This is a genomic window from Corynebacterium sp. LK31 (genome assembly GCF_014335015.1).
Taxonomy (GTDB): domain Bacteria; phylum Actinomycetota; class Actinomycetes; order Mycobacteriales; family Mycobacteriaceae; genus Corynebacterium; species Corynebacterium jeikeium_D.
The window spans coordinates 230686-288356 of sequence record NZ_PDGW01000011.1 but is presented as its reverse complement, the minus strand read 5'-3'; the positions used below and the strand labels follow the sequence as shown (position 1 = coordinate 288356).

General features: G+C 58.0%; 51 protein-coding genes (2 of these 51 only partly in view). 10 read left to right on the top strand and 41 right to left on the bottom strand.

Annotated features, from left to right (window positions below):
- Positions 1-1077, top strand: the 3' portion of a protein-coding gene (locus tag CRD18_RS03550) for a DUF349 domain-containing protein (RefSeq protein ID WP_016422615.1). It extends 288 nt beyond the left edge of the window; only the last 1077 of its 1365 coding nucleotides appear in the window; the start codon falls outside the window, past its left edge; the stop codon is at positions 1075-1077.
- A gap of 164 nt (positions 1078-1241) precedes the next feature.
- Here the strand turns inward: CRD18_RS03550 and CRD18_RS03545 are convergent, their stop codons facing one another.
- The 5 genes from CRD18_RS03545 to CRD18_RS03525 form a co-directional block, all read right to left on the bottom strand.
- A complete protein-coding gene (locus CRD18_RS03545) occupies positions 1242-1991 on the bottom strand; it encodes a hypothetical protein (RefSeq protein WP_224433130.1) in 750 nt (249 codons plus the stop codon).
- Positions 1984-3531 carry a tRNA (N6-isopentenyl adenosine(37)-C2)-methylthiotransferase MiaB gene (miaB, locus tag CRD18_RS03540; protein WP_070652949.1) on the bottom strand — a complete coding sequence of 516 codons (1548 nt, stop codon included), beginning with the start codon at positions 3529-3531 and terminating at the stop codon, positions 1984-1986. Before miaB ends, CRD18_RS03545 begins: the two co-directional genes overlap by 8 nt.
- 106 nt (positions 3532-3637) lie before the next feature.
- Positions 3638-4246 (bottom strand): regulatory protein RecX, encoded by a 609-nt coding sequence (locus CRD18_RS03535; protein ID WP_049193012.1) that lies wholly within the window; start codon positions 4244-4246, stop codon positions 3638-3640.
- A 43-nt stretch (positions 4247-4289) separates the two neighbouring features.
- Positions 4290-5393, bottom strand: a complete 1104-nt coding sequence (recA, locus tag CRD18_RS03530; protein ID WP_049170952.1) for a recombinase RecA — start codon at positions 5391-5393, stop codon at positions 4290-4292.
- Between the two features lie 316 nt (positions 5394-5709).
- Complete coding sequence (locus tag CRD18_RS03525; RefSeq protein ID WP_005509697.1) at positions 5710-5943, bottom strand: DUF3046 domain-containing protein; 234 nt, start codon at positions 5941-5943, stop codon at positions 5710-5712.
- Positions 5944-6023: 80 nt separating this feature from the next.
- Between CRD18_RS03525 and CRD18_RS03520 the strand changes: the two genes are divergently transcribed.
- The 3 genes from CRD18_RS03520 to CRD18_RS03510 are packed head-to-tail and all read left to right on the top strand — an operon-like array spanning position 6024 to position 7994.
- Entirely contained in the window at positions 6024-6641 is a 618-nt protein-coding gene (locus CRD18_RS03520) for a biotin transporter BioY (protein ID WP_049170862.1), read from the top strand.
- A gap of 34 nt (positions 6642-6675) precedes the next feature.
- Entirely contained in the window at positions 6676-7377 is a 702-nt protein-coding gene (locus tag CRD18_RS03515) for an energy-coupling factor ABC transporter ATP-binding protein (RefSeq protein ID WP_049170859.1), read from the top strand.
- Positions 7374-7994: an energy-coupling factor transporter transmembrane protein EcfT gene (locus tag CRD18_RS03510; protein ID WP_049170855.1), complete on the top strand. Its 621-nt coding sequence runs from the start codon at positions 7374-7376 to the stop codon at positions 7992-7994. Before CRD18_RS03515 ends, CRD18_RS03510 begins: the two co-directional genes overlap by 4 nt.
- 5 nt (positions 7995-7999) lie before the next feature.
- Here the strand turns inward: CRD18_RS03510 and CRD18_RS03505 are convergent, their stop codons facing one another.
- The 11 genes from CRD18_RS03505 to dapB form a co-directional block, all read right to left on the bottom strand.
- Complete coding sequence (locus CRD18_RS03505; protein WP_005509356.1) at positions 8000-8827, bottom strand: PspA/IM30 family protein; 828 nt, start codon at positions 8825-8827, stop codon at positions 8000-8002.
- 141 nt (positions 8828-8968) lie between these two features.
- The gene (locus tag CRD18_RS03500) at positions 8969-9403 is read right to left on the bottom strand and encodes a helix-turn-helix domain-containing protein (RefSeq protein ID WP_016422607.1); all 435 of its coding nucleotides are present in this window, start codon (positions 9401-9403) and stop codon (positions 8969-8971) included.
- A gap of 51 nt (positions 9404-9454) precedes the next feature.
- The gene (locus CRD18_RS03495; RefSeq protein WP_016422606.1) at positions 9455-9997 is read right to left on the bottom strand and encodes a CinA family protein; all 543 of its coding nucleotides are present in this window, start codon (positions 9995-9997) and stop codon (positions 9455-9457) included.
- A 24-nt stretch (positions 9998-10021) separates the two neighbouring features.
- Positions 10022-10588 carry a CDP-diacylglycerol--glycerol-3-phosphate 3-phosphatidyltransferase gene (pgsA, locus tag CRD18_RS03490; RefSeq protein WP_016422605.1) on the bottom strand — a complete coding sequence of 189 codons (567 nt, stop codon included), beginning with the start codon at positions 10586-10588 and terminating at the stop codon, positions 10022-10024.
- Between the two features lie 31 nt (positions 10589-10619).
- A complete protein-coding gene (locus tag CRD18_RS03485) occupies positions 10620-11753 on the bottom strand; it encodes a TerC family protein (RefSeq protein ID WP_016422604.1) in 1134 nt (377 codons plus the stop codon).
- A gap of 236 nt (positions 11754-11989) precedes the next feature.
- Positions 11990-15286, bottom strand: coding sequence for a DNA translocase FtsK (locus CRD18_RS03480; RefSeq protein ID WP_049193034.1), 3297 nt, complete (start codon positions 15284-15286; stop codon positions 11990-11992).
- A gap of 105 nt (positions 15287-15391) precedes the next feature.
- Positions 15392-16009, bottom strand: a complete 618-nt coding sequence (locus tag CRD18_RS03475) for a TIGR03085 family metal-binding protein (protein WP_049170848.1) — start codon at positions 16007-16009, stop codon at positions 15392-15394.
- An 89-nt stretch (positions 16010-16098) separates the two neighbouring features.
- Positions 16099-18180 carry a ribonuclease J gene (locus CRD18_RS03470; RefSeq protein WP_049170842.1) on the bottom strand — a complete coding sequence of 694 codons (2082 nt, stop codon included), beginning with the start codon at positions 18178-18180 and terminating at the stop codon, positions 16099-16101.
- The gene (dapA, locus tag CRD18_RS03465) at positions 18180-19085 is read right to left on the bottom strand and encodes a 4-hydroxy-tetrahydrodipicolinate synthase (protein WP_049170841.1); all 906 of its coding nucleotides are present in this window, start codon (positions 19083-19085) and stop codon (positions 18180-18182) included. The genes CRD18_RS03470 and dapA overlap by 1 nt, the downstream gene beginning before the upstream one ends.
- A 58-nt stretch (positions 19086-19143) precedes the next feature.
- Positions 19144-19896, bottom strand: coding sequence for an FAD-dependent thymidylate synthase (gene thyX / locus CRD18_RS03460; protein ID WP_049170838.1), 753 nt, complete (start codon positions 19894-19896; stop codon positions 19144-19146).
- Positions 19897-19916: 20 nt separating this feature from the next.
- Entirely contained in the window at positions 19917-20669 is a 753-nt protein-coding gene (dapB, locus tag CRD18_RS03455; RefSeq protein ID WP_049170836.1) for a 4-hydroxy-tetrahydrodipicolinate reductase, read from the bottom strand.
- A 264-nt stretch (positions 20670-20933) separates the two neighbouring features.
- Between dapB and CRD18_RS03450 the strand changes: the two genes are divergently transcribed.
- Positions 20934-22322: an MDR family MFS transporter gene (locus tag CRD18_RS03450; protein WP_224433133.1), complete on the top strand. Its 1389-nt coding sequence runs from the start codon at positions 20934-20936 to the stop codon at positions 22320-22322.
- 28 nt (positions 22323-22350) lie between these two features.
- Here the strand turns inward: CRD18_RS03450 and galK are convergent, their stop codons facing one another.
- From galK to CRD18_RS03415, 7 genes are all read right to left on the bottom strand, one after another.
- Positions 22351-24762 (bottom strand): galactokinase, encoded by a 2412-nt coding sequence (galK, locus tag CRD18_RS11200; RefSeq protein ID WP_187406512.1) that lies wholly within the window; start codon positions 24760-24762, stop codon positions 22351-22353.
- A 9-nt stretch (positions 24763-24771) separates the two neighbouring features.
- On the bottom strand, positions 24772-25053 hold the full coding sequence (locus tag CRD18_RS03440) for a hypothetical protein (protein WP_049170832.1): 282 nt from the start codon (positions 25051-25053) through the stop codon (positions 24772-24774).
- A gap of 16 nt (positions 25054-25069) precedes the next feature.
- Entirely contained in the window at positions 25070-26731 is a 1662-nt protein-coding gene (locus CRD18_RS03435; protein ID WP_187406511.1) for a sodium:solute symporter family protein, read from the bottom strand.
- A gap of 278 nt (positions 26732-27009) precedes the next feature.
- Complete coding sequence (locus tag CRD18_RS03430) at positions 27010-27966, bottom strand: aldose 1-epimerase family protein (protein ID WP_016422596.1); 957 nt, start codon at positions 27964-27966, stop codon at positions 27010-27012.
- A 157-nt stretch (positions 27967-28123) separates the two neighbouring features.
- Entirely contained in the window at positions 28124-30391 is a 2268-nt protein-coding gene (locus tag CRD18_RS03425) for a polyribonucleotide nucleotidyltransferase (RefSeq protein ID WP_070652948.1), read from the bottom strand.
- A gap of 507 nt (positions 30392-30898) precedes the next feature.
- Positions 30899-31168, bottom strand: a complete 270-nt coding sequence (gene rpsO / locus CRD18_RS03420; protein WP_016422594.1) for a 30S ribosomal protein S15 — start codon at positions 31166-31168, stop codon at positions 30899-30901.
- A 141-nt stretch (positions 31169-31309) separates the two neighbouring features.
- Complete coding sequence (locus tag CRD18_RS03415; protein ID WP_070652947.1) at positions 31310-32305, bottom strand: bifunctional riboflavin kinase/FAD synthetase; 996 nt, start codon at positions 32303-32305, stop codon at positions 31310-31312.
- A gap of 64 nt (positions 32306-32369) precedes the next feature.
- Here CRD18_RS03415 and truB point away from each other — a divergent pair, with 64 nt between their 5' ends.
- Positions 32370-33356 (top strand): tRNA pseudouridine(55) synthase TruB, encoded by a 987-nt coding sequence (gene truB / locus CRD18_RS03410; protein WP_016422592.1) that lies wholly within the window; start codon positions 32370-32372, stop codon positions 33354-33356.
- A gap of 16 nt (positions 33357-33372) precedes the next feature.
- Here truB and CRD18_RS03405 read toward each other — a convergent pair whose 3' ends face one another.
- The 9 genes from CRD18_RS03405 to rimP all read right to left on the bottom strand — a co-directional run bounded on the left by CRD18_RS03405 (position 33373) and on the right by rimP (position 43169).
- Positions 33373-34086 carry a 4'-phosphopantetheinyl transferase gene (locus CRD18_RS03405; protein ID WP_049170823.1) on the bottom strand — a complete coding sequence of 238 codons (714 nt, stop codon included), beginning with the start codon at positions 34084-34086 and terminating at the stop codon, positions 33373-33375.
- Positions 34065-35441, bottom strand: coding sequence for an MATE family efflux transporter (locus tag CRD18_RS03400; protein ID WP_242458668.1), 1377 nt, complete (start codon positions 35439-35441; stop codon positions 34065-34067). The genes CRD18_RS03405 and CRD18_RS03400 overlap by 22 nt, the downstream gene beginning before the upstream one ends.
- Before the next feature lie 4 nt (positions 35442-35445).
- Positions 35446-36507 carry a bifunctional oligoribonuclease/PAP phosphatase NrnA gene (locus CRD18_RS03395; RefSeq protein ID WP_049170820.1) on the bottom strand — a complete coding sequence of 354 codons (1062 nt, stop codon included), beginning with the start codon at positions 36505-36507 and terminating at the stop codon, positions 35446-35448.
- Positions 36508-36549: 42 nt separating this feature from the next.
- Positions 36550-36981, bottom strand: coding sequence for a 30S ribosome-binding factor RbfA (gene rbfA / locus CRD18_RS03390; protein WP_016422588.1), 432 nt, complete (start codon positions 36979-36981; stop codon positions 36550-36552).
- Between the two features lie 361 nt (positions 36982-37342).
- Positions 37343-38071 carry a hypothetical protein gene (locus CRD18_RS03385; protein WP_048733528.1) on the bottom strand — a complete coding sequence of 243 codons (729 nt, stop codon included), beginning with the start codon at positions 38069-38071 and terminating at the stop codon, positions 37343-37345.
- 20 nt (positions 38072-38091) lie between these two features.
- Positions 38092-40920, bottom strand: a complete 2829-nt coding sequence (gene infB, locus CRD18_RS03380; protein ID WP_187406510.1) for a translation initiation factor IF-2 — start codon at positions 40918-40920, stop codon at positions 38092-38094.
- A 129-nt stretch (positions 40921-41049) separates the two neighbouring features.
- Positions 41050-41442, bottom strand: a complete 393-nt coding sequence (locus CRD18_RS03375; RefSeq protein ID WP_016422585.1) for a YlxR family protein — start codon at positions 41440-41442, stop codon at positions 41050-41052.
- A 171-nt stretch (positions 41443-41613) separates the two neighbouring features.
- Entirely contained in the window at positions 41614-42600 is a 987-nt protein-coding gene (nusA, locus tag CRD18_RS03370; protein WP_016422584.1) for a transcription termination factor NusA, read from the bottom strand.
- Complete coding sequence (gene rimP / locus CRD18_RS03365) at positions 42597-43169, bottom strand: ribosome maturation factor RimP (protein WP_016422583.1); 573 nt, start codon at positions 43167-43169, stop codon at positions 42597-42599. Before rimP ends, nusA begins: the two co-directional genes overlap by 4 nt.
- A 101-nt stretch (positions 43170-43270) precedes the next feature.
- Here rimP and CRD18_RS03360 point away from each other — a divergent pair, with 101 nt between their 5' ends.
- On the top strand, positions 43271-44236 hold the full coding sequence (locus CRD18_RS03360; RefSeq protein ID WP_049189652.1) for a DUF4439 domain-containing protein: 966 nt from the start codon (positions 43271-43273) through the stop codon (positions 44234-44236).
- On the opposite strand, the gene CRD18_RS03355 is transcribed toward CRD18_RS03360, so the two are convergent.
- Positions 44233-46005: a proline--tRNA ligase gene (locus CRD18_RS03355; protein ID WP_187404208.1), complete on the bottom strand. Its 1773-nt coding sequence runs from the start codon at positions 46003-46005 to the stop codon at positions 44233-44235. The genes CRD18_RS03360 and CRD18_RS03355 overlap by 4 nt on opposite strands.
- A gap of 60 nt (positions 46006-46065) precedes the next feature.
- Here CRD18_RS03355 and CRD18_RS03350 point away from each other — a divergent pair, with 60 nt between their 5' ends.
- Positions 46066-46803 carry a YaaA family protein gene (locus tag CRD18_RS03350; RefSeq protein ID WP_042389272.1) on the top strand — a complete coding sequence of 246 codons (738 nt, stop codon included), beginning with the start codon at positions 46066-46068 and terminating at the stop codon, positions 46801-46803.
- Here the strand turns inward: CRD18_RS03350 and CRD18_RS03345 are convergent.
- The 7 genes from CRD18_RS03345 to mqo all read right to left on the bottom strand — a co-directional run bounded on the left by CRD18_RS03345 (position 46800) and on the right by mqo (position 53678).
- The gene (locus tag CRD18_RS03345) at positions 46800-47081 is read right to left on the bottom strand and encodes a hypothetical protein (protein WP_016422579.1); all 282 of its coding nucleotides are present in this window, start codon (positions 47079-47081) and stop codon (positions 46800-46802) included. The genes CRD18_RS03350 and CRD18_RS03345 overlap by 4 nt on opposite strands.
- Complete coding sequence (cobA, locus tag CRD18_RS03340) at positions 47074-48165, bottom strand: uroporphyrinogen-III C-methyltransferase (RefSeq protein WP_049170808.1); 1092 nt, start codon at positions 48163-48165, stop codon at positions 47074-47076. The genes CRD18_RS03345 and cobA overlap by 8 nt, the downstream gene beginning before the upstream one ends.
- Positions 48166-48175: 10 nt before the next feature.
- Positions 48176-49552 (bottom strand): cobyrinate a,c-diamide synthase, encoded by a 1377-nt coding sequence (locus CRD18_RS03335; protein ID WP_049170806.1) that lies wholly within the window; start codon positions 49550-49552, stop codon positions 48176-48178.
- Entirely contained in the window at positions 49546-50166 is a 621-nt protein-coding gene (gene cobO, locus CRD18_RS03330; RefSeq protein ID WP_042389270.1) for a cob(I)yrinic acid a,c-diamide adenosyltransferase, read from the bottom strand. The genes CRD18_RS03335 and cobO overlap by 7 nt, the downstream gene beginning before the upstream one ends.
- Positions 50147-50824, bottom strand: a complete 678-nt coding sequence (locus CRD18_RS03325; protein ID WP_016422575.1) for a VWA domain-containing protein — start codon at positions 50822-50824, stop codon at positions 50147-50149. The genes cobO and CRD18_RS03325 overlap by 20 nt, the downstream gene beginning before the upstream one ends.
- Before the next feature lie 106 nt (positions 50825-50930).
- Positions 50931-52088: an ATP-binding protein gene (locus tag CRD18_RS03320; protein ID WP_070429298.1), complete on the bottom strand. Its 1158-nt coding sequence runs from the start codon at positions 52086-52088 to the stop codon at positions 50931-50933.
- Between the two features lie 93 nt (positions 52089-52181).
- Positions 52182-53678 carry a malate dehydrogenase (quinone) gene (gene mqo / locus CRD18_RS03315; protein WP_049170803.1) on the bottom strand — a complete coding sequence of 499 codons (1497 nt, stop codon included), beginning with the start codon at positions 53676-53678 and terminating at the stop codon, positions 52182-52184.
- 163 nt (positions 53679-53841) lie between these two features.
- On the opposite strand from mqo, the gene CRD18_RS03310 reads away from it, so the two are divergent.
- Positions 53842-54882 (top strand): alpha/beta hydrolase, encoded by a 1041-nt coding sequence (locus CRD18_RS03310; protein ID WP_049170801.1) that lies wholly within the window; start codon positions 53842-53844, stop codon positions 54880-54882.
- Positions 54883-54964: 82 nt separating this feature from the next.
- The gene (gene mtr / locus CRD18_RS03305; RefSeq protein ID WP_101738674.1) at positions 54965-56389 is read left to right on the top strand and encodes a mycothione reductase; all 1425 of its coding nucleotides are present in this window, start codon (positions 54965-54967) and stop codon (positions 56387-56389) included.
- Here mtr and CRD18_RS03300 read toward each other — a convergent pair.
- On the bottom strand, positions 56386-57671 hold the 3' portion of the coding sequence (locus tag CRD18_RS03300; protein WP_070652944.1) for a cobyric acid synthase. It continues 178 nt past the right edge of the window; the window shows 1286 of its 1464 coding nt (coding positions 179-1464); its start codon lies beyond the right edge, outside the window; the stop codon is at positions 56386-56388. The two genes, mtr and CRD18_RS03300, sit on opposite strands and share 4 nt — an antisense overlap.

The window sequence follows — 57671 nt, the reverse complement described above, 5'->3', positions numbered from 1 at the left end:
CTGGCCACCGAGGTCGAGCTACTGGAATCTCGTGTAGTCTCCCACCCGCAGGAGGCAAAGACCATTTCTCACAACGCAGTTGAACTGCGTGAGAGCCTTGCCACCGCCACGGTTCTCGGCGATATCGATGCGCTGGATAAGCGCCTTGCAGAGGTCATTGCCACCTCCCACGTCGCAGAGGAGAAAGTCGCTCACGACAAGGCAGAGCGCCGTAAGAACGCCATCGCACGTAAGGAAGAGCTCGCCGCAGAGGCCGAGGAGCTCGCAGAGAACTCCACCGAGTGGAAGGTCGCCGGCGACCGTATCCGCGAGATTCTCACGGAGTGGAAGCAGATTCGCGGCATCGACCGCAAAACTGATGATCAACTCTGGCGCCGTTACTCTCGCGCGCGTGATTCTTTCAACCGCCGCCGCGGTGCCCATTTTGCGGAACTGGACCGCAACCGTGCGGCTGCTCGCCGCGTTAAGGAGGACATCATTGAGCGAGCTGAGGCCCTGAAGACCTCCACTGATTGGGGTGGCACCGCTGCTGCCTTCCGTGACCTGATGGCTGAGTGGAAGGCCGCTGGTCGAGCCCCGCGCGAGGTCGATGACAAGCTGTGGGCGCAGTTCAAGGCCGCCCAGGATGAGTTCTTTGGTGCTCGCAACGCGGTCAATGAAGCTCGAGACAGGGAGTTCGAGGAAAACGCTGCGGCCAAGGACGCACTGCTGGCTGAATACGAAGACCGCATTGATCCGTCCAAGGGCCTCGATCACGCTCGCAACGAACTGCGTCAGTTGCAGGAGAAATGGGAGGCCATCGGCTTTGTGCCGCGTGGTCGTGTGCGTGAGTATGAAAACCGCATTGGCGCACTGGAAAAGCGCGTCTCCGATGCTGCCGACTCGCAGTGGCGCCGTACCGACCCCGAAGCACAGGCTCGCGTCCAGCAGTTCGCCGACCGCGCAGCGGAGTTTGAGCAGAAGGCCGCCGAACTTGAGGCGAAGGGCAAGGCTTCTCAGGCAGCCAAGGCTCGGGAGCAGGCCGAACAGTGGCGACAGTGGGCAGAGCAGGCCGCGGAGACTCTCAAGGAGCTCTAACAGAAGCTAGTTGTGTGTCGGGGAAGCATGTTCTCGCTCTCCGGCGTCCGCAACAGAATCCTGGCTCAGCTACGCGCTGGCAACGCGTCGATGGTTAAAAGTAAGGGGCTCTCTTCCGGAGTGGAAGAGAGCCCCTTACTTACTGCGCTAGTTAAAAAGCCTCACTACTCGTCGCTGACCTGTTCGTCCTGTTCGCCGGTCTGCTGAGAGACATTGTCCGCACTACTGCCCTGCTGGCCGCGATTGCGTCGGCGAGCACGTTCACGGCGGTCGTCGACGACCTCAACATCCGTTGTCGTATTCGGTGTCAGGCCCGCCCGCAGGTAAACCTGCTGCGCGCGCAGTACCGGATCGGTGTCAGCGTGCTTGCGACGTTTCGTCGCGATTGCGAGCTGCTCCTTACTACGTCGGAAAGCGATGAAAGTCACGGAGATGGCCAGTAGAAAACTGCAGAAAATACCGAGCATCAGGCCGAAGGAAATACCCTCGCCGGCCAGTTCCTGTGGACGAGACTGACGCATCCAACCAGCGAAGACTGAGTAGACCATCTGAATACAGGCAAAAAACCAGGTGACGAATGCGAGAATCGTCGTCCGCGTAATCAGCGTGGCAATAGCTAGCAAGACACCTACCACCACGAGAATGGAGTAAATTCGCTCCGGTCGAGTCGTGAAGTACTGATGCGCAACATCCGTATCCAGCAACACATCAAAGCCCAAAACAACGCCCGAGTGCGGAAGGAAGAAACTCGTAATGAGGCCGATGACGGCAACCATCATCGGAATCACCGCACGGCCGAGGTCCAGCTCGCCAGCGGCCTTGCGCTCCTGAACCCGCAACGCCTGCGCGGATTCCACCGACTGCTCGCTAGTGGATTCCATATCACTTTCCGGCGAAGCCTTGTCACTACTCACAGCCGCATCCCTCACTTACACTCGTTTTCTCCGGGCGTCCAATCTTTGGCAAGCCCAGACCAACTCCAATCGGAGCGGTCGTCGGAGTCTGACCGACCTCTATATTATCCCCCGCCTTAGTGCGGCGGTGTGTGAGCACACCGGAGTCAGCAATGAGGAAGTGCGGTGCGGAGTCGGTCACACGCACTGTCACGTAATCACCTGGGCGAATCTTGCGGTCGACGACGCCTGGTTCGCTTTCCGACGGGCTGAAGTGCACCAGGCGGCCATCCCGACTCCGACCTGACATGCGATGAGTCTCCGCATTTTTACGCCCATCGGACTGGCTGACCAGCAGCTCAACTTCCCGACCGACGAGCTTGGCGTTTTCTTCCTCGGAAATACGCTCTTGAAGCGCTAACAGACGACCATAGCGTTCTTTCACAACCTCTGGTGGAACCTGATCAGTCATGGTCGCCGCCGGAGTTCCCGGGCGAGGCGAGTATTGGAAGGTGAACGCCGAGCTAAAACGAGCCTTTTCCACCACGTCGAGAGTTTGCTGGAAGTCCTCTTCGGTCTCGCCTGGGAAACCGACAATGATGTCAGTGGTAATGGCCGCGTCCGGCATTTTTTCCCTAACCTTCTCCAGAATTCCCAGGAATTTCTTGGTGCGGTAGGAACGGCGCATGTCTTTCAGCACTCGGTCGGAACCGGACTGTAGTGGCATGTGTAGCTGATGAACCACATTCGGTGTCTCCGCCATAGCGTCGATGACATCATCGGTGAACTCAGCTGGGTGCGGAGACGTAAAGCGCACGCGCTCCAACCCCTCAATCTGGCCGCAGGCGCGCAACAACTTGGAAAAAGCCGAGCGGTCGCGTTCCATGTCAGGGTCGGCGAAGTTAACACCATAGGCGTTGACATTCTGTCCGAGGAGGGTGACGTCAGTAACGCCCTGCTCCACGAGTGCCTGTACCTCAGCGAGAATCTCGCCCGGACGACGATCGCGTTCCTTACCACGCAAACTGGGGACGATGCAGAAGGTGCACGTGTTATTGCAGCCTACGGAAATACTCACCCAACCTGCGTAAGTGGATTCACGCTTGGCCGGCAGCACCGAGGGAAATTCTTCCAGTGCGTCCTTAATCTCGACTTCAGCCCGGTCATTATGAGCGGCGCGTTCCAACAGTGCTGGCAACGAACCCAAGTTATGCGTACCGAAGACAACGTCCACCCATGGGGCCTTCTTTACGACGACGTCCTTATCCTTCTGGGCCAAGCAGCCACCGACGGCAATCTGCATGCCTGGGTGAGCATCCTTGACTGGTTTGAGCTGTCCCAACGTGCCATAAAGGCGATTGTCCGCATTCTCTCGAACGGCACAGGTGTTGAAAACGACCAGATCAGGATTATCGCCTTCTGCAGCCGCTACATAACCGTTTTCTTCCAGCAAGCCAGACAGTCGTTCCGAGTCATGGACGTTCATCTGACAACCGAACGTACGTACCTCATATGTGCGAGGCGAAGACTGCTGCTGAGAGTTCAAAGAAGGGGTAGTCACGGCAGTTTAGGTTAGCTGTTTATGGCCCATTTCCCCAATCAGCGACCCCTTTAAACCTGACGGGTCCGCAGCCGGCGTGCTAATCCGGCGTGCGGTGGCACCGGCGCTAATCTGTGTCCTCTTCGAGTTCCCGGTATCGCTCTTCTAACTGATCCCGAGCAATGCTCATGGACAATTCAGAGGGGAAACCACGCCGCGCCAGCACACCGACGACTTTGCGTAAATCCTTTTGCTTGGAGTTGAAGTCAGGTGCCACTGTTTTAATAGTGGCCGCTTTCTTCGCCGCTAGCTTCCGGGCGACTTCTTCTTCCGCGTTGTGCGTAATCTGCTCCAACGCATCTGCACGAAGTGAAACATCAATGCCCTTTTCCTGCAGCTCCCGGTTCAAAACCATCTTCGACTTGCCGCGACTGGCAAAGCGCTGCCGCACCCATTCGGATGCGAAAAGCTCGTCGTTGACCAATCCACTTCGGGTCAGGTCATCAACGACTTCTTCAATCATCGAGGTTGGAAACTCCTCGACTGCCTCGAGCCTTTCTACGAGTTCCTTGCGGGAACGCATTCGCTGATCGAGCAAGCGCAGTGCCTTAGCACGAATCGGGGCCTTGGATTCCTCACGACCCGCATCGTAGAGCGAACTACCGTCAGCTTCCGCAATTTGCTGAGCAAGCTTTTCGATAGTCTCCCGCACATCGCGGCCGTTACGATCCTCCACGGTCCTCACTTTTCGTGTGTCGCGGCACTACGCCTCGAGCTAGCTAGTCTTCCAAATCATCGAAGTCGATGTCCGGCACGACATCGACAGGGGCATCGATATCGGTCTCGTCCTCGACCTCCGCGAATTCCCCGACGCCGAGCTTCTTCTTGATCTTGACTTCGATTTCCTGGGCAATTTCTGGATTCTCGCGCAGGTGCATACGAGCCTTTTCCTTGCCCTGCCCCAACTGATCGCCCTCGTAGGTAAACCACGAACCGGACTTCTTGACAATGCCGTTATCAACGCCCATGTCAATCAACGAGCCCTCACGCGAAATGCCCTCGCCGTAGATGATGTCAAACTCTGCCTGCTTGAACGGCGGCGACACCTTGTTCTTGACTACCTTCAAGCGCGTGCGGTTACCCACCGCATCCTGGCCATCCTTCAACGTCTGAATTCGGCGTACGTCACAGCGAACGGAAGCGTAGAACTTCAGTGCTTTACCACCCGTGGTGGTCTCAGGAGAGCCGAACATGACGCCAATCTTTTCACGCAGCTGGTTAATGAAGATGGCAGTGGTACCGGTGTGGGACAGCGCACCCGTCATCTTGCGCAGCGCCTGACTCATCAACCGCGCCTGCAGACCAACGTGGGAATCGCCCATTTCACCGTCGATTTCAGCCTTCGGAGTCAACGCGGCCACCGAGTCAACCACAATGATGTCAATAGCACCGGAACGCACCAACATATCTGTGATCTCAAGTGCCTGCTCACCGGTATCTGGTTGGGATACCAGAAGGTTGTCCGTATCTACTCCAAGCTTGCGCGCATAAACCGGATCCAGCGCATGCTCCGCATCAATAAATGCGGCAATACCGCCCTGCCGCTGCGCCTCTGCAATAGCATGCAGTGCGACTGTGGTCTTACCCGAGGATTCTGGACCATAGATTTCTACGATACGACCACGCGGGAACCCGCCCAGGCCCAAGGCCACGTCGATAGCGATATTGCCGGAGGGAATAACCTGAATTGGAGGACGATTGTCGTCCCCCAGGCGCATAACTGCACCCTTACCAAAGTCCTTCTCAATATTCGCCAGAGCTACATCGAGCGCCTTCAGGCGATCATTGCCCTGGTTCGAAGCCGTAGCCTTCTTACGAGCCATAGTTCGTTGTTCTTCCTCATTGTCATTGTCGCGGTCATTGTCGCGTACGGTATCGGGTTCTGGAGCCGTACTCAGAGAATGTGTCTCCCGATTTTCATCCAAAACAGAAACTTCGCTCACACTTAATTAGGCGCGAAACTAGCCGTTCCGGTTCCAAATTGGTCCGCGACACCTCTACTGCCGGTTACACCCGGAAGTTATACCGAATCAGACGGATTGACTTCATCAGCACTTTCGATAATATGCGAAACCCTGTTCGAATGGCAACGACACGCAAGAGCCGTCGGCAAGCATTCACCGTCGTCTACGCCGGAACCTATTCGTCAGGACCGTACCAGCGGTCTTCGGGAATATCGTGTTCCCTACACAGCGCCCACCAGATATCCCGAGGTTCGACCCCGTCCTCGAGCAATTCCGCGGGAGTTTTTCCATATTCCATCAGTACGTGGGAATGCAACAGCCACGGGCCGTGCTGAGGCCCAAATTCGTGGTTGACGAAGTTGTGAAAATCGGCCAATCGCATGAGACCAACGTACAAGATACCTGTCACTGATACCTACCTGGCCACCCTCTTTTCATAACCTAATCCCCGCTCCCCTGCCTGAACAGTGCTCAACCCATGGGTTTAAGATGAGAGCTGTGAATAATTCCAAGGTGTATGACCTCACTCTTATCGCTGCTTTCGCAGCACTGATCATCGTGCTCGGCGGCATTGCCATTCCCGTTGGCGGCCTCGGCGTGCCAATCGTGCTACAGAACATGGGCATCGCACTGGCCGGGATGATTCTCGGATTCAAACGCGGTGGCCTCGCCACTACCCTGTTCCTGGCTGTTGGTCTCGTGGGCGTCCCAAACATGGCGGGCTGGAAACCACTTCTCGCCGCACTTCCCGGCCCTACCGTGGGCTACATTGTCGGCTACTTAATTGCAGGTTTCGCAATCGGCGCGATTGCCCAGCAAGCACCACGGGCGAAAGTTTCACGAATCAGCGTCTTCATCGGCGCGGGCCTCGTTGGAGTTCTACTACAGTACTTCTTCGGATCTGTCGGATTGGCTTGGCGTATGGGACTTAGCTTCACCGACGCACTGATTACCAACGTCCCGTTTATCCCAGGCGACGTGGCAAAGGTTGTCGTAGCCGCGCTTATTGCTACTGCAGTACTGCAGGCTTTCCCTGATTTGCTTCCCGACGCTGCCAACCGTAAGCAAAGTCGTTTGGTTAAGGAAGCAGCCACCTCGGGCAATTAACCCCACAGAATTAGAAAGGGTCTCGAGTCGCACTATGCCCACCATCGCTTTTGACCGCGCTTCCGCAACCTATTCGGGACGCCAGATACTGAAGCCGACCACGCTAACTCTCACAGAGAAGCGCATTGGCATTATCGGCGAAAACGGTGGCGGTAAGTCCACGCTGGTGCGACTCATTAACGGCCTGGGCCCGGTCACTGGTGGCACGGTCACGTATGAGGGCATGAATGTCGCAAAGCAGGCAAAGGCAATTCGCAAGAATGTCGGCTTCATCTTTTCTGATGCGGATAATCAAATTGTGATGCCTACAGTCGCAGAGGACATTGCCTTTTCACTACGCAAGCGAAAACTACCAAAGGATGAGCGCAACCAGCTGGTGCAGGAAGCCCTCGAGCGGTTTGGGCTTGCCGATCATGCTGACGCCTCGCCACACTTGCTCTCGGGTGGACAAAAACAGCTACTGGCGCTGGCGGCAGTGTTAATTCTTAATCCCACGACCATTATTGCCGATGAGCCCACTACGCTCCTCGACTTGCGCAATCGTCTCCACATTCGGAGTATTTTCGCCCAGCTTGAGCAGCAAATTATCGTGGTCACTCATGATCTGGATTTTCTTATGGACTTCGACCGAGTTATCCGTGTAAGCGCAGGAGAAATCGTCGACGACGGTGCGCCGAAGGAAGTTATTGACCGATACGTCAGCGATATGACTCGTGCGGAAGAAGGCCGCTCATGATTCATCCAGCCGATGTCCCGTTAGGGCTTTACCTAAACCATAAGTCGCCTGTGCACAGGCTCCCGACGGCCCCCAAACTCATCATTGTCATCGCATTTTTATTGCTCACCGGGATTCTCGTGGATACCTGGCTAGGCGGGGCGATTGCCCTGGCAATTGTCACCCTCGCTTATGCGGTGGCCAAGGTGCCACCAATGGTTGCTTTCCGACAGCTCCGTGGAGCCGTAGTCATTTTGGCGCTGCTTTCGCTTCTCCTGTGGTGGCGCGCCGGGGGTGAGCAAGCGCTGACGACCTTCCTCGCGCTTCTCGCCGCAATCGCAGCGGCAATATTGCTAACGCTGACGACCCGCGTCAGCGACATCATGGATACTTTGACCACTGCGATGCAGCCGTTCGCCCGTTTCGGCCTACCAGTCGACACCATCGCGCTCGCACTATCGCTGACGCTGCGTATGATTCCGCTTCAGGTTATGGCCGCTGCCGAGGTACTGGAGGCTCGAAAAGCACGAGGGGCTGCCGGCTCAATCATTGCCTTCGGCGTACCTGTGGTCATCCGAACCATTAATCGCTCGAAGGCAATGGGTGATTCGCTAATCGCACGTGGTGAAGGTGAGTAGGAGAATTAATTGCCCTCACGCAGCTGGCGCATGCGCTCAGCAACAGCAGGGTCAACGTTGGAGGCAGCGCTTCCCTCGATGGACTTCTGAGCCTCGCCACCAGAGAGCTCGTTGCCACCGTTCATTTCTGCGCGGATTTGCTCCAGGCGAGAGTGCCCAGCAAGCTGAACGCCTGCGGCCTCTACCTCAGCCATACGCCCCTGAACCGAGTTCTGAGCTAGCTCGGCCTGACCAAGAGCGTTAGCGTAACGACGCTCAATCTTGTCACGAACCTGATCCAGATTAGGTGTAGCCCCCGAAGAAATCTGATTCATCGACTGCAGGGACTCAGAGACTTTCTCCTGCATCTTTGCTTGCTCCAGCTGGCTGAGGAGCTTTGCGCGCTCCGCGACCTTCTGCTGCAGCTGCATGGAATTACGCTCGACGGCCTTCTTAGCCTGAGCCGCCTGCTGCAGCGACTGATCGTGCAGAGCCTTCAAATCTTCTACCGACTGCTCAGCAGTAACCAACTGAGCTGCGAAAGCCTCAGCTGCGTTCTCATACTCCGTAGCCTTGGCAGTATCCCCCTCAGCACGAGCCTTGTCAGCGAGCTGCAATGCCTGACGAGTGTTCCCCTGCAGCTTCTCAATCTCAGCGAGCTGACGGTTAAGGCGCATTTCCAGCTGGCGCTGATTACCAATCACCGCCGCTGCCTGCTGCGATAGTTCCTGGTGCTGCCGCTGGGCATCCTCGATAGCCTGCTGAATCTGCACCTTCGGATCAGCGTTTTCCTCAATCTTGGAATCAAAAGCGGCCATCAAGTAATTCCACAGCTTTACAAATGGATTAGCCATAGCGTCCCATACACCTTTCTTATTGCAACTACCTCAAAGCAGGTCTGTGCTTATCGCGCACCCAATCTTAACTAAAGCCGAGCGTCTTCGGGTGCTAAGTACCGGAGCAATGGAATGAAATTCCACCGCCGCAACCAATTTCTACATCGCTGCCAATTCTGGGCTCGCCGAATGCAGGGCCATCGCTGTGGCTGCTTCCATCATCAAATCCGACACCGTCACACCAAGCGCCGCGCATACCGACGCCAGCAGCTCAGATGAGACTTCTTTCCGTCCACGCTCAAGCTCAGACAAATAACCAGGGCTAATAGCCGCATTTTCAGAAAGCTCACGCAGCGTCTGTCCACTGCGCGAACGGATATCACGCAGCGTCTCCCCCAGTGCCTCTCGCAGGAGTGGCTCACGGGATTCTCCCCGTTCCGCCAAATCCTGTGCCGTTAACTTTGCAACCGATCCAGGCTGCTCCCCTACAGCCACCCGCGCCGACGGTGCTGTGGCATCCATGGAAGCTTCGAAAGCGGCAGCGCTATCTACCTCTGGGTAGCGAATGGTCATAAGTGCAGTATTGTTGGTCATCACTTTCTCTAACGCTTTAGAAGGCCGACCTGTTCCCAATTTTCAAAAATTCTACTCACCGTCGAGATTCTGCAACAACAGTTCTAACGCCAATACCACTGCTTGACGACGAATCTCCGCGCGCGACCCCTCTTTATTCACCGGCAACCTAACAGCAGTTACCCCATCAAGGTACGAAACTCCCGGCGGTTTCAGACCACACCAGACTTCACCTACTGGGTGCCCATCCTGCATCGCTGGACCAGCAACGCCAGTTAGCGAAATCCCCCAGTCCGCCACTGCTTTATTTGCCACTCCAAGTGCCATATACCGGGCCGTCAACTCGGACACGGGGCCATATGCGGCCAAAGCATCCTTTGGCACGTCGGCAAGCAACGCCTTCGTGTCAGTGGCGTAAGTGACCACGCCACCGCGGAGAACGGCGGAGGCTCCCGGTACGGAGGCAACTGTAGCGCAGAGAAGACCTGCGGTAAGTGATTCTGCGGCTGCAAAAGTCTCGCCACGAGCCGTAAGCGTTTGGACGAGTTGAAGCGAAACGCCATCGACACCGTCAGCGTTTTCGTCGCTCTGGGCGAGGCGTTCGACTGTGTTCACAGCTTTACCCTCCACTTAATTTCTCTACGAGACCTTTCGCGCATCCACAATGTACTGGATACCAGTACCGACGGTGACGACAATGGCGGCAACCATCACAATCCAGGACGGCCAGAACAACCAGTCCACTGGCATCAGGAAGAGCCCCACTGCTACAGACTGCAGGACCGTCTTTATCTTGCCGCCCCGAGAAGCCGGAACAACACGCCCCTGACGCAGGGCGAACATACGCCAGATGGTGATGCCACCTTCGCGAATCACGATGATGACAGTCACCCACCACGGCAGAATGTCGATGATGTTCATACCAATCAGCGCAGCCAGCATTAGAGCCTTATCGGCAATCGGATCGGCAATCTTGCCAAAGTCGGTAATGAGGTTACGGCTACGTGCGAGGTGCCCGTCCAACTTGTCAGTCGCCATCAGAAGCGCGAATACGACAAACGACCACCAGCGCCAATTGGTGGCTTCGCCGCCCTCCTGAAGAAGTACCCACAGGAACACCGGTACTCCGAGGATGCGAAGCACGGTCAGGAAATTGGGCAAGTTCCAGTTGGAAACACGGCTTGTATCAGCACTTGGAGCAGTCACAGTTGTTACCTTATCTCACAATCGTGTTCGATTAACGCCCAGGCTCGTTCTTACCGGTGTGTGAACCGTTAGTTTCGCTTCCGGCCGACGTTGACCCCTCACTGACAGAAGTAGAGGAGGCGTGAGAGCCGAGGCCATCGCGGCTTCCATCATCATCGTGGTGAACACGCGGAAGGGCAATCGCACCCATGTTTTCATCACGCTTGCTCTTGAGCCACGATGCCAGGACAGTCACCACCAGAACGATGACGATGACCGCCAGCGACGCCCAGGTCGATACTTCAGGCACCGACACGTTCTCACCGCTGTTGATAAACGGCAGGTTGTTTTCATGCAGTGCGTGCAACAGCAACTTCACACCAATAAAGGCCAGGATGACACCCAGGCCATAAGCCAGGTACACCAAGCGATCCAGCAGACCGTCGAGCAGGAAGTACATCTGTCGCAACCCCATGAGAGCAAGGGCATTTGCAGTAAAGACGATATATGCCTCATCCGTCAGGCCGTAGATAGCCGGGATAGAGTCAAACGCAAACATCACATCGATAAAACCGATGGACACCAGCGCGATGGCAAGTGGAGTCAAGTAACGCTTGCCGTTTTCCTTAACGGTCAGCTTGTCCTTGTTGTAATGGTCCGAAATTGGGACGATTCGACGCAGCCATTGAATCAGCTTCATATCCGACGGATCGGGTTCCGGCTTATCGACGGCTTCGTCGTACACCGTCTTGATAGCCGTGTAAATCAGGAAGATTGCAAACAGGTAGAAAACGTCAGACCACTTGGCAATAACTGCCGCACCAGCCCAAATGAACAGGCCTCTGAATACCAGCGCCATCGCAATACCGAACAGCAAAACCTTTTGTTGGTACTGGCGCGGAATCTTGAATGCGCCGATGATGAGTGCAAAGACAAATAGATTGTCTACGCTGAGCGCCTTTTCGGTGATATAGCCCGATAGAAACTCAATGCCTCGGTGGTGATCCCATAACAACCACACCATTCCGCCGAAAATTAATGCCAAGACTACGTAGAAAGCGGTCCAGATGCCGGCTTCCTTCATAGTTGGGTTATGCGGCGTGCGAACGTGTGCATAGAAGTCAAAGGCGATAAAACCCATGACGACCACAATGGTGATAATCCATACCAATGCGGGGACATGCATATTAAAAAAAGACCTCCGGTCGTGCGAACATGAACCGGAGGTCTCTCCTGCTTCTGCCATAGTGGCAAAAGTGACGGCACCGGGATTCGATGTGCGCAAGACGAGTCTGTGCGTCCAATCCGTGCTGACGATAACCGTCACGGGCTAGCGGAAAACATCCACTTTTACCGGGGATACTCCCCTCCACGTGTGCCGACTATACACGCAATCAGAAACGGCGGTAAGGCTGGGTCGTCCTACGCCATAGACTGATTCGGATCAGCGTCGACTACGTTTACTTCTTCCTTAGGAGCATCCTCCGGGTTTGCGCCCTTGATCATCCACTTAATGGTTTCGAGCTCCTCTGGTTTGACCAGCACCTCACGTGCCTTAGATCCCTCTGACGGTCCAACCACTCCGCGAGTTTCCATCAGATCCATCAGTCGACCGGCCTTGGCGAAACCGACTCGCATCTTGCGCTGCAACATCGAGGTCGATCCGTGCTGTGCGGTGACCACCAGCTCGACTGCCTGAAGCAAATCTTCCAGGTCATCTCCGATATCGGGGTCAATGTTGCGCTCAGCCTCAGCACTCTTATCCTCCGTGACACCCTCGGTGTAATCCGGCTCGGCCTGCGCCTTAGCTGCATCGACTACTGCCTGAATCTCTTCGTCTGTGACGAAGGCCCCCTGAAGACGTCGCGGCTTGCCTGCACCCTGTGGGATGAACAGGCCATCGCCCATACCAATGAGCTTTTCAGCACCGCCCTGGTCAAGAATGACGCGGGAGTCCGTGAGCGACGAGGTAGCGAATGCCAGTCTCGATGGCACGTTCGTCTTAATCAAGCCGGTGACCACATCCACAGACGGACGCTGCGTAGCCAGCACCAAGTGGATACCGGCAGCACGGGCCTTTTGCGTGATGCGCACAATCGCATCTTCGATATCGCGGGGTGCGGTCATCATCAGGTCTGCCAACTCGTCAACGACACAGACAATGTACGGGTACGGACGGTACTCGCGCTCCGAGCCAAGTGGGGTCGTAATCTCACCGGACTTGACCTTACGGTTGAAGTCCTTGATGTGACGGACGCGGGCGGCCTTCATGTCCATGTAGCGCTGTTCCATCTCTTCAACCAGCCACTGCAGAGCCGCCGCGGCCTTCTTCGGCTGAGTGATGATTGGCGTAATCAGGTGAGGAATCCCCTCATATGGAGTCAGCTCGACCATCTTCGGGTCCACCAGAATCAGGCGGACATCCTCCGGGGTCGCACGAGTCAGCAGCGAAACCAACATCGAATTTACGAACGCGGACTTACCCGAACCGGTCGAACCGGCAACGAGAAGGTGCGGCATTTTCTGGATGGAGTGCGAGATAAACTCGCCCTCAATATCCTTACCGAGACCGATCAGCATCGGGTCATCGTTCGCAACGGTCTTGGGCGCGTTGAGTACGTCGGCAAGCCGAACCATCTCACGGTCGTTGTTCGGCACCTCGATACCAACGGCCGACTTTCCCGGAATCGGAGTCAGTAAGCGGACATTGTCGGTCGCTACCGCGTAGGCAATGTTGGACTGCAGGTTCGTGATCTTCGAGACCTTCACGCCCGGGCCAAGCTCGACCTCGTAGCGAGTCACCGTCGGACCGCGAGAGAAACCAGTCACCGCAGCATCGACCTTGAATTCTGCGAATACTTCAGTAATCGCCTCAATCATGCGGTCGTTCGTCGCCGTACGTGTCTTGGGACGCTCACCTGGAATCAACAAATTAGTCGATGGCAGGTGGTAGTCAGATTCCGGCGTGCGTGCCGACGAACCGGAAGTACCCTCGGCATCCTTTTCCAATTCAGACTTCGGAGTTGTGGCCGGAATCTTAGAGGCATCGATACCAGAACGAGCGGCAATGGCATCCATTGTGCGGCGGGTAGCCTCAGACACTGCATCCCGCGAATCATCGACAGACGACTCGCCCTGCGGCGCGCTCGCCGGCTCTACGGCCTCAGGTTGAACAGCGGGCTGTTTCGGAGCTCGGGAATCGGAAACACAATTCCGTTCGCTGTTATTAGCTGCAGCAGCCTCCTGCGTCGGGTACTCGGAGTACTCGTCATAATCCTCGTCGACAGCGTGGTAGTTCGTGCCCCCGACAGCTGGAATAGTCGATTCTGTCTCAGCGGTGTCGCGATGTACTGCATCCGACTGAGCTTCCTCCACGTACTCAGCTGCCGGAAACGCCGGCTCCACTGGGGAAACTCGATTGGAGTGCGGTGCCCCATTCCGGACATCGAACACTGTGGTCTTTGCCGAATCGTAGTCGACATCCTCAACCTGACGGGCACGTCGCGGAGCCTGTCGGTTCCTCTGCGGCTCTTCGTCCAAAAGATCGTAGAGGTTACCGTCAGTATCCGGTTCGTCGTAAGGCGCGGGTTCGGGTGCGGATATACGGCTATCCGCGCCACGGCGGGACGCTCGGTAAGCAGGGCGACCGGTCGAACGAGACGAGGAATGTTGCGTGCGGCTGCTGTGGCTTGGGCGACGCTCAATTAGCTGCGTCGGCTGGTCAAAGTCCTCATCGGCATATGCGGTATCGGAATCCCAGCTCGCACGACGTTCCAGCATGTCATCGACATTGCCGTAGGGATCGTCCGATTCCGGCTCGTCGCCGGCACGACGCGAAGACCACTCGGAAAAGTTGAAGTATTCCTTAGTGGCATCGATAAGCTGGCGCACCGTCGCGCCAGAGAGCACCAGAGCGCCGTAAAAAACGATACCCAGCAACAAAACCACGGCGACCCACGAGGTAAACCCGGCTGCTAGCGGCGAACCGATATAACCACCAATTGCGCCACCAGCTGCACGTCGCCCCTGCCAGTCCGCAGGACGACCCGAGCCGATATGCACAATTGCGAGCAGCCCCACCACGATCAGCGAAGCTCCAGTGATGGTAGGTGTCAGACGTTCACGGCGCGGCATAGCATCCAGCATCATTAATACGGAAACAACACCGAGCAGCACCGGAAGTACAAAAGCGCCGATACCAATGAGCGTGCGCACTGCCGTTTCAATGAACTCCCCCACTGGCCCTGCCAGGTGGAACCATGTCGAGCCAGCGAGCACAATCGCCAACGCCAGCACGAGTAGTGCGAGGCCATCCTTCGATCCCGGTTCGCCACCCTCATCGAAGTCTGCGTCGAACTCGTCAGCTGGCACGGAGGCCGGTGCCGGCGGTTCAATTACATCGTCATAGCCGCTAGCTGCTTTACGACGCTTCCTACGGGGCTTCGTCGAAAAATCGGCGTCTCTTTCGCGCCGCGACATATTCTCCTCTTCGTTTCGCTTATTTTTGCGACCGCTGACCCGCCGGGCAAGACCGGCCACGCCGCGGGCAGTTTCAGTCCAGGCGCTGGCCAAGCTATTGGCCACGAACGACATGGCGCTAGGAGTGCGCTCGAATTCCTCCGTGGCGCTGTGCACGGGGTATCGCCGCGTGGCATCTGTCTCCGCAGAGCGGGAAGATCCACGACGATTGTCAGTTCTGGTTCGGCTGGTCGCAGACATGACCATTACCTTACAGCTAACACCGGATCGTTTTCACATTAGTCACACGCGTGTCATTGTTTAACAGGCGTGCTGTCGCGACCGTCCAGAACTGAGAACGTGATTTTAAAGACTGTTGCGCTTGATGCCCGATTCGTCACCGTCGATGGTGACGCGTACCTCGTCACGGCCATAGAGCCACAGCACCAGTTCCCCGACGCTTCCGCGGACAGTCACAACTGGAGCACCTTTAGCACTGTTGTCGATTAGGGTCACCGCAACTCCGTCGTCACGCATTAGCACCACGGTCGAGGTCGAACCGCGCAACATCATACGGCCGGCAGTAGTGACCAGACGCCACAGGTCCGACACTCCGGAGGGCGGCAGCTGACGAACGGTCCAGCCTTCCTGGGCACGACGGACATCCTCGTGATGGACGAAGTTCTCCGCAGCGTTGACGTAGCGGTCTGCCCAGTTCATTGGATTCCATCGCGGAGCACCACTACCCCACTTCCCCACCACTTCGACGTAGGGCATTCGATTGACCTCAGCGGTAACAGCATCGAGGCGGTCCGAAAGCGCCTTGACGAACATCCCGCCCGCGGCATCCAGACGGTTTTCACGAATGTACAGGTGGTTGGCAAGATCCCGGGTCGTCCACCCCTCGCACAAGGTCGGGGCGTCGGGGCCGACGCTGAGCAGTAGATTAGCTAGGTCTTCACGTTCCCGTTCAGCAAAAGTCATAGCTCCAGCCTAGACCAGGCACGGAGAAGCCCGCATCCACACGGTTGTAGGTGGATGCGGGCTCTTACGCTAAAAGACGCTCTAGAAATTTAGATACTTTCGCGCGACTCCTGGATTTCCTCATCGGTAACCTCTTCGGCTGCCTCAGAGGACATCGGCACGATTGTCGGAACAACCATCGGGCTGCGACGCCACTTCTGGTTAATGACACGCTCGGTGCGGCGACGAACTTCCTGAGCCATACGGTACGGGTTGTTCTCGCCACTGCCAGCCAGGTCAAAGAGAGTATCGTCAACGACCTGCTCGACGGTTTCGAGCACTTCCTTGGCGTCGTCCGAGTAACCGCGAGCCTGAGCCCGTGGCTTCTCCAACGGGCGGCCAGTGCGGTTATCAATGACGGCTGTGACGGTGATAAGACCACCTTCACGCATTTCAGCACGGTCTGCCAGCACGTCAGCGTCGACGTCACCCATGGTGACGCCATCGACGTAGAGGTTACCGACCGGAACCTGGCCAACTACACGAGCGCGGCCATCAACGAGGTCGACTACCACACCGTTCTGAGCCAGGACAACGTTCTCTGGCTTCACGCCAGTGGACACAGCCAGCTCCTTGTTGGCACGGAGGTGGCGCCACTCACCGTGAATCGGCATGACGTTCGACGGACGAGCTGCGTTGTAGAGGAACAGCAGCTCGCCGGCAAAGCCGTGACCGGAGGTGTGAACCTTCGCATCCTTACCGGTGATAACCGTGGCACCAATTTGGGCCAGCATGTTGATAACGCCGAAGACTGCCTCTTCGTTACCGGGTACCAGCGAAGAACTGAGGATAATCAGGTCGCCATCACGGACGGTGATCTGACGGTGCTCACGGCGGGCCATGCGAGACAGCGCAGCCATTGGCTCACCCTGCGTACCGGTAGTCACCAGCACGACCTTGTGGGGCGCCATGCGAGCGGCCTCGTTCATTTCCACAATGGTATTTTCCGGAGCGGTCAGCAGCCCCAATTCCTGCGCGATGCGCATGTTGCGAATCATAGAGCGACCGTTGAAGGCAACCTTGCGGCCAGCCTTAACAGCTGCGTCGATGACCGCCTGCACGCGGTAAACATTCGATGCGAAGGCCGCGACGATAACGCGCTGCTTGGCATCCATAATCAGACGGCGCAGAGTTGGAGCCAGCTCCGCCTCGGATCCCGAGAAGCCCGGAATCGTAGCGTTGGTGGACTCACACAAGAAGAGGTCGATTCCCTCATCACCGTAGCGGCTCAGCGCCGGCAGGTCAGTCGGCTTTCCGTCCGGCGGGGTCTGATCCATCTTCACGTCACCGGTGTGGACGACCATGCCGGCTCCGGTCTTAATGACGATGCCAAGGCACTCCGGAATCGAGTGGTTGACATTGAAGAAACGCAGATCGAACGGGCCACGCTGAATGTGGCTGGTGTCGTTGACCTCGATGACCTTCGGGCGCTGACGGTGTTCCTGTGTCTTGGCCTGAATCAGTGCCAGGGTAAAGCGAGAAGCAATAATCGGGATGTCCGCGCGCTGCTTGAGCAACCAAGGGATAGCACCGATGTGGTCCTCGTGACCGTGGGTGACCACGAGAGCTTCCACGCGATCCCACTTGTCTTCCATGTAGGAGAAGTCAGGCAGGATCAGGTCAACACCCGGCTCATCCGAGCTCGGGAACAGCACGCCGCAGTCGACGATGATCAGGCGGTTCTTGTACTCCAACACGGTCATATTGCGACCGATTTCGGAAATACCGCCCAGTGCAACCACGCGCAGGCCGTCCTTGGGGGCCTTCGGCGGTGCAGGAAGACGCTGGGTCAAGTCCGCACCCTGCATCGACTGGACTACGTTACGACGGTTGCCACCGCGTCCGCCACGGCCACCCCTCGAACTATTTCCGCGATTACCTCCACGGCCACCGCGACCACCGCGGGAACCGCGGTTGGAAGAATTCGAGGAACCTTGGGACTTCTTAGCGTTACCGGAGTTCTTACGCTCACCGGAACGCTGCGAGGACTTCGAGCCGTTGGATTTAGCTCCACCCTTGTCGGAACCCTTGGATGCAGAGTTATTGGACTGCTCTGCTGCAGCCACGTCGGACTCGGAAGGCGGACCAGCCTTACGAGTTACCTTGCGGGCGCGATTGCGTCCTTCAGCCACTACAGAACACCTGCCTTCCGCATAGCTTCTTCAAGCACCTCAAGCTGCTGGTCATTTGCTGCAATTTGCGGCAAGCGTGGATCTCCTATCTCAATGCCCTGCAGACGCAGAGCGGATTTAGCAAAACTTACACCGCCAAGTGCAGCCTGAGCGGCAAACAGCGGAGTCATCTTCGCGTGGGCAGCCTGCGCACCAGCAAGGTCTCCCTTGTCAAAGCAAGAGCGCACCTCAGCCAGCAGCTGCGGGGCTGCATGTCCAATAACGGAAATAAACCCGGTGGCGCCAATAGACAGCCACGGAAGGTTCAGCACATCGTCACCGGAGTACCACGCCAAATCAGTATTAGCGATAATGCCGGCGGCAGCTCCCAAATCCCCCTTGGCGTCCTTAACAGCCTGGATTCTCGGGTGCTCCGCCAACCGGTAAATGGTATCAACTTCAATCGGAATAACCGAACGCGGTGGAATGTCATACAGACACACCGGCGCCTCGGTTGCGTCAGCCACTGCCGTAAAGTGACGGTACAGCCCCTCCTGGGACGGCTTGGAGTAATACGGCGTGACGACGAGCAGCGCATCCGCGCCCGCCTCCACAGAAGCCTTTGCCAGCTCGATGGACCCGGCCGTGTCATTGGTGCCGGCACCGGCCACGAGCTTAACCTCGTCACCCATCTCTGCACGGACAGCTCGGAGAAGCTCAAGCTTTTCCTCAACCGTCGTAGTAGGCGACTCGCCGGTAGTACCGGCCAGAATGAGTGCATCGCAGCCACCGTCTACAAGATGACCAGCGAGCTGCACACCCGCCTTGACATCGAGGTTTCCGTCCTTATCAAAAGGGGTCACCATAGCTACGGCGACGGTGCCGAAAATGTCAGCACCGCGAGTTGACGCAATTCCTGTGCTCATTGTTGACTACCTTTTCTTAAAAATCTCAATCGACTATATCTTCACACTGTACGTGCGATTACCCCTCGAAGGCGTAAGGACTCGACGCGACGACCGACCCATCCTTCAGAGTGTTAATCTCAAAATCCCCAAAAGCAACAGGAGCACAGCGCTGCAGCTCCCGCAGGCAAGCCACTGCCAACTCCCGAATTTCAGCATCGGCATGCTCAGTCGCACGCATCGAAATGAAGTGGCGCCAAGACCGGAAATTACCAGTAACCACGATTCGAGTTTCGGTGGCATTGGGTAAAACCGCCCGGGCTGCCTGGCGTGCCTGCTTTCGCCGCAAGATAGCGTTGGGCTCGTCGGCCCACTTCTCTTCCAGTGCGTCTAATAACTCACCATAGGCGAAACGGGACTGATCAACCGCGCTTTCGAAAACTCGCAACAGATCCGGGTCCTCCGCAATTGCGGGAGGAACCACAACATTGTTGGAACTGGCCGGCACAAACCGCTGCGACAACTGCGAAAAGGAAAAGTGGCGGTGCCGTGTGAGTTCATGTGCACACGAGCGCGACAGCCCACGAACATAGATGCTTGCACTTGCGTGTTCAAAAAGTGAGGTGTGGCCTACCTCAAGCACATGTCGCAGATATCCCCTATTCGTCGCCGTTCGTGGATTGGGCTTGTCCCACGTTTCATAACAAGCCCTGCCGGAGAACTCAATCAATGCTTCCCCACCATCGGCATCGGTATCAAAGTCGATGTCCTCCGGCGGGAAGAAGTTGGTCGCGGCGATTAGCTGCGCCTTGAGAGTGACATTTTCAGACATTTTCAGTTAACTCCCGACCATTAAAGTCCCAGGAACGGCTCCAGTCCCACAGTCAGGCCCGGAAAATCCTCAATCTTGCGCACACCCAGCAGAACGCCTGGTACGAAGCTGGTGCGCGAGTAGGAGTCCTGCTTGATGGTGAGCGACTGCCCTTCTGCACCAAAGATAACGGTCTCGTGAGCCACCGAACCGGTCATACGGACTGCGTGCACCGGAATGCCCTCGACCTCAGCACCGCGAGCACCATCGAGAGTTTGCTCAGTGGCGTCCGGCTGCTCCCCCATGCCGGCTTCCTTGCGAGCACGAGCAATAGCCTCAGCAGTGTGGATAGCGGTGCCCGAGGGGGCATCCTTCTTAAAAGGGTGGTGCATTTCGATAACTTCAGCGGAATCGAAGTACGGAGCGGCTAGCTCCGCCATCTTCATCGTCAGTACCGCGGAGATTGCGAAGTTCGGTGCAATAAGAACATTGGCCTCACCGGCGGCGTCGTCAAGCCAGCGCTGCACCTGATCGAGGCGCTCCTTGGTAAAACCCGTAGTACCCACGACGGCGTTGATGCCATTCTTAATGCAGAACTCAAGATTGCCCATCACAGCGTCGGGCTGAGTAAAGTCAACAATGGTCTGCACACCAGCGGTGACAAGTTCATTCAGGTCATCGCCAGAGTCGAGACCCGCTGCCAGCTCCAAATCGTCGGCGGCTTCGACTGCCTCGCAGATGGTGGACCCTACCTTGCCCTTGGCGCCAAGTACGCCGACCTTGATATTGCTCACAGCTATTGTCCTTTCCCAACGGGTTTATCTTTCTCCCTTACCTTAGAATGTGTTGGCCAACTTGTGTGCCAATGCCCCCGTCCGCTTTGCCTTTTTGTCGACTTACGACGGGGTTTTTGTTGCGCTAAGATTCCATATCTTCGACAATTACCTATTTCTGTACCGATATATAGAAAGAGACTTCAATTGGTTTCTGAATCTGAAGATTCCGAACTCAGCCCAAGTTCGGAGGCACCACAGGCCGATGCGCCCAAAAGTGCTTATATGGCCATTTACGTGCTACTAGCTGCGGCATTCATGGCTATCTTGAACGAGACGGTCATGAGCGTCGCAATTCCCGTCGTCAAGGCGGACCTCGGAATCAGCGCAGCTACCGCAGGCTGGCTGACAACATCGTTCCTACTGACCATGGCAGTTGTCATTCCGGTCACTGGATTTCTCATTTCGGCAGTGCCGTTCCGCATTCTTTTCGCGGTCAGTCAAGGACTATTCGTCGTGGGCACTCTCATCGGTGCTTTCGCGCCAAACTTCGCGATCGTTCTGCTCGCACGCATTGTCCAAGCGTCCGGTACCGCAGTGCTGCTGCCGCTGCTGATGACCACGGTGCTCAACGTAGTACCGGAGCATGAGCGCGGGCGCATGATGGGACGAATGAGCGTGGTCATCGCTGTCGCGCCTGCTATCGGACCGACCATCTCCGGTCTCATTCTGGAGATTGCCAATAACAATTGGCATGCGCTTTTCGACACGATGTTGCCGCTCGGCCTAATTGTGCTGGTAGTGGGCGTCATCCTCGTTCCCAATATTGAGGAAAACTCCGCGAAGCCCATCGATATCCTCTCGGTGTTCCTCAGTGCCGGCGCATTCGGCCCGCTGGTGTACGCGCTGAGCCGCGTAGGCGCAGAGTTTTCGCTTATCGACGGAATCCTGTGCGCAGTCGGCATCGTGCTGTTGGTGTTCTTCATCATGCGCCAGCGCCGTTTGGCACCGCACAACCGAGCTCTGCTGGATCTTCGAACCTTCCGCACAAAGAGCTTTAGGCTGTCCACAATCATTCTGACCATTGGTTTCATGCTGATGTTCGGTGTGATCATCATTTTGCCGCTCTACCTCAATCTGCGAGGTGTCGACGTCAAGACTATTGGTTTGATTGTGATGCCTGGTCCACTGGTTATGGGTCTGATGGGACCGGCTGTCGGCCGGCTCTTTGACAGCTATGGTCCGCGCCCACTGGCAATTCCCGGCTCCATTGTCCTTGCCCTCGGTCTTTTCGGGCTCGGCTTCATCTCAGCATCGACTCCGCTATGGTGGATTGTCGCCTGCCACATCGTCCTTGAGATTGGCCTGGGGCTGCTGTTTACTCCGCTGTTCACATTCGGTCTTGGTGATCTTCCGAAGCGCCTCTACCCGGATGGCTCAGCAATCATGAACACGCTACAGCAGGTTGCCGGCGCTGTCGGTACCGCACTGTTTGTGGCGCTGTCAGCTGTTATTGCCACTGGCCTGTCCGGCACTGGTGCAGCAGCTCCTGCCGCCGACGACTTGATTCGTGGCTATAGCATTGCGATGTTTACCGCCGCGGGATTTGCCGTGGTGCTAATCTTCCTCACCACGCTGCTCAAGCCGCAGCGGAAGAAGATTGCATTACAGTAGCCCCCCCCAAGACCGGGGGGAATACCGCCTAAACTAGGCGGCTTGCTCCCGGCCCGGGATTTCCAACGAAAAACTCCGGTTCCGGCATTCCTCTGTCACGGAAGGCCGACGCAACTGCATTCGCTGCAGCACTGACACGGTCGTGTGGCAGCAGCGCAATGGCACTGCCGCCAAAGCCACCGCCAGTCATTCGGGCACCAAGCGCCCCCTGCTCAAGCGCTACGTCCACAGCAAGATCCAGCTCTGGACAGGAAACTTCGTAGTCATTCCTCAGCGAAAGATGGCTTGCCACCATCAACGTGCCAAAGGCCTCGAAGTCCCCCTCGGAAAGCTTTTCAATCGCCTGTGCCGTCCGGTCAATTTCGGTAACAACGTGACGTACTCGGCGCGCCACGGTATCAACCCATTGATCCCTATCTGCCTCAGCTGGGACGTTCTCCTTCGCCCAATTGATAGCAGCACCAACTGCATCATCCAGACCGCGGAAATCAGATACCCCAAGACCATTTGTCACGGCATCGATGATTCCGCGACGCGTCGCATACTGACCATCCGAGAGACTATGCCGAACGTTGGTGTTGATTACCAAAACCTCTAGGTCCTCGTCTGCGAAAGCAGCCTTTACAAGCTGGTCAGAACTCTTCGCAAAATCAATGACCAGTGCGTGGTTTTCCTTGCCCTTGATGGAAATACGCTGATCCAGACCGCCGGTAGAGGCACCAATGACCTCATTTTCTGCGCGGATAGCCGCCTCAACAATTCCCTGCTGCTCTTCATCGTTTGGTGCGCGCCCGTGGACGAGCTCAAAGGCTGCAACGCCGACAGAACACTCCAGAGCGGCGGAGCTGGAGAGCCCGGAACCGATCGGAACATCGGAGGAAATCGCAATGTCAAGGCTTGGACAATCCGCGGGCAACAGCCCTGCCTCACGCATAGCCCAGATAGTGCCAACTGCGTATCCCGTCCAATTTGCAGGAGAGTTCGGACCGACATCGGACATTGCGATAGCAACCGGCTTGTCACCGTCTGCGACGTCGTCCTTGTCCATCAAGTCCGAAACAACTCGCACTGTCCACGAGTCACCAGCAGCCTGGGCACCCACCGCTGCGAAAGTACTCTGTGCCAACGCGAATGGCAGACAGATACCACCGGCATAATCGACATGCTCGCCAATCAGGTTGACTCTGCCTGGGGCGCGGAAGACGCCCTGTGGTTCCGAACCGAAACTGCGGCGGAATTGCTCAGTTACGTCAGATACCGCCTGTTTATGGGAGCGAGTGGGAAGCCAGCGAGTCTGGCCAACTTCCCGGAAGCGGTCAGCGATTGCCTCCGGGGTCGTGTCCGAAATCCAGGCTCCTTGCCCGGACTCTGAACCCGCGAGGAACTTCATGCGTCCTGCAGAGCGCATCATGGAATAGAGCTGCAGGTGGAGGCGGCCAAACTGGTGATCCTCGCCTACCGGAGCTTGGTTCCATGCTGCGATGTACGGCGTTTTGTCGATGCCGGGGAAGAATCGGTCAATACGTCGCAGCAGGTCAAGATACATTGCTGTCAGTTCGTCCTTCTCCGCATCGGTCAGCTCCTGAAAACCACCGACAGCGCGGTTAGCCATAATCATGACTTCGACTGGCCACTTAGCTGCAGCTGGGACGAATGCGGTGAAGTACTCCCCTTCTGCGATGATCCGTCGACCTGAAGCCTTTTCGGCCTCCAGGACATCCTCAAAGAGGTCACGACCGGTGGTTTCGAAGTGGGCTTTCGCGCGTGAAACAATGGCTGCCGCACGTGGGGGCAGATACGGGTACGAGTAAATCTGCCCATGAGGATGCTGCAGCGTTACCCCAATTTCCTTGCCCCTGTTTTCAAAGGGGAACACCAACCTCACACCTTCGAGCTTGCTGAGTTCCGCAGTGCGGTGCGCCCACGCTTCAATAACGGTGCGAGCACGAGTAAAGGTCAGATCCCGGAAGGAGTCCGAAACATTCGGGGTAAAGCAGACAACCTCACACCGAGCCAAGGCCGGCTTCCGCGGGAAAATCTCGGCGCCGTCGACAGTTTGGGCAAAGTCATCCGGAACTTCCATGTGCATGGAAAGCGAAGGGAAGCGGTTTTCAAAAACCACCACGTCGTAGTCACTGGCAGGCACCTCTGTGGGAAGTTGTTCCGGCAGCGTCGGAGCTAGTGGGTTCTCACCAGCAGGAGGCATAAAGGTGCGGTTCATGCGGTGCGCCGCGTAGCAGTACCACTCACCCGTCAGCGGATCTTGGCGCAGCTCCGACTCCGTAATCGCCTGTGGCAAATCACGTTCGTCGGTTAACTTTCGAGTCTTTTTGCCCGAGACATAGTCCGGTTCATCGTCGAAGTAGATTAGCTCGCGACCGTCGGCAAGCGTAGTGCGCGTTACCGAAAAAGCGTGAGAAGGCTGGTCATCGGTTGTCATTTTTACTCCTTATGATTCTTCGACAACCGTTGGGCGCAGTTTTGCCCAGGCATAGAAAACGATTGCAAAGAGAAGCAGGGCTATGCCGCTGTACAGGTTATACATCGGCTCTTTGGCAACACTGGTCTCCGGGTTAACTCCAGGATCGAGGAACAGCCACGACAGCAGCAAAATGATGCCGTAAAGACCAAGCAGCGCCCCAATGACATTGCGAATGTCAAAGGCACCTGCTTTCTTATTACCCGTGCTGATAGTCGCTTCTACAGTTGAATTGTTGTGTGTCCGTGACATGATTTCTCACTAGCTCCTATGCGAAAACGATGTTAAGAACTACGGCCATCACCAGGCACAAAATACCCAGCGGAACAGTTCGCTGTAACAATGGCAGCTCTGCCTCAGCAGCGTCTGTGAAGTGAGCCTTCGGCGTGACGGACTTGACGAAGCCCACCAGCTCCTCATCGGGTTTCGGCGTTGTCATGAGCGAAACGACCACAGCCACCACAATATCGACGACGAATGCCACGGAGGCGGCAGCGAACGCAGTGCCCTGCCCCGGCAGCTCAAAGATAGTTGCGCTTGCCGACGTGAACTCGGAGATGTACCAGTACAAAATCGCAGCACCCGTTCCTGCGAGCAGAGACGTCCAACCTGCTGTCGGCGTCATGCGCTTCCAGAACATACCGATAAGGAAGGTAGCGAACAACGGTGCGTTGAAGAAGCCGAATAGCGTCTGCAGGTAGTCCATGACGTTGCCGAAATTATCGGCAATCAATGCGGTGAACACTGCGATGCCGGTCGCGCCAATGGTAGCGATACGACCAACCTTGAGGTAGTAATCATCTGCTCGATTTTTGACGACGTAGGTCTGCCAAATGTCGTAGCTAAAGACTGTGTTGAACGCGGAGATATTCGCCGCCATACCTGCCATAAAGGCTGCTAGTAGCCCTGCAATAGCGATGCCCAGCAGGCCGTTGGGAAGCAAATCTCTCATTAGGTACAGAATTGCGTCGTTAGGCTTGGCAGTCTGATCCATGATGGGTGCGACAGTCGCGCCGGCGATCATGCCCGGCAGCACCACGATGAACGGAATGAACATCTTTGGAAACGCGCCGATAATTGGAGTCTTGCGTGCGGCCGACAGCGAATCGGCTGCCATGGATCGCTGAACCTCCACGAAGTTCGTTGTCCAATAGCCAAAGGACAGCACGAATCCCAAACCGAATACCAATCCGATGACTGAAACTACCGGGTTGTCAAAACCAGAAATATCCGTGCCCGGCCAGGTGTGGAAGTGCGATTCAGTGGCAACTTTTTCCTTAAGCCCCGACCAGCCGCCGACGCTGTGCAGACCGATTAGAGTCAGTGGCAATAGAGCTGCGACAATCACGAAGAACTGAAGTACCTCGTTGTAAATCGCTGCGGACAGTCCGCCCAACGTGATGTAGGACAGCACAATGACTGCAGCGACGACCAATGTCAGCCACAGTGGCCAGCCGAGTAGCGCATTGACCACTTTGGCCAGCAGCAAAAGGTTGATACCCGCGATGAGCAGCTGCGCGACGGCGAATGAAATCGCGTTGACAAGGTGCGCTCCGGGACCAAAACGACGCAGCATGAATTCTGGTACTGAGCGAACCTTGGAGCCATAGTAAAAGGGCATCATGACAATGCCCAGGAACACCATGGCGGGAACCGCACCAATCCAGAAGTAGTGCATGGTCTGGAAACCGTATTCCACACCATTTGCGGACATACCGACGATTTCCACTGCGCCTAGGTTGGCTGAGACGAACGCCAACCCTGTCACCCAAGCCGGCAGTGAGCGCCCAGAGAGGAAGAAGTCAATGGAGCTGGACACTTTGGCTCGTGCAGCCCAGCCAATGCCTAGGACGAATAGGAAGTATAGGGCAACAATGGAGTAATCCACCCATGATGCCTCGAGCCGTAGGGCTGATTGCGCCACTATCACGACGGCCTCCTCACAATTAGGGAGTCAAAACGTATTCAGGAAATGCACGAATCGGGATTTCTTTTTCTCGGCACCTGGCTGGTGCACGCCCATCAAGGCCGTGAAAGTGGCTCGACCTACCCCGAAGTGTGGGGCCAGATAGCCACTATCCGGAACAAAAGGAAGACCTATTCTTTTACATTCGTCCCCAAGTGTATTTTCCATTCTTAATTCCAGGTGAATTAATTAAGAAGGTTTTAACCCGATTGAGGGGGCTGCACTCTTCTGCGCTGGGAAAACTATTTTCCGCCCGTTTCCGCGCGCAGTCCCATGGCAAGAGTTGTTGTCTCTCCAGCCTGAACTCGCAGCAAACCGGTACCGGAGCGTAGCGCATCCGGCGGACATGTCATTGGCTCCACCGCAATCGCATTCCCGTGCCCAGGAAATCCTTCTCGTCGTCCGGCGTCCGCAACATAGACCTGGAAAAACCTGAATTCATCATCGGCCCAGAGCACAGCACCCTTGCCATTTGGCCCAACCAAATGCGCTTCACGACGGCGCGGCGAGTCACTCCCCGCTGTCTCCTCGGCAGCAAAGAAGCAGTGATCCAGCCACAGTCCATCCAGGGATACTCCCTCTCGAAGGCTGGGAACCACCGTCTCGGCTGGCACCGCTGGGCCGGCGGGCAAGTTTCGAATTGGCTCCAGTGGCAGGTTTTTATCAACGGGCAACCGCAGTGTGCAACTGCCGAAGTCAGCGCCCAACGCGCTTAAATAGGGATGCCAGCCCAGACCAAACGGGCACTCCCTATCGCTGCGATTATGCACTGTGAACTCCGCCGATAGGCCATCTGAGGCTGTGACTTGCCAACGCACGGTCAGACCGAGTTCCCAAGGCCAGCCCGGCTGCGGCTCAACTTCCACGCCCAAGGTGACGCTGCTGTCATCAGAATCGACCACAGACCAAACGCGATCTGCAACAAACCCGTGAATAGCATTCGCCCGGGACGGCTCCGAAATATCTAGCCGATGTACTTCCCCATCAAAGATGAATACTCCGTCAGCGACCCTGTTCGGCCACGGAGCCAGGAGCGTACCTGCGGACAACGGTGGATTGAACCCTTTGGGATAGTCAGTCAGCAGTGGCAGGCCACAGTACTCCAGTGATCTCGGACCACCACCGAACTGGGAAATACTTGCGACATAGTCACCGGCCGCAATGTCAATGAATTCATGATCGTGCGCGACAAGTTGCATGCGCAAATCACCTTCCATGTGGGTTCGAAAATTAATCCGTTCGAAACCCGAGATTAACCCAAAACAAAAGCGCGGTTAGGTCAATTTGTGACCTAACCGCGTCATCGCTACACGCGTTGTCGGAGGCTACCTACAGCGCATCCTCCGTCGCCAAGCATTAATCGTCTTCGACCGGAACCAGCGAGATCTTGCCGCGGTTGTCGATATCAGCGATTTCGACCTGAATCTTGTCGCCGACATTGATGACATCCTCGACCTTCTCGATGCGCTTGTCGCCACCGAGCTTGGAGATGTGGATCAGACCGTCACGGCCCGGAGTCAGGGAGACGAAAGCACCGAAAGCGACAGTCTTCACGACAGTGCCCAGGTAGCGTTCGCCGACCTTCGGCAGCTGCGGGTTAGCAATGGCATTAATCTGCTCGATTGCAGCGTCCGCGGCCTTACCGGAAGTTGCCGAGACAAATACGGTGCCGTCGTCCTCGATAGAGATATCAGCACCGGTTTCCTCGGTGATACCGTTGATGGTCTTGCCCTTCGGACCGATGAGCTCACCAATCTTCGAAGCCGGAACCTTAACGGTGGTGATCTTCGGAGCGAGACCACTCATCTCGTCCGGAGACTCGATGACCTCAGCCATGGTGGACAGGATGGCCAGACGTGCATCACGAGCCTGGGACAGAGCATCGGCCAGAACCTTCGACGGAATACCGTCGAGCTTGGTGTCCAGCTGCAGTGCGGTAATGAAGTCCGCAGTACCAGCGACCTTGAAGTCCATGTCACCGAATGCGTCTTCGGCACCGAGAATATCGGTCAGTGCGACGAAGCGGTTTTCACCGTCAACCTCGCCGGAAACCAGGCCCATGGCGATACCGGCAACCGGAGCCTTCAGCGGCACACCGGCGTTGTACAGCGACAGAGTCGAAGCACAGACCGAGCCCATGGAGGTCGAACCATTGGATCCAAGAGCCTCGGAGACCTGGCGAATGGTGTACGGGAATTCCTCGCGGGACGGCACGACCGGCAGCAGAGCGCGCTCAGCCAGTGCCCCGTGACCAATCTCGCGGCGCTTCGGAGAGCCAACACGACCGGTCTCGCCGGTGGAGTACGGCGGGAAGTTGTAGTGGTGGATGTAGCGCTTGGAGGTAACAGGAGTCAGCGAGTCAATCTGCTGCTCCATCTTCAGCATGTCCAAAGTGGTGACACCCAGAATCTGGGTCTCGCCGCGCTCAAACAGCGAAGAGCCGTGGGCACGCGGAATCAAGCCGACCTCAACGCCCAAGTCACGAATGTCGGTGACACCGCGACCATCGATGCGGAAGCCCTCAGCGAGAATCTTCTCACGGACAATCTGCTTCATCACTGCGTTGTATGCAGCGCGAATCTGCTTAGATGCAGCTTGCTCGTCGACATCATCGGATACGAAGCGCTCCAGCAGCTGCCCCTCGACGTCCTCCATGTACTCATTGGTGGCGTCATCTCGTTCCTGCTTACCCGGAATGGTGAGCAGCTTGGCCAGCTTCTTAGCGGACTTCTTCTCGACTGCGTTAAAAATCTCATCGCCGTATGCCGGGAACAGCGGGAACTCCTGCGTTTCCTTCGCTGCGCGCTCAGCCAGACCCTTCTGTGCCTCACACAGAACCTTGATGTGCGGCTTTGCTGCCTCGAGGCCAGCGGCGACGATGTCCTCGGTCGGCGCCGGTGCACCGTCAGCAATACGCTTGACGACGGTCTCCCCTGCTCCGGCCTCCACCATCATGATGGCGACATCTTCGACGTTCTTGCCGCGACGCTTGCGGGTGACGATACGGCCAGCGACGACCATCTCGAACAGAGCCTGCTCGTGCTGCTCCTCGGTCGGGAAAGCGACCCATGCACCCTCTGGGTGCTTGTCATCAGCAACGAGCGCGATGCGGACGCCACCGACAGCGCCGGAAACCGGCAGCCCGGAAAGCTGAGTTGCAGCTGACGCGCCGTTGATTGCGACAACGTCATAACGGTCCTTCGGATCCCAGGACATGACGGTGACGACAACCTGTACCTCGTTGCGAAGGCCCTTGACGAAGGTCGGACGCAGCGGACGGTCAATCAGACGACATGCCAGGATGGCGTCGGTGGACGGGCGGCCCTCACGGCGGAAGAACGAACCCGGAATCTTGCCCGCGGCGTACATACGCTCTTCAACGTCGACGGTCAGCGGAAAGAAATCAAAGCCCTCGCGGGGCTGGTTGGAAGCGGTGACGGTGGACAGGAGCATGGTCTCCTCGTCCAAGTAGGTGGTCACCGAACCATCGGCCTGACGAGCCAGTTGGCCCGTTTCAAAGCGAATGGTGCGGGTGCCGAAATCACCATTGTCGATGGTGGCAACGGCCTCGGTAATACCGAAATCCTCATCAAAGAAAAATTCAACAGCCTTGCTGTTGGCCATAGGTTTCTTACTCCTAGAAATAGCGGCGATCATCGATGTCGCCTGTAAAAGATCGAATGAACTTCGTTTGCGTCACGCATTCTACCAGCTAACGCGGAAAGTTCTTGTATTGGACGGATCGGAGATCTCTCACTGCATCTGGGTTCTTGCACCTACGCGGGGTTCTAGGAGTTTGCGGGGCGGGGGGCACTTATCGATGACTTTTCTTGACTCATCGATGGTTTACCGTGTCTTATCGACGAATTACCGTGTCTTATCGATGGTGCCCGGCACTTGTGCGCACGCTTTCGATCAGCCCCTCCACATGTCGATGAGGGATTCACTTGTGGCCACGCTACAGCGCATCGATGAGTGAATACCACAACGACAAGTGATCAAAAAAAAGACCCGCCGTGAGCTTCCATCCAATGGAAACCCAAACGGCGGGTCTAAAAAGCTTAAAAGCCTTGAATTAACAGAGCAACTTACACCAATGAAGCTCTGTCAAACAGGACCTTAAGGAGAACCTTAGCGACGCAGCCCCAGGCGCTCGATCAGCTTACGGTAGCGCTCAACATCGTTGTCCTGCAGGTACTGCAGCAGGCCCTTGCGGCGACCGACCAGCAGCAGCAGACCACGACGGGAGTGGTGATCGTGCTTGTGGAACTTCAGGTGCTCGGTCAGCTGACGAATACGTGCGGTCAGCAGTGCAACCTGAGCCTCCGGGGAACCGGTGTCGGTCTCGTGCAGGCCGAACTCCTTGAGAATCTCAGCCTTTTCTGCAGTGTTCAAAGCCATGTAAATCTAACTCCTTGAATCAAATTATGGTCGTTTTTTCAGTCCACATTCTCGGCTTTTCCGGAACCAAACAGCGTCTGGCAGCTGGTTCCTCGCAACTGCTTGTGGACCGCAGTCACAGCCGACGTTTTACTCTAACAGCTAATCGGTCTTAGCCAAAATGGCCTCGGTGTCTGCCACGTCCTGGCTCATCCGGTCAATGAGCTCCTCGACCGAGTCGAACTTCTCCATTCCGCGAATCCGGTCGACAAACTCAACCTGCCCGGCGGTGCCGTAGAGGTCCGCATGACGGTCAATCACGTAGGCCTCGACCGTTCGATCAGTGTCTCCAAAGGTCACATTAGTGCCCACCGACACGGCCGCTGGGTAGCGCACCCCAAACTCGATATCGCCCTTCGGGTCCGGCTCCGGGCGGGCTGCCGTCGGCTGAACCGTGAACCATGCCGCGTAGACACCATCAGCCGGGATTGCTAGGCCCTCAGCGAAGTCAATATTGGCGGTCGGAAAGCCCAGCTGCACTCCCCCACGCCCCTGACCTGGAAGAACATCACCATCGACACGGTAGAAGTACCCGAGACACGAGGCGGCTGCGGACACCGCACCGTCGGCAAGCAAACCGCGAATACGTGTCGACGAAACACGTTCGGTCGAGTCCGCGGCAGTGACGTCGAGAAGGTCGACGATGGTGACGTCGACCCCACACTTACAGCCGTGCTCCGGCATAGTCTCGGCGGTACCTGCGGCCTTCTGCCCATAGGTGAAGTTCTGGCCAACGAAGACGGCCTGTGCATTCAGCTTGTCGCGGACAACGGTGCGTACAAAGTCTTCTGCGGGGATGCTGGAGAAGTTCTTGTCGAAAGGCACGACAAGCATGGCATCGATTCCCTCCGCCTCTGCCAGCTCGGCACGACGGGAAACGGTGGACAGCGCCGGCGGCACCTTATCCGGGGCAAACAGCGCTACGGGATTGGGATCGAAAGTCATCAACAGCGACTTCACGCCACGAGCGCGAGCGTCACTGACCGCAGCAGCTATCAGGCGCTTATGCCCAAGATGAATACCATCGAACACTCCGATGGTTACGACCGTGTCCCCCAGGTCTTCGGGTGCATTGTCCAAGCCATACCAAATCTCCACAGAGAGCCAGTGTAACTGGTCACCGTTTAACACACCGCATATAGCGCAACATAGGATTGCGTCTATGACCGACTTCGATCCGATTGCAGACTCCGGCATTGTCATCGTCGACAAGCCCCAAGGCTGGACAAGCCACGATGTAGTGGGCAAACTCCGTCGCATCTTCCGCACCAAGAAGGTCGGCCACTCCGGTACCCTCGACCCAATGGCCACCGGTGTGCTCGTCCTCGGCATCGGCCGCGGCACCCGTTTCCTGCCACATGTCCACGCCGACACGAAGTCCTACCAAGCCACCATTCGACTCGGCGCTGCCACGCTTACCGACGACGCCGAAGGCGAGTTGCTCTCCGAATCCTCGGCGGCATCGGTGACTGATGAAATGGTTCGAGCGGAAATTGCGAAGTTCACCGGCACAATCATGCAAAAACCCGCGGCGGTATCAGCGGTGAAGATTGACGGTGTCCGCGCCTACGAGCGCATCCGCCGTGGTGAGAAGGTCGATATCCCTGCGCGCCCAGTGACGATCACCCGCTATGAGGTTCTGGACATCCGCCACGACTCCGATCCTTCGCGCCCCGGGGAGTGCATCGATATCGACGTGGAGGTCGACTGCTCTGCCGGCACTTTCATCCGCGCCCTAGCTCGTGACTTGGGGGATGCACTGAGAGTCGGTGGTCATCTCACTGCTCTGCGGCGTACTGCCGCCGGCGTTTTCACTATTGATGAGGCGTTGACTATCGACGAGCTCACGGCGAAGGCCGAGCAGTTCGACACCGCCCATCCAGAAATTGCGGAGATGCGACGCCCAGTCCCGGAGCGCGCCGCTTCCTTGCTGCCGATGAGTCTGGACGAGGCCTGCCTGCGTTGCTTTGATACCCGCGAAATTACTGAACAGCAGGCGGCTGATTTGGCTCAGGGCAAGTGGCTGGAGCCGATCGGAAAACCTGGAGTCTATGCGGCGGTGTCACCAACGGGAAAGGTTCCGGCGCTGCTCACAGAATCTGGCAAACGGGCTAAGACGGTCTTCGTGGTGCGCCCGGCCACGCTGTGACTACCTCTCAAGGATTTTAAGACTGCTCGAGCCACACCGCGGTTGCAACGATGCCTGCACCGCGAGCCCAGAAGCCTTTTACTCCGCAGAAGGCGTCGGGAATCTCACGGTGAAACGTTAGCTGTAAAGGTCCGCCTGTGAGTCCTCGGGAAAAACCTCGCGCTGCTATCCGTTTCTTTCGCAGTTGGACGGAGACTTCGTCGAAGTCTAGCCACTGCCCGACTATCGGCTCCCAGAGTTTGTACATTGATTCCTTGGCGCTAAATTGCACCAGCGGGTCAAGGCGTGCTTCGTCAGTGCGCAAGACTGCCTCGATGATTCCTAACTCTAGAGTCTGCTCGACCTCGACATCGATGCCAATCCCCTGCAGCTGTTCAGCGCTCGCGGACACGGCTGCCACGGCCCCGTCGCAATGGCTAATTGACCCCACGACTCCTCGCGGCCACAGCGGCGCTCCGGTGGTCGACATGCCAATCCCATGTGGGGCAGGCTCTCCTAGCCGTTGCACCGCCTCATGCGCAGCGAGGCGCCCTCGGGTGAAATCACGGATTCGAACAGGTGCTGCACTATCAGACAGCCTCAACTCAGCGCTACGGAGCTGCTGCAATTCCGCATCACTAAACGGACGCTCGGCATTGGAGTCAATAACTAGCCGGCTACCGGCGGGCAAATGCCTGGCCAGATACTCCTGGACGTCGGCAAGCACACTCATGCGCTGATGCCGTACCATTTCTCTCCACGGAAACGGGTAGCGACAAAGATTAGTCGCAGAATCATGAAGGCCAAGAGACCGCACCACACGCCGGTCAGCCCCCAGCCAAATGCCTGCGCCAGCCAGACCGGTGGGAGGAATCCGCACAGGACCGCGCTAACGGTGGCGTTACGGAGGAAGGCTGCGTCGCCGGCGCCGAGCAACACGCCATCGAGCGCGAAGACGACACCGCCGATAGGAATCATTGCGACAAGAATCCACCATGGTCCGGCGGTGACTGCGTCAATCACGCCTGTTGCGTCGGTAAAAATGCGGACGATGCTGGCATTACCTACTGCGAAAACAGCCGCTAGGCCGAGGGCAATGACGCTTGACCAGACCGTCACGCGCTTGCCAGTCCAGCGGGCAACGGCCGTGGAGCTACCGCCCAACGCTGCACCGACGAGCGTCTGTGCAGCAATCGCTAGCGAGTCGAGCACCAACGAAATCAGGTTCCACAGTTGCAGCATGACCTGGTGCCCACCGAGCGTGGTCGGCCCAACGCGGCCAGCAACCGCTGCGGCGGAGAGGAACGCTACCTGGAAGGACAAGGAGCGAACGATGAGATCGCGGCCGAGGACCAGCTGGCTTTTGATAATGGCGCCATTCGGGCGCATGGAAAGCTTGCGGCTAGAGCACTCTTTGAAAAGACTGCGGAGGAACAGTTCGCCGGTAATCAATTCGCCGAAGAGAACGGCCAGCGCAGAGCCCTCGAGGCCGAAGGCGCGGACCAGCGGCACAATCACAATGGCGGCCGGAACAAGGCCTGAGAGCACAAATAGCAGCGGCGCGCGGGTGTTTTGGATACCGCGCAACCAACCATTTCCAGCCTGCGCAATCAACGTCAGCGGAATGGCGAAGGCAGCAACTCGCAACCACTGCCCGGCATCATGAGCGACCTCCGGATGAGGAGCTAACCAACCGGTAAATACTGGTGCCAACCCCACGATGATGGCAAAGAGGCTAAGGCCCACAAAGATGGCGACCCACGTCGCTTGCAATCCCTCTTCAACCGCCTCGTCCACGTTGCCCCTGCCAAAGGCTCGCGCTGATCGGGCGGTCGTGCCGTAAGCCAAGAAAGTGAGCTGCGTAGTTACCACGGAAAATACCGTCGAACCAGCGGCAAGCGCCGCAAGCTGGACAGCTCCAAGCCGACCAATGACAGCCGTATCCAGCAGCACATAGAGTGCGGGCGCGGCAAGAACACCCAACGCTGGCAGCGCCAGCGAAACGATTGCGCGAAGGCTGACATCTGACTTCGCACTGTGCCCGGTTCGCTCTATGCCAGTTTGCTCAATCTCAGTGCGCTCCTGAGTTTCTCGCGAGTCCGACAATCCCCTAGGCCTCGCTCGTGCCTCGGCGTGCCTGGGCTGCGACATCGCTGGTGTCCAGGATGGCCTGCAGCAGCTCATCCTTGCTGCACTCCCGAGTCAGACCGGCGGCACGCTCGTGGCCACCGCCGCCAATTTCCAGGGCGACCTGGGAGACATCGACAAGCTCGCGAGAACGCAGCGAGACGGCCCACTGGTTTGGCTCATACTCCTTAAGCACGGCACAGACGTCGGCCGCATTAGTCGTACGCACAATGTCCACGACCGATTCAATCTCATCGTGGCCAACTTCGGCGGTCTGGTCGTGCTCAATGACGACGTGGATTAGGCCAGCGCCGTCGCCCCACTCGGGCACCAATGTCGCGGTGGAAAGCACCTTGCCCAGGAATGGAAGGTAGGCAAACGGATGTTCTTCCAGCAGCTGTGCACCAATCGTGCGCGGATTGAGCCCCTTATCCAGCAGGCGCGCCGCTGCAGTGTGCATGCGGGAATGGCCGAACTGGAACGATGCGGTGTCCGTCAACAGCCCTGCATAGAGAGCATGAGCCATCGGCGTGGTCAGCTTGATACCCCAGACACCAAAGAAGTCCAGGAGCACCATGGTCGAGGACTCTGCGCGTTCGTCAACCATGTTGACGGACCCAAAGCGAGTGTTGGTCGCGTGATGGTCAACATTGATAACGCGGTCGGAGGCCATCACGCGATCTTCCAGCGCACCGAGGCGCCCCGGGCTTGCGCAGTCGACAGTCACCCACGTGTCAATGTCTTCATCCAAGTCCGTGTACTCGACAAATCGCTCCCATCCGGGGATGGTCAACAGCGACTTGGCTGGCAAATCGCTCTCACCGTAGCTGGCTACAGCCGAAATGCCACGCTGTACAAGTGCCATGACCATCGCAGATGCAGCACCAATCGCATCCGCATCGGGGTGAACATGGGCAATGACGCCGACCTTCTTGGCGTCGGCAAGCATATCCTGCATCTGCTGAATCGGCTTGGACATGCGGCGATTAATCGCCTGGGAAAGCTGGTGAGCTGCCTGCTCCTGAGCCTGCGGAGAAGTGGTCACGTGGGTGCCCCTTTCATCGATAGATGTGGCCGGTGGAGAGTTTTACTCCTCGTCGCGGTATGGGTTGGCATCGCCTGCGGGCTTTGCGTTTCTAGCCTGCTCAGCCAATTCCGCGTCGCGCGCGCGAGTCTTATCGAGCAGCTCCTCAAGGTGCGCGGAAATCTCCGGCACCGTGTCAACCTCAAAAGCCAGCGTCGGTGTGTAGCGCACACCGGTGCCACGACCGACCAGGGAACGTAGCTGCCCCTTCGCCTTTTCCAGCGCTGCTGCTGCCGACTCGTAGTCCGGTTCCTCGTCGAGCGTACGTCCGCGCACAGTGTAGAAAACTGTGGCGTCGTGCAAATCGCCGGTGACGCGGCAGTCGGTGATAGTCACAAACTCCAGCCGCCGGTCCTTAATCTCACGCTCAATTGCGCTGGCGACAATCTCCTGAATACGCTTGGACAGCCTGCGCGCGCGTGCTGGATCTGCCATTTTTGGCTACTCCCTATCTATCTCTACCTGTGCGTAACGATTCGTAGCTAGACCCCATTTAGCGTGGGGCCTGAAGTGCCCCTTCGCTGACAAAGACCCATTTGGGATCCGGCAAAACGGTTCAATACAAAGGACTGCTAATACTAACACGCAAAACACTACTCAACTTCGAACCGCATGTTTCGCGACTTCGCCCGCACCCGTTTACCGAGTGCAGTCAATTGCTTCGCCGCACGCTCGCCCTTTGTTATTAACCCATTAATCATCACGACAACACTGCCACCACCATCGATGTCATCGACGGCATGGGGAGTCGCTACTACGGAATTGCGCAGCTGAAACGCAGCCTACCCGTACGCTCTTAACGGCGCTCCACGAAGTTGTACATCGGTAACCCATTAACATGGGAGCAGTCAGGCAGTGAATCCATCACACTATCCTGCAATGGTGTTTCTCCCTCGATGCCGAAAATCCATTTAACCGCAGCATTACCTAGCTCCAGCGGATGGAAAAGGTAACTTACCTCACCATTTTTATCCTTGGGCGCCACACTGCCATGGGTTTGTTCCCATTCAGCCACATCCGTCGGATGTAGTACCTCGACGTGTTCACCGTTAGCGAACGGTACCTCAAAATCCAACAGTCGTCCAGAGCTGAAAAACCGCTGCATGTCAAAATCATAGTCTTCGCAGCTTGCTTCTAATTCCCTGGTAGGAGTCTTATAGTGGCAGAAATCGACAACACTATTGATGCACAGTGACCAACTTTCGCGAGGATCGTTCGCCAACGCTGGGTCCTCAATAAGGTCGTATACGTCGTCGGTCCCGAAAAGCAGCGTTGGCCCAAACGCTACCGCGTGGAAGTACCAATTATGACCATCCTCAATGGTTTCTTCGGAATCAAAGGCGAATTTCCCTGGCCAAATCTTGTCCAATTGCGCAAGAGTCTCCTCTGCGCTCGCAGGAGGATAATTCAAAATATTCGTTCGCGGCAGTTCATCTGAGAGTGCAAAGAGATTAGTTTTGAAGCCCATAACGAACACGATACGCAAAAAGGCGCTCCCCGAAGGGAGCGCCTTATCAAAGTTCACGCAGTGTTTAGCTTACGTTGCTACGTGCGCGGAACCTCGACCATCTCGTAGACCTCGATAACGTCGTCCACCTGGATGTCCGGGTAAGACAGCACCATACCGCACTCGTAACCGGCTGCGACCTCGGTAGCATCGTCCTTCTCTCGCTTCAGCGACTCGATAGTCGCCGAATCCGTAATGACGTTGCCGTCACGAACCAGGCGAGCCTTCGCGTTGCGGCGGACCTTGCCGGACTCGACCATACAGCCGGCGATGAGGCCAACTGCGGAGGACTTGAAGATGGCGCGAATCTCTGCACGACCAATCTCCTTCTCCTCGTAGACCGGCTTGAGCATGCCCTTCAGAGCAGCCTCAACATCCTCGATAGCACGGTAAATCACCGTGTAGTAGCGGATGTCAACGCCCTCAGCGTTGGCAACCTCTGTGGCCTTACCCTCGGAGCGAACGTTGAAGCCGATGATGACGGCGTCAGACGCAGCAGCCAGCGTGACGTTGGTCTGAGTAACAGCACCGACACCACGGTCGATGATGTTCAGTGCGACCTCGTCGTCGACCTCGATCTTGAGCAGGGCTTCTTCCAGTGCCTCGACGGTACCGGCGTTGTCGCCCTTCAGGATCAGGTTGAGGGTGTTGGTCTCCTTCAGGATCTCGTCCAGGTTCTCCAGGGAGACGCGCTTGCGACGACGTGCTTGCAGCGCATTACGACGACGTGCGTCGCGGCGGTCTGCAATCTGGCGGGCCGTACGATCCTCGTCAACAACCAGGAGGTTGTCACCAGCACCCGGTACGGAGGTCAGGCCGAGCACCTGAACCGGACAGGAAGGACCGGCCTCATCGACGTCGTTGCCGTACTCATCGACCATGCGGCGAACACGACCATATGCGTCACCGACAACGATGGAATCACCGACGCGCAACGTACCGCGCTGAACGATAACGGTTGCCACCGGACCACGGCCACGGTCAAGGTGAGCCTCAATGGCGACACCCTGAGCGTCCATATCCGGATTGGCGCGCAGATCCAGCGAAGCATCGGCAGTCAACAGCACTGCTTCGAGAAGCTGATCGATGTTGAGACCTTGCTTAGCGGAGATATCGACGAACATAGTGTCGCCGCCCCACTCTTCGTCAGTGAGACCGTATTCAGTCAGCTGACCACGAATTTTCTGCGGATCTGCAGTTTCTTTATCAATCTTGTTGACTGCAACGACAATCGGCACATCAGCGGCCTTGGCGTGGTTAATAGCCTCAACCGTCTGCGGCATGACGCCGTCATCAGCTGCAACAACCAGAATCGCGATATCGGTCGACTTGGCACCACGAGCACGCATGGCGGTAAACGCCTCGTGACCCGGGGTATCCAAGAAGGTAACCTTGCGCTTCTCACCGTCGAGCTCCACCGGCACCTGGTAGGCACCGATGTGCTGGGTAATACCACCGGACTCGTGGCCACCGACGTTGGCCTTACGAATCGTGTCCAACAGGCGCGTCTTACCGTGGTCGACGTGACCCATCACAGTTACCACTGGCGGGCGCTGCTCCAGGTCCTCATCGTCGCCCTCGTCCTCACCGAACTGGAGGTCGAAGGACTCGAGGAGCTCGCGGTCCTCATCCTCAGGCGAGACGACCTGGACCTTGTAATCCATCTCGTCGCCGAGCAGCTGCAGGGTCTCGTCGGAGACCGATGCAGTTGCCGTCACCATTTCGCCGAGGTTGAACAACGCCTGGACCAGCGATGCTGCATCGGCGTTAATCTTCTCAGCGAAGTCAGACAGGGATGCACCACGTGCGAGGCGAATGGTCGTGCCCTTACCGTTGGGCAGCTTAACGCCGCCTACCACGGATGGTGCCTGCATTGCCTCGTACTCGTTGCGCTTCTGACGCTTCGACTTACGTCCGCGACGCGGGGCGCCTCCTGGTCGCCCGAATGCACCTGCAGTTCCACCGCGACGTCCGCCGCGACCACCGCGCGGTCCGCCACCCGGGCCACCCGGGCCGCGACCACGGCCGCCGAAGCCACCGCCACCGCCACCGCGGCTTGCCTTTGCAGGCATCTGCCCCGGGTTCGGGTGCGAAGGCATCATTGCCGGAGTCGGACGATTGCCGCTCGGCTTATTACCGCGGCCCTGTCCACCCTGCGGGCGAGGGCCACCCTGGCGTGCTCCCGGTTTCGGGCCCGGACGGCCGTTTCCACCCTGCGGGCGAGGGCCACCCTGGCGTGCTCCCGGCTTCGGGCCCGGACGGCCGTTTCCACCCTGCGGACGCGGCATGTTGGACGGCCGCGGTGCCGGACGGGAGGATCCGCCGGTCGAGAATGGGTTGTTCGCCACACGCGGTGCGCGTGCGCCTGGCTTCGGCCCTGGCTTCGGGCCAGCAGGCTTCGGCGGGCGTGGCATTTCTTGTCCCGGCTTCGGCGAACGGGACGGTGCAGCTGGCTTGGCACCCGGCTTTGCCGCCGCTGGTGCAGCAGGCTTAGCGCCTGGCTTAGCTGCTGGCTTGGCACCCGGCTTTGCCGCCGCTGGTGCAGCAGGCTTGGCACCTGGTTTTGCAGCTGGCTTGGCACCCGGCTTTGCCGCCGCTGGTGCAGCAGGCTTAGCGCCTGGTTTTGCAGCTGGCTTGGCACCCGACTTAGCAGCAGCCTTGGTAGTTGGGGCCTGGGCAGACGCGTCAGCACCTGCGCCAGCATTCTTCTCTTCGTAGACCTTCTTCATCTTCCTGACGACGGGTGGTTCCACCGTCGAAGAAGCGGTCTTAACAAACTCGCCCTGAGCCTTCAGCTCGGCGAGTAGTTCTTTGCTGGTGACCCCGAGCTGCTTAGCGAGCTCATGGACACGTAGCTTTCCGGACACTGCTCTCCTCACTAGTGGGGGCCGAGCAGCGCCCGATGGCGGATTTGTCCGCGCACCGAGAGCGCCTGCAGGGCTCCCTCTTATCTATTGCCGTTCATCGCTGATGCTTCATCGTGTGCTCATCAGTGTTCAGGTCTTTCTGTTGTCATTTTTCCTGCCTCCCTGCTTAGCGACACGCACATCGTCAGCGGGGGCGAAACCCTCCGCCGCTTCGTAGTGCGTGGCGATAAACTGTTTAACCGGAAACGCATCTACCTGCGTAGATACCTTCAGTGCGCGGCCAAATGCACGGCGCTTGTCGGCGATCTCCCAAGCCTTTAGTGTTGGGGTGATCCAGGCACCTCGCCCCTGCATCCGACGATGCGGATCAGCAACGACGGCTACTGAGCCATCTGAACGGGTGGTGGCGACAATGCGTAGCAGCTCCGAGCAATTGTGGCGCTGCTTAGTTGCAATACAGGTACGTGTGGGTGCAGGCGTATGAGTTGTCGAATTCGGGTTTAGCACCCGCGAAGTCGTCATACTCCTGACGCACCCACCTTCCTGCTAAGAAATTCAGCGCGAAAATTCGCATAGGAAAATCACGCCTTGTCGTTTGGCCACCTCCCAGCATAACCCGAAAAGGCGGAAAAGTGCCAACCCCCTAGGCACTTTCCCGCCACTTTCGCAACCGCTGGGACGCTGACGTTGTGTCTACTCCGCGTCGGAGTGGATATCGATTCGCCAGCCGGTCAGACGAGCCGCCAGACGGGCATTCTGTCCCTCCTTGCCGATAGCAAGAGAGAGCTGGTAGTCGGGCACCACAACGTGTGCACGGCGCTCGTCCATGTCCAGAATCTTGACACTAACTACCTTGGCGGGCGCCAGCGAGTTACCAACGAACTTCGCCGGATCCTCGTCGTAGTCGATGATGTCAATCTTCTCGCCCTTGAGCTCATTCATAATCGAGTTCACACGCTGACCGCGGGGCCCAATGCAGGCGCCCTTAGCGTTGAGGCCCTTGACCGTGGGGCGTACAGCAACCTTGGTGCGGTGACCGGCCTCGCGCGCAATGGAAATCAATTCCACTGCCCCATCGGCAACTTCCGGAACTTCAAGTTCGAAGAGCTTACGAATGAGCTCCGGATGCGTGCGTGACAGGTGAATCGCAACACCGCGCGGTGTCTTGTTCACACCGACGACGTAGCACTTGATGCGGTCACCGTGCTTGAGTTCCTCACCTGGCAGCTGCTCAGCCGGCATCAGAATACCGTCTCGGCCGTTGGCCTCCGAACCGATGTGGACGACGACAATGCCCTTTTCATTGGCATAGACATCGCGCTGGACCACGCCGGAAATGACCTGATTAGACAGGTCTGCGTATTCGTCGAGAACCTTATCGCTCTCCGCATCCCGCAGACGCGAAAGGATGGTCTGACGAACAGCGAATGCAGCGGTACGCTCGAAGTCCTCCGGAGTGTCGTCCCATTCGGAGATGAGATTGCCCTCGTCGTCTCGCTCCTGGGCAAAGACTATGACGTCACCGGTCTCACGGTCGATTTCGACGCGCGCATACTGTGCCGGTGCGGTGGTGTTACGGTAGCTTTCACGCAATGCTCGGGCGACCAGTCCCAGCATTTCGTCGACAGGAATACCCTTTTCCTTTTCCAAGGTTCGCAGGGCAGCTAGTTCAATCTTCACTTGTTATCCTCCAGCCTGGTCAAGGCATCGTCATAGTCTAGTCCCGCAAAATCCTTCTCGGCTGCGGGCGGATTAGAGAATTCAACTTGTACCACTGCACGGGCCACATTGGTTAATTGGACACGCTGGCCAACAGCCTTCAAACGTCCCTTTGGCCCCTTAGAGGTAACGAGAATGATGGATTCTTCATCCGGCGACAGCGCACCAATGCGGGCTGCAATCGCGGAACCGTCGGCAAGCGAAATCTCCGCAATACGACCACGGTTACGACGCCAGTGCCGAGGCTGGGTCAGCGGTGCGTCAATACCAGGAGTGGAAACTTCCAAGGTGTAGCCCTGAGCGCCGAAGTCCGCTTCACCACGTGCCTCCGCGGCATCCAGAGCCGAAGATACTTCATACGTGGCCTGTTCCAGAACATCGAGGTCAGGACGCTCATCTGCGTCAACTAACACAATGACCTGTGACTTTGCGCCGGCGCGAACGACCTTGACATCTTCCACATCCAGGCCGATTTGTGCGAGCGCCGGGCTCACAAACTGTTCAATTTTCTCGGGTGCGGGTATCGCCATAGTCGTAGAGTCTACAGGTCAAGTACTAGGAATTGCGCACCTGGGCGCTTTCCACATACCGCATTGACACAAAGTGCCGCCCGCCGTGGCACCATAGTGAGGTGATTGTTGAACCTCCCTCCCCCAGTTTTGCTTCCGCATCGCATCGCACTCGTACTCTCTCGCGCCGTGGCTTCCTCGCTGCTGCCCTCGCCGTGGGATCACTTCCTGCGCTTTCCGCGTGCTCGCATCTGGTGGCACCGCGCCCCGATTACGCCATTGAGGTTCTCCATGCGCTGGCGGCGCGCGATGCACAGTCGCTTAGCGACGCCAATCCTGACCTCGCAGCGGTGCGCTCCGCGCAGGTTACCGAACTGGATAAGGAAATCACACGCGCCTGCGGCACCCACAAGGACGGTAAACCTGTCGATGAATGTGGCTCGGACGTAGCAGTCCCAGGATCCCTGGTTACCGGTTCCGACGCGAAGCTACTGCTCACGGACTCGCGAAACAATCCCGTACTGACGAATGCCCTGGATTCACGCACTGCATTGCGGGAGGAGCACACTGCGCGCCTCGCCACGGCTGTCGATGGCGGTATCGTCCTCGCTCTGCGTGTTGCGGGCGCTGAGTGGGAGGAGCTTGTCCCATTGATTCCCAGTGACAGGGATGAAATCTCGGGTGCCGAAGAACAGATGACTAAGGCACTGCAAGCCGAATACATGATGATTTACGGTGTCGGCGTAGCCGCACCACGTGTCGGAGGCGATACCACTACTGCACTTTTGGCCCGTGGCGAGCGCCACCGAATTTTGCGCGATCGTGCCCGACTAATTTTGGAGGATTCCGACGTTGAGGTGCCGGAGAGCGCACCTGGCTATATGCCGGAAGGCGCTCCTTCGCCAGATACGGCACCCGTCGATTACATGATTGCATTGGAGCGCTATTGTGCCCAGGCGTGGGAAGACGTATTGCTCGCTGCTAATAACCCTCGGATGCGTATGTTCGCACTGCAGGCAGCTGGCGTGGCTGCCGCCGGAGCGGCAGCGCTAGGTGGCAACAACTTGGAGCCGTTGCCCGGGCTCTAAGCCTTGCGAACCAGCTCCGCGACGTGAGCTGCAATGCCGTCAGCGGCGACCTCGTCGGTCTCGTTGGTCAGGCGGTTACGCAGCTCCACCTTGCCGTCCGCGTAGCCACGGCCAAAGATGACCACAAACGGCATACCCAGCAGCTCGGCGTCCTTGAACTTCACACCGGGGCTGACCTTCGGACGGTCGTCGAAAAGCACCTCAATGCCCTGCTGGCTGAGGTCTTCCGCCAGCTGTTCAGCGGCCTCAGCTGCTTCGGCGTTCTTGCCGGCCACAGCGATGTGAACCTTGTACGGTGCCGCGGCAACTGGCCACTTGAGGCCCTTTTCATCCAACTGCTGTTCCGCGAGGACAGCGACCAGGCGGGACACGCCAATGCCGTAGGACCCCATCGTCGGACGAGCACGCTTACCGTTGACATCGAGGATGTCGATTTCAAAGGCGTTGGTGTACTTGCGGCCCAACTGGAAAATGTGACCGATCTCGATTCCGCGCTCGATCTTTAGCGTGCCATGCCCCTCCGGAGCCGGGTCGCCGTCACGCACCTCTGCGACATCGCAAATACCGTCAATCTGGAAGTCGCGACCAGCGACCACATCGACGATGTGCTTGCCTTCCTCGTTGGCTCCTGTAATCCAATTTGTCCCCTCCGCCACGCGGGGGTCAGCAAGGACCTTCACACCGCGATCGGCGAGCCCCTGCGGGCCGACGTAGCCCTTGATCAGGAAGTCATTGGCTGCGAAGTCCTTGTCCTCCAGCAAGCGCGCCTCACGCGGTTCAAATGCGACTTCAAGACGTTTTTCATCGACCTCACGGTCACCGGGAACCAGGATTGCGGTGAGCTGTTCCGGCAGGGCGTTGCCCTCCTTATCGACCTTCTTCGGGTCGACGGCGACGAGAACGCACTTCAAAGTATCGGCAGCAGTGACCTCGCGTCCGAGGTCCGCACCATTGGCCCAATCAACAAGTGCTGCGATTGTGGTGCAGTTCGGAGACTCGTAAACCTTCGCCTCCGGTTGTCCCTCAATCGGCTGCGGTTCAACTGCCGGAATCTTCACGGCTTCCACATTGGCGGCGTACTCACCGTCGGTGGAGACTACGAAGGAGTCTTCGCCACTTTCGCTAACAGCCAGGAACTCCTCGGAGGCCGAACCGCCCATAGCGCCGGAGGTGGCGTGGCAGATTTCGTACTTAATGCCCAGCCGGTCAAAAATTCGCTGGTAGGCACCGCGGTGCAGCTGATAAGAATTCTCCAGCCCCTCGTCGTCCATGTCGAAGGAGTAAGAGTCCTTCATGACGAACTCGCGGCCACGCAGAATACCAGCGCGCGGGCGAGCCTCGTCGCGGTACTTGGTCTGAATCTGAAACAGCGTCGTCGGGAAATCCTTGTAGGAGCTGAAAAGATCCTTGACAGCCAGCGCGAACATCTCTTCGTGCGTCGGCCCCAGCAGGTAGTCCGCGCCCTTGCGATCCTTCAGACGGAACAGCTCGGGGCCGTATTCGGTCCACCGATTCGTCGCCTCGTACGGTTCACGCGGGAGCAGTGCAGGGAATGCCAGCTCCTGTGCGCCAATGCCTTCCATCTCCTCGCGCACAACCTTCTCTACGTTGCGCAGAACCTTCAAGCCCAGTGGCAGCCAGGAGTACACACCAGGGGCAGTTCGCCGGATGTAGCCGGCACGGACGAGCAGCTTGTGGCTAGGGACCTCGGCGTCAGCTGGATCCTCGCGCAGTGTGCGCAGGAACAGCTGGGACATTCGCGTAATCATGAATGCTGATTTTACCCGTCGATCATTCTTCGCAACATGCGGGGCATTACTATGGTGCCCATGCTCGTAGTCCTACCCCCCTCTGAAACCAAAGCCACTGGTGGCAGCCATCCCGCAGTAGACTTTTCCTCGCTGAGCTTCGGCTCCCTCAACCCCATCCGCGAGCGCATTGCAGCCGATCTCGTGGCGCTAAGTGCGAACAGGGAAGCCGCGATGGAAACACTGAAGCTGGGGCCACGGCTTGCTGACGAAGTCACAGCTAATGCCGCGCTCCTAGAGTCGCCGACCATGCCGGCTCTCGAGCGTTATACCGGGGTGCTCTACGACGCACTCTCCCCCAGCGATTTGCCGGAAACCGGCCGTGCTCGACTCGCCATCGGGTCAGCGCTCTTCGGTGTCATTGGCGGGGACGACCTCATCCCCCACTACCGTCTCTCTGGTACGGTCAAGCTCCCCTTCGCGGATCAGCCTGCCGACGCGGCTCCCACAATGAAGCGCCGTTGGGGTACCGCCATCACCGAGGCTCTCAATGATGTCGACTTCCTCATCGACCTTCGTTCCGGCACCTACGCCAATTTGGGCAAAGTCAAGAGCGCGACAACGATGACCGTGCTCACCGCCGAGGGCAAAATCGTCAGCCACTTCAACAAGCACTACAAGGGCCTATTTGCCCGCGCCATCGCCCTTTCCGACACGACACCGACCTCCCCCACAGAGGCCGTCGACATCGCACGCGCCGCAGGATACGACGTCTCGCTTGACGACGACACCCTCATCTTCCGCGTCCCGGAAAACTAAATGTCGTCGTTGTAGCGCTTTCGGCCTGCCACAATGGCGGCAATCAGAGCGATAATAGCGATGAAAATGCTGTCGTATCGCGATCCTTCTCCGCCGAGGAGAAGGAGTCGGAAGATGATCATGGTTCCGAGGTAGAACACCAGGAAGGTCGCAGCGCCCATCCAGATGGCGCTACGCAGCTGATCGTCGGCAAGCAGTCGGGTAACAAGCCCTGCCTTTTGCTGCTCTGGCTCACGCTTCCTCGACTTGTTGTTGCTCAACTTGTTGTTCTTACTCATCGCCCTCATCCAGACCGGCGACTTCACCGATGACGATAACCGCGGGCGGCTTGATTGCCTCTTCGACCATTTTCTCGCCAAGCTCGCCGAGTGTGCAGCGTAGCGACCTCTGATTCGGCAGCGTGCCGTCCTGGATGACCGCAGCCGGAGTCTTCGGGCTGCGGCCGGCCTTCATCAGAGCCTCGGCAATCTTTGGCCCGTTCTTAACTCCCATAATGATGGCAATAGTGCCGTGCATCCGGCCCAGCGCATCCCAATTGACCAGCGATTTCCTGTGCCCCGGTGGGACGTGACCGGACACAACAGTGAATTCATGGTTGACGCCACGCATAGTAACTGGGATGCCAATCGTCCCCGGTACCGCCAGTGCTGAAGTAATACCCGGCACAACGCGAACCGGTACCCCAGCCTTCTGCAGCTCCTGAAGCTCTTCAAAACCGCGGCCGAAGATGTACGGATCGCCACCCTTGAGCCGGACCACAAAGTAGCCCTCACGGGCACGATGAACTAGCAGTTCATTGATGCGCTCCTGAGCCATGGCGCGGCCGTAAGGAAGCTTGCCGGCATCAATAATCTCGACATCCGGCTCCAAGTCACCGAGCAGCGACAGTGGACCGAGGTGGTCTGCAACGACAACGTCGGCAAGCCGGAGCAAGCGACGCCCCTCAACGGTAATCAGACCGGGGTCGCCCGGGCCACCGCCTACGAGTGCGACCTGACCAGCGAGGTCCCCAGCGCGCGACGCGCGACGGCCGGTCAGCGCCACAGGAGTAAGCGGGCTGGAAGCCCCGGTTTCATCGTCGACGAGAATACCTCGGCGGTGTCCCTCTAGAGTCACCTCACGCAACAACGCCTCGTCACAGCAGACCATGAGAGCCTTGCCCCAGCTCATCGCCTCGGTAAAACCGGTGCGGGTCAAAGTAATACGGCCGTCTGCAGCCCAGGCCTCAATCGCAGTTGTTACTTCCCCACCTTCACACACAGTGACATCAGCGCCAGAGTCCAACAGCCGAGGAATCACGCGCTCTGCAGCCGTGGAACCGCCAATCACCAACACACCGTAGTCTTTGAGAAGCAAACTCATAGCTAACACTTTACCCGGCGCACGAAGCGACAAAGCGACTGACGTTCCCCGGCGCACCCGCCGGATGAACATGCAGGTAACCGGCATGAATCCGCCCAGACTCGGAAACGAAGCCGTCGCGAACTGTTTCGCCTTGATATCCACGCCAACCCCAGGCTGGTTGCCACCCGGCCGCAGCAGCGACACTTGCGGTGTCATCGGTTAGGGCTGTCTTGTGGAACTCGTGACCGCGCACGCGCGTTCCTACCGGGCACAGCACAGAATCAGTCAGCGCCACAGCCTCCCGGTACCCCAGCTTCAACCGTGCCATGTGCGCTCGCCCCGGGATGATGCCACACATACGGCGCCCACCGAGATCTTCAAGCAGCCAGAGCAGCCCCGCGCATTCGCCGTGGATCAGCGCACCATCGTCGGCAGCCTGACGTAGATCGCGGCGAATGTCATCACGAATAGATAGCGCGTCGGCATGCTCTTCTGGGAATCCACCGGGCACGATGTAGCCTTCGGCTTCCGGCAGTTCGTCAACCAATGGGTCGAAATCCACGACCTCGGCTCCAGCGGCCTGCAATAGCTCACGGTGCTCTGCATAGGTAAACGAGAACGCAGGACCCGCCGCGACCGCTACACGCACGCGGCGCTGAGTAGCCAGCGGTACAACGAACTGTGCGGGGTTCCATGGTTCAGCTGGATAGGGCTGCCGGGCAAGCTGGATAATCCGGTCTATGTCGATGTAGGTCTCCACCAAGTTGGCCATCGATTCAATGACCGCTTCTAGCTGCTCACCCTGCTCGACTGCAGTGACCAGCCCCAAATGCCTGCTGGGCACCTCAATATCAGTCACTCGCGGAATAGCGCCGAGCACCTCGACCCCCATGGTCTCCACAGAACGGGTAATGATGTCCGCATGCCGCGGGCTGCCCACCTGATTAATAATCACGCCACTGACACGGACGTCAGTGCGAAGCGTGGAGAAACCGTGGACAACAGCCGCCGCCGACTGCGACATATGCCGGGCATCAATCACCAACACCACCGGAAGTCCCAACAGTGAGGCAATCTCAGCCGTCGAGCCCTCCACCGATAGCGGGTCGTCACCAATGCGGCCGTCGAAAAGCCCCATAACCCCTTCGACCACCGCAATATCGCTGTCGGCAGCTCCATGTGCGTAGAGCGGCCCAATCATCTCAGGCGCGCACATAAAGGAATCCAGATTGCGGCCGGGACGACCAGCGGCTACCCCGTGATAGCCAGGATCAATATAGTCGGGTCCGACTTTGAAAGGTGCCACCGCGTGACGGCGCGACAGTGCACGCATCAGGCCCGTGGAGATTGTCGTCTTTCCCGTGCCTGATGCTGTCGCCGCGATGACAATTCCAGGCGCTACCACTCGATGCCCTTTTGTCCCTTACGTCCGACATCCATCGGGTGCTTAATCTTGGTCATCTCCGTCACCAGATCCGCGACCTCCACGAGCTTCGGATCCGCATCGCGGCCAGTCATCACCACATGCTGGCGGCCGGGACGGTTCCTCAATGTCTCCACCACATCGTCGACATCAATCCAACCCCACTTGATTGGGTAGGTGAACTCGTCGAGCACGTAGAAGTCGTGCACCTCATTTTCCAGGCGGCGTTTAATCTCCTGCCATCCCTCGGCAGCAGCTGCCGCATGGTCCTCCTCAGTGCCCTGCTTACGCGACCAAGACCAACCTTCTCCCATCTTGTGCCATTCGACCGGGCCGCCTTCCCCCGTGTCGTCGTGAAGCTCGCCCAACCGGCGCATGACAGCTTCCTCGCCAACCTTCCACTTTGCCGACTTTACAAACTGGAAGACACCGATATTCATCCCCTGATTCCACGCGCGCATCGCCATACCGAATGCCGCGGTGGACTTGCCCTTACCTGGGCCCGTATGCACCGCAGTAATCGGAATCATGCGACGCTGCCTGGTGGTCAGTCCATCGTTGGGAATTGATTTGGGGTCAAGCTTTCCTTGTGCCATGGTCTCGATGATAGGCATGGACCACGCCCGCCACGGCTTCGGCATTGAGTTCGGAGAGATTTATGCAGGTCGCACCCAATTCCACGCTGAGTTCCTGTGCCAGCCCCAGCCGCACGCGAGAGCGCTCACAGTCGATAACCACCGTCGCCGCCAACGCTTGACGACGGATCTTTGCGGCCACAGCCCTCGCCTGCTGCAGGCCATTTTTACCCGTTGCTCGGCCGTCGGAGAGCAAGACCATGATTGCGCGCCGTGTGGGCTCCCTATGGGCTTCCCGAACTACCACTTCGTGTGCCTTCAGCAATCCTTCGGCCAATGGAGTTCGGCCACCAGTGCGGACATCTGCGAGGCGACGTACTGCGGTGTCGATAGACTTCGTCGGCGGTAAAACTAATTCGGCGTTATTTCCGCGGAAAGTAATGACAGCGACTTTATCGCGGCTTTGGTAGGCATCACGCAGCAGCGATGTGACCGCGCCGGTGACGGCTGCCAGACGGTCGCGTGCTGCCATGGAACCCGAGGTGTCCACGACAAAGACGACCAGATTGGACTCAGTTCCCTGTCGGATAGCGCCGTGAACGTCCTCTGGTTCCAGAGGGATCATCGAGTCGCCCATCCGGGCGCCACGATTGGCCGCCGCCAACACTGTCGCCGGCACGTGGAGACCATGGCCTCCCCGCTCGGCACCAATGGTGCTGCCCCGCGGGCCAATGGCCTTGGAACGCCGGCCGGAATCCCCTTGGCCGACACCGTCAACGCTGATTTTACGAACGGCGAAAGGGGGCGCCTTCAGCGGCGCGACCTCCCTTCGATCCCGCGGAATTCGACTGTTGCGGCTCCTGAGGCTCGGAGTTGGAGTCGAACTGGGAGGGCTTCTCAGGTTTGACTTCGGGCTGGTCTGAGGTCTCCGAATCCGACTCTGGCTGATTCTGGTCATCTCGGAACTGCTCCTCTGCATCCTGCAGAGCATCGTCGAGCTGTTCCTGGTCCAGTCCTGGTTCATCAAAGGGGTCACGGCGACGACGGTGCGGCAGTGCCATTTCCGCAGCTACCTTAATGTCTTCCGCAGTGATCTCAATTGGATTGCCGGGTGCCGGCTGCGCCGACTCGTCCCCGGCTACTCGCCAGGCAGCGTGAGCGCGGGCGGTACGTGCAATGACGATGTCGGCACGCATCCCGTCCACATCAAAAGCAGCGCACACTGTGGCAATTTGACCAAGAATGTTGGGGGTCAATTCGACGTCGTCAAGCAGTGCGCGCGCGCGATCGATGCGAGCGTGTAGCGCATCGTCGTCGGCGGCGAACCGCGTGACAAAGCTCTCCGGGTCGGCGTCAAAGTCGAGGCGGCGGGCGACGATTTCCGCGCGGACAGCCGGATCCTTGGATGCGGTGACGTCGATGGCGAGCCCAAAGCGGTCGAGAAGCTGGGGACGCAATTCGCCCTCTTCCGGGTTCATCGTGCCGACCAACACGAACCTGGAGGTTGCGGAGTGCGAGATACCATCGCGTTCAACAACCACGCGACCGGTGGCTGCGGCATCGAGCACGGAGTCAACGAGATGATCCGGCAGCAGGTTAATCTCGTCGACATAGAGAATGCCACCGTCAGCCGCGCTGAGTAGTCCCGGATTGAACTGTGCGTGTCCGGTAGTCAGGACGGTCTCCACATCGATGGAGCCTACGACTCGATCTTCCGTAGCGCCGAGTGGCAGGTTTACCAACGATCCGCTGAGAAATGGCGCCAACGCGCGGACCGTAGTGGTCTTGGCTGTGCCCTTCTCACCGCGGATGACGACACCACCAATCTCCGGGGATAGCGCGGTCAGAATCAACGCAAGCTGTAGTCGCTGCTGCCCGACGATCGCAGTAAAAGGAAAAGTGGGCTCTGTTTGTGCAGTGGTCGCTGACGTGATTTTTTCCATAAGCACAGTTCTACCCCACTGCGAACGGATGGCTCACAGCGGGGTAGAACAATGTTGGCTTAATTGAACTCTTTGAAGCTCTTCAGCGAGTTACTAGCGCTCCAGCTTCAGGGTCTTCTGGGAAGCCTCCCAGACCTCCTTGAACAGAGCCGGGTCATCAGCCAGGTGCGTACCGTAGGACGGGACGAGCTCCTTCAGCTTCGGAGCCCACTTGCCCATGTGACGGCCGAAGCAGCGCTCAATCAGGCTAATCATCACAGCCGGAGCGATGGAAGCGCCCGGGGATGCACCCATCAGGCCGGCAATGGTGCCGTCCCACGAGTTGATGACCGCGGTACCGAACTCGAGGGTACCGAAGACCGGAGCCTTCATCGGCTTAATGACCTGGACGCGCTGACCAGCGACGATCAGCTCCCAGTCCTCTGGGCGAGCGTTCGGGACGTACTCACGCAGGGACTCAATACGTGCGTCGAAGTCCTTCAGAACCTCAGTAATCAGGTACTTGGTCAGCCCCATCTCCTGGACACCAACACCCATCATGGACGGCAGGTTGGCCGGACGCAGAGACTTAATCAGGTCCAGGTTGTTACCGTTCTTGAGGAACTTCATGTTCCAACCGGCGTACGGGCCAAAGAGCAGGCCGCGCTTGCCGTCGATAACACGGGTGTCCAGGTGCGGAACGGACATCGGCGGCGTGCCGACGGAAGCCTTACCGTAGACCTTGGCGTCATGCTTAGCAATGACTTCCTCGTTGGTGCAGCGCAGCCACTGGCCGGAGACCGGGAAGCCACCGAAACCACGAATCTCGTTAATACGAGCCTTCTGCAGCAGCGGCAGTGCGTCACCGCCGGCACCGACGAATACGAAGTTGGCAACCAGGGTGCGAACGTCCTTGGTGTGCAGGTTCTTCACGGTGACGATCCACTTGGAACCGTCGCGCTTCAGACCGGTGACCTCGTGTCCGTAGCGAATCTCAGTACCCATATCGGACAGTGCGGCCAGGTACTGCTTGGTCAGTGCACCGAAGTTAACGTCCGTACCATTCGGGTTACGAATAGCGGAGACCGGCTTGGAGAAGTCACGGCCCTCGGACATCAGCGGAAGGTACTCAGCGAAACGGTCCGGATCTTCAATGAGCTCCTGACCGTGGAACAGCGGCTCCTTCTCAAGTGCCTCGTAGCGACGACGCATGAACGCCATCTGCTCCGGCCCCTGAGCGAAGGTGGTGTGATCAACTGGGTTGATGAATTCCTTCGGGTCAGTCAGGGTGCCGTTTTCAATCAGCGAGGTCCACAGCTGGCGGGAAACCTGGAACTGCTCATTAATGAGCTTAGCCTTGGTGACATCGACCTTGCCGTTCTTCTCCGGCGTGTAGTTCAGCTCGCACAGAGCAGAGTGGCCGGTACCAGCGTTGTTCCACGGGGAGGAAGACTCCTTGGCGGGCTGATCGAGACGCTCGAACAGAACCTGTGACCAGGATGGCTCGAGCTCCTTGAGCAGCACACCCAGCGTCGCACTCATTACACCTGCACCGATGAGGACGACGTCTACCTCGTCGCCACTGGAAGCAGGAAGCTTGTTATCAGCCATTTTGCTGTCAACATCCTTACTAACTTGATTAGTGATTCAAACTAGCGCTCGCTCACATGCGCGCACACAACTAAAGACGCAAAAGAGAGCTACCGTCTCAGTCCATAATCTATTGTGGCACACATTCCCACTACCCCCGGTAATCGGCGCTAGGCTTGACCCTGTGACTACCGATATTCCCGATTTCGTTACCCCCACCTTTAACCCCGATAACCTAGGCGAAGACTACAGCCAACATGTCATCGAACTCGGCCAGGATCCCGACGGTGAGGGATCCGTACACGCGGTATTGGTCCGCTACTGCCCCGACTCGTCGGCAAGCGACTTCCAAAAACGTCCGGCGGTTCTATGGATTCACGGGATGTCGGACTATTTCTTCCAGAAGCACGTGGCGGAGCGGTACCACGCCGAAGGCTACGCCTTTTACGCTATTGACCTGCGTAAGTGCGGGCGCGCACACCAACCGGGGCAGACTTGGCATGGCTGCAGCGATCTAACGAATTACTTCGAGGATCTCAACAGGGCACTCGCAGTGTTAGACCACGCCGGTCATACAACTGTCACTGTTAATGCGCACTCCACTGGTGGTCTCATTGCCGTGCTCTGGCTCGATTGGTTACGAAGCACAGGCGGCCATTGCCCGCAAGCACCCAATATTTCCGTCACAGCTGCCGTCTTGAACTCACCGTGGCTGACTCTGCACGTTTCCCGGGCAAAGGCTCCCGTGTACTCGCTGGTGACTCGCGTTATGTCGCGGATTCGCCCTAACAGTCTCATTCCGGTGCAGTCTGCGGGCGGCTATGGCAAATCCATTAGCGCCGACCACCAGGGACGCTGGGAGTACAACCGCACTTTCAAGCCGCTGGCTGGCCATGACAAGAACTGGCGTTGGCTCAATGCCATCATCGTCGGCCAGCAACGTGTCAGCCGCGGTATCGATACCGGCGTGCCGACGCTCGTTCTCCACTCGGACAACTACCTTCTCGGTTCCGACTACACACCGGAACTCAGCCGCGTTGACTCTGTCCTCAACACTGAGCAAATTGCCGATGCCACTGCCCACTTGGGACCGCAGGCTCGCAACGTCGCGATTCCGGGTGCTCTCCACGACGTGTATCTCTCCGCACCCGAAGCACTAGACCGCGCTTTTAATGAGACATTCCAGTTCCTTGCCACAGTCAATCCAGGAGACAGCTCAAAATAGGAGCACAGAATAGGAACTCGGAATAAATCAGCATTCAGTACGGTTGAACCAAACTAGTTTGACCAGAATGCTAGGAGTGCTTGTGACCACTGAGAATTCGCCTGAGACTACCCCACGCCACTACGACGTCATCATTATCGGAACCGGGTCCGGCAATTCCATTCCAGCCCCGGCCTACGACAATGTCCGTATCGCTCTGGTGGAGGAAGGACGTTTCGGCGGTACTTGCCTCAACGTTGGGTGTATTCCCACCAAGATGTTCGTTCTGGCCGCTGATGCCGCCCGCAACATCCGCGAGGCCAGCCGCCTGGGCGTGCACGGCACCTTCGACTCCGTTGATCTCAAGCAAATCCAGGATCGCGTTTTTGCCCAGCGCGTCGACCAGATTGCCGACGGCGGCGAGGCATACCGCCGCGGGGACGAGACTCCCAATATCGATGTCTACGACCGCCACGCAACGTTCGTCGGCCCTCGCACTATTCGCACCGGCATCGGCGAGGAAACCGTCGACATCACAGCCGACAACATCATCATCGCTGCAGGCTCCCGCCCTCACGTTCCGGGCCTCATCGCAGACTCCGGGGTCGATTACTACACCAACGAGAACATCATGCGCGTCGACAAGCTTCCGCGCGAAATGATCGTCGTCGGCGGCGGCTACATCGCTAGCGAGTTCGCGCATGTCTTCGCATCCTTCGGCACGAAGGTGCACATGCTGGTGCGCTCCGATGTCATGCTGCGTGGCTCAGACGCCGCTATCTCCGAGCGCTTCCACGAGGTTGCCTCCCGCGACATTGACATCCGTATGAACACCTCCATCACTGAGCTCTCCCAGGAGGGCGAGATCGTCACGGTCACGCTTGACGACGGCACGGAGCTCGCAGCCGATGCCCTGCTCGTGGCAACCGGACGCATCCCCAACGGTGACCGTATGGACCTTGCAGCCGGTGGTGTGGCGATGCACGACGATGGTCGCATCAAGGTTGACCAGTACGGCCGCACCTCTGCCGAAGGTGTGTGGGCGCTGGGCGATGTCTCTAGCCCGTACCAGCTGAAGCATATTGCCAACCATGAGGCCAAGGTTGTCTTCCACAACGTGCTGAATCCGTCGGACCTGCGCGAATTTGACCACCGCTACATTCCGTCGGCAGTCTTCTCACATCCGCAGATTGGTCAGGTCGGTATGACCGAGGATGAAGCTCGCGCCTGGGCTGCGGAAAATGGCACGGACATTACCGTGAAGGTACAGAACTACGGCGATGTCGCCTACGGCTGGGCGCTGGAGGATCGCGATGGCTTTGCCAAGTTGATTGCGGACCGCGCCACCGGCCGCCTGCTGGGTGCGCACTTCATCGGCGAGCAGGCTGCCACTCTAGTGCAGCAGTGCATCCAGATGATGAGCTTCGAGATGGATGTGCGCGAAGTTGTCAAGGGCCAGCACTGGATTCACCCAGCACTGCCAGAGCTGATTGAAAACGCAATCCTGGGCCTGGAGTTCGATAACTAGCCCAGCTGTTCAATACCTGTGGCCTGGGCCAATGCGGGCCCAGCCAGGTACTCCTCGACTGCATCGGCCAACAGGTCGATCTGCCGCAGCCGTTCTTCGGCAAACGAAGTATTAGAGCTGACCTCAAAGCCGTCTCGACCGACGGCAACTGCGACTTCGCTCAGCAACTGACGGCGCGCCTGATCATTTTCCAGGTAGCCGTGGCGGTGCGTACCCATCACCATGCCACGCCGCGCCCCTTCTTCAGGCTCAGTGATAAAGGGCGCCTCGCTGCTTCGCACAACCTGTCCATTGTGGACTTCGTAAGAGCCATCCGGGTGGCTCACCAGCGTCTTCGTCCCCGCGAATTCAATGTCGGTATCGAACACTCCAAGCCCGTTCACTGTCCCGGCTACCGACTCCACCGAGTCAGTGATGGTGGTGCAGAGCATTTGGAACCCACCGCAGATGCCAATCAGCGGCAGCCCTCGGGCGGCTCGGTTCTCCAGTACGTCGTCAAGCCCACGCTCGCGCAACCACTTGAGATCGGCGACCGTCGACTTCGTCCCGGGCAACACGACCAGGTCGGCGCGAGCAACGACCGACGGATCGACCGTCCACTGCACGTGTACCCCTGGTTCACAGGCAAGCGCTTCGATATCGGTGGCGTTGGACACGCGCGGCAAGCGAATGGCGGCCACGGACAACGTTTCCGTACCCAGCGGTGCGTTCGCCGGCCCTACCGACGCACCAGCGACTGTGCCGAGCGAATCCTCCGCATCGATCCACAGCCCCGGAATAAAAGACACTACGCCGAGTACGGGCACGCCGGTGTGCTCGCGCACCACGTCCAATCCCGGTGTCAACAGCGAAACATCGCCCCGGAACTTGTTGACGATAAAACCGGTAATTCGCGCGCGGTCTTCGGGGCTCAAAATTGCATGCGTGCCGACGAAATGTGCAAGCACCCCACCGCGGTCGATGTCGCCGGCGACCACAACCGGCAAATCAGCGAGCTCTGCCAAGCCCATGTTGGCGATGTCTGACTCTCGCAGATTGACCTCGGCAGGACTACCAGCGCCTTCGCACAAGACGACATCGAACTGCCCCCGCAGCTCTTCCAATGTCTCCGCGACTACCCCGCGCAACGCTTTTCGACGCGACCGGTACGTCAGAGCGCTCACATGCCCATCGGCTTTGCCCTTCACCACCACCTGACTAGTGTGGTCCGAGCCCGGCTTGAGAAGCACCGGGTTAAAGGAGACATCCGGCTCCAGCCCACAGGCGAGCGCCTGCAGAGCCT

Coding starts and splice junctions, on each gene's coding strand:
- recA (WP_049170952.1), bottom strand. CDS start 5,393: ATGGCTCGTAAGAAGGCTACGGCTTCGAACCAGGGCAATGATCGCCTG.
- CRD18_RS03520 (WP_049170862.1), top strand. CDS start 6,024: ATGAGAGCTGTGAATAATTCCAAGGTGTATGACCTCACTCTTATCGCT.
- CRD18_RS03515 (WP_049170859.1), top strand. CDS start 6,676: ATGCCCACCATCGCTTTTGACCGCGCTTCCGCAACCTATTCGGGACGC.
- CRD18_RS03510 (WP_049170855.1), top strand. CDS start 7,374: ATGATTCATCCAGCCGATGTCCCGTTAGGGCTTTACCTAAACCATAAG.
- CRD18_RS03505 (WP_005509356.1), bottom strand. CDS start 8,827: ATGGCTAATCCATTTGTAAAGCTGTGGAATTACTTGATGGCCGCTTTT.
- CRD18_RS03500 (WP_016422607.1), bottom strand. CDS start 9,403: ATGACCAACAATACTGCACTTATGACCATTCGCTACCCAGAGGTAGAT.
- CRD18_RS03485 (WP_016422604.1), bottom strand. CDS start 11,753: ATGCATGTCCCCGCATTGGTATGGATTATCACCATTGTGGTCGTCATG.
- CRD18_RS03480 (WP_049193034.1), bottom strand. CDS start 15,286: ATGTCTGCGACCAGCCGAACCAGAACTGACAATCGTCGTGGATCTTCC.
- CRD18_RS03475 (WP_049170848.1), bottom strand. CDS start 16,009: ATGACTTTTGCTGAACGGGAACGTGAAGACCTAGCTAATCTACTGCTC.
- dapA (WP_049170841.1), bottom strand. CDS start 19,085: ATGAGCACAGGAATTGCGTCAACTCGCGGTGCTGACATTTTCGGCACC.
- thyX (WP_049170838.1), bottom strand. CDS start 19,896: ATGTCTGAAAATGTCACTCTCAAGGCGCAGCTAATCGCCGCGACCAAC.
- CRD18_RS03450 (WP_224433133.1), top strand. CDS start 20,934: ATGGCCATTTACGTGCTACTAGCTGCGGCATTCATGGCTATCTTGAAC.
- galK (WP_187406512.1), bottom strand. CDS start 24,762: ATGACAACCGATGACCAGCCTTCTCACGCTTTTTCGGTAACGCGCACT.
- CRD18_RS03440 (WP_049170832.1), bottom strand. CDS start 25,053: ATGTCACGGACACACAACAATTCAACTGTAGAAGCGACTATCAGCACG.
- CRD18_RS03430 (WP_016422596.1), bottom strand. CDS start 27,966: ATGCAACTTGTCGCGCACGATCATGAATTCATTGACATTGCGGCCGGT.
- CRD18_RS03425 (WP_070652948.1), bottom strand. CDS start 30,391: ATGGCCAACAGCAAGGCTGTTGAATTTTTCTTTGATGAGGATTTCGGT.
- rpsO (WP_016422594.1), bottom strand. CDS start 31,168: ATGGCTTTGAACACTGCAGAAAAGGCTGAGATTCTCAAGGAGTTCGGC.
- truB (WP_016422592.1), top strand. CDS start 32,370: ATGACCGACTTCGATCCGATTGCAGACTCCGGCATTGTCATCGTCGAC.
- CRD18_RS03405 (WP_049170823.1), bottom strand. CDS start 34,086: ATGGTACGGCATCAGCGCATGAGTGTGCTTGCCGACGTCCAGGAGTAT.
- rbfA (WP_016422588.1), bottom strand. CDS start 36,981: ATGGCAGATCCAGCACGCGCGCGCAGGCTGTCCAAGCGTATTCAGGAG.
- CRD18_RS03375 (WP_016422585.1), bottom strand. CDS start 41,442: ATGACGACTTCGCGGGTGCTAAACCCGAATTCGACAACTCATACGCCT.
- rimP (WP_016422583.1), bottom strand. CDS start 43,169: ATGGCGATACCCGCACCCGAGAAAATTGAACAGTTTGTGAGCCCGGCG.
- CRD18_RS03355 (WP_187404208.1), bottom strand. CDS start 46,005: ATGATTACGCGAATGTCCCAGCTGTTCCTGCGCACACTGCGCGAGGAT.
- CRD18_RS03350 (WP_042389272.1), top strand. CDS start 46,066: ATGCTCGTAGTCCTACCCCCCTCTGAAACCAAAGCCACTGGTGGCAGC.
- CRD18_RS03345 (WP_016422579.1), bottom strand. CDS start 47,081: ATGAGTAAGAACAACAAGTTGAGCAACAACAAGTCGAGGAAGCGTGAG.
- cobA (WP_049170808.1), bottom strand. CDS start 48,165: ATGAGTTTGCTTCTCAAAGACTACGGTGTGTTGGTGATTGGCGGTTCC.
- cobO (WP_042389270.1), bottom strand. CDS start 50,166: ATGGCACAAGGAAAGCTTGACCCCAAATCAATTCCCAACGATGGACTG.
- CRD18_RS03320 (WP_070429298.1), bottom strand. CDS start 52,088: ATGGAAAAAATCACGTCAGCGACCACTGCACAAACAGAGCCCACTTTT.
- mqo (WP_049170803.1), bottom strand. CDS start 53,678: ATGGCTGATAACAAGCTTCCTGCTTCCAGTGGCGACGAGGTAGACGTC.